The following is a 57,671-nucleotide window of genomic DNA, read 5'->3' as shown; positions in this document are numbered from 1 at the left end:
AGATACGTGCGGACCTGCCATGAATATACTAATTAAACTTATGAGTATAGTTTCGCTTATAATAGCTCCATTATTATAAAACAAAAAGGGCAGCTGAGGCTGCCCTTTTTTACTAGGATAAGAGATGCATTATTGGATTATATTTTAATTTAATGCGTGAACAGAATAAGCTGAGGGATTACAGATGGGATTTAATTGCGGTATAGTAGGATTGCCGAATGTAGGCAAATCAACATTATTTAATGCATTGACTAAAGCGGGAGCGGAAAGTGCCAATTACCCTTTTTGCACAATAGATCCCAATATCGGTATTGTTGAAGTACCGGATGAAAGACTTGATTTTATAAGCGATTGCATAAAACCGAAAAGCACTGTTGCCACCACCATTGAATTTGTGGATATCGCCGGTTTGGTGAAAGATGCCAGTAAAGGAGAAGGGCTGGGCAACAAATTTCTGAGCAATATCAGGGAAGTGGATGCAATTGTTCATATTGTCAGGTGTTTTGATGAGACGGATATAAGCCATGTAAGCGGCAAAGTTGATCCGGTTGGTGATGTGGAAGTTATAAATATGGAGCTTCTGCTGGCAGATCTCGATGTTCTGGAGAAAGCTCTGACAAAGGTAAAAAAATCCGCGAAAAGCGGAGATAAGGAACTGAAAATTAAATCGGATGTTTTGGAGAAAATATACAATAAAGCTGCAGAAGGGGTACAGCTGAGAAATATTGTAAGCGTCGATGATATGAAGTATATCAAGGAATTTAATCTTCTTACTGTAAAGCCGGTGCTTTATGTGGCAAATGTCGATGAAGACGGGCTTGCCATCGACAATAATTATGTAAGTCAATTGAAAAAGGTAGCAGAAAAGGAAAATGCCGGATGTGTGAAAATCTCCTGCAAACTTGAAGCGGAGATTGCCGAACTGGATGAAGATGAAAAAAACGAGTTTCTTAATGAAATGGGTCTTAAAAAATCCGGTCTGGAGAAGGTTATAGCAGGTGGTTATGAACTTCTTGATTTAATTACTTTCTTTACAGCAGGGGAAAAGGAAGTGAAAGCCTGGACAATAAAAAAGAACACAAAGGCTGTGGATGCTGCGGGTAAGATTCATTCTGACATCAGCAGAGGGTTTATAAGAGCTGAAGTTTGCAGCTTCGACATATTTAAAGAGTATAAATCACTCCAGAAAATTAAAGAAGCAGGCAAAATGAGACTTGAGGGCAAAGAGTATATTGTAAAAAATGGAGATATTATATATTTTAGGTTCAATGTTTAAAAAAATATTTATCCCGGTCATTCTTTTTGTTGTCTTTATATTTAACGGTTTCTGTGAAGAAAAAACCGGTGCTTTTGTGGAATCGCTGGGGATTATAAAAGCAAATGTCGTGTATGTCAGAGACAAACCTGACTTAGACGCAAGAAGAGTAAGAACTTTTTATGAAGGTGCAAAAATAATAGTGATCGGAGAGCAGGGGAAATGGTACAAGGTGAAAGTTAACAATGTCAGAAGCGGCTATGCCCTGAAAAAGGATATCAGTTTTAAAGACACTCTCGGCGGGAGCTCGGAAAGCAATTCATATTTTGACAAAAAACTTTCTTTGAGTGTGAAAAGTTTTATAGACAGATTTAATTTCAACATGATTGAATCCGATTATTTTGAAAAAGAAGGGATAGTTCCGGTTTTTAAGTATAAACAGCTTCAAGTTGAGGACAGTACGGTTAAACTGGAGCTTATATATACAACCGAAATGAAAAGGGAAAGGGTTGTTTCAGACAATATGTCCAATCCCTTCTCAAAAGAACTTAAACATTTTATGGAGGTTGTGATTTTTAAGCTTATAAATTCACCTTATGAAAATTTTCATATTGAGGTTTTTTCAAATTCTACTGAAAATAATGGAAGTTTTAAAAAATATGCTGAATTCAGTTTTGACAGAAAGCGGGTCAATTTCGAAAAGGTAAAGGATTTTCGGGGTGAGGTTTGGAACTATGTTAAAACATCATCGGATGTTTCCGAAATCTTTGCAAAATACCCCGTTAAAAGTAAGGAGTAAGTGATGTCTTTTAGTCACCTGGATAAACACGGAAGAAGTAAGATGGTTGATGTAACATCCAAAAGTACTACCCGTAGGGAGGCTTACGCATCCGGTTATATTTATATGAAGGGCTCCACACTGGAGCTTATTTTATCCGGGAATGTAGAAAAAGGTGCAGTTTTTGAAGTGGCCAGAGTAGCTGCTATTATGGCTGTTAAAAAGACCGGGGATCTGATACCCATGTGCCATCCTTTGAATATAACCGCTGTAGATGTTGAGTTTATTCCGGAAGTGGATAAATCACGAATCAGAATAGATGTAAAAGTAAAGCTTGCAGGGCGCACCGGTGTTGAAATGGAAGCTTTGACGGGTGTAAGTATGGCTGCATTGACTATATATGATATGTGTAAAGCTGTTGACAAAGATATGGTAATTTCTGATATTAGATTAATTGAAAAAAGCGGCGGTAAAAGCGGAACTTATAGAAGGGAAGAATGATATGCTGAAACTTATGATCAGCCAGTTTAAGCCTTATCTTGCATCTCCTGAAAAGAATGCGGAAAAGCATTATCAGATAATTGAAGAAGCAGTGTCCGCACGCTGTAATGTCGTGATTTTCCCCGAACTCTCAATGACCGGCTATGACTTGAGGGATGCAGTGAGCGATGTGGCCATGGATCTGAATTCAGAAATTATCCGTCGGATAAAAGAGTATTCCAACTATATTTCAATTGTTTTCGGTTTTGTATATGAAGAGCAGCCCGGATGTTTCTATAATGCGGCTGCGTATGTTGAACAGGGTGAAATCCTCAGTATTCACAAGAAAGTTTTCCTGCCGGCTTACGGGCTTTTTGATGAAAAAAGATATTTTTCTGAAGGGAGCTCATTTTCCTTTTTCGATACGAAATTTTTCAGGGGTTCCATTCTGATATGTGAAGATGCACTCCATGCAGATTCCCTTTTGCATATAGCTGAAAATAATGTAGATATGGTTTTTATCCCGGCGGGAAGCCCTTTAAGAGGAATTGGAGAAAGCGGTTTTTATGCCGAGAAAGTATGGGATTATACCTGCGGATATATTTCCACTAACATGACAAGTACCGTTGTTTTTGCTAACAGAGCGGGAGTTGAGGAGGGTGTTACTTTTTGGGGCGGATCGAAGATTTATAAAGCAGGAGGAAGTATCGAATGCAGTCTGCCTTTTCTCAAAGAGGATAAATGCATTGTAAAGCTGGATAGAGACAATATCAGACAGGAAAGGATAAAAAACCCTTTAGTGTTAAAGGATAAATTAAGGATTTCATATAAAACCAATATGACACAAAGATGAGCGGATGATGAATGTAAGCTATCAGACATTAAAAGAAGTTCTTGTTAATTTTTTGAAAGAGGAAACCGGGAAAACAGGTCTTAATAACCTTGTGATAGGATTGAGCGGCGGGGTTGACTCGGCTCTTTCCGCTGCTCTGGCGGTAGAAGCTTTGGGCAAGGATCATGTTTTTGCATACTGTCTTCCTTATAAAACCAGCAGCTCAAAAAGCCTTGAAGATGCGAAAAAAGTTGCCGGATTTCTGGGTATCAACTGTGAAGTAATAGATATTTCCCCATATGCAGATGCGTATCTCAATGTTTTTGACCATTATATAGGAAATGTGAGATTCGGGAATGTATGTGCAAGAATGAGGATGGTTACACTTTTTGATTTATCAGCAGCACATGGCGCTCTTGTCCTGGGAACAAGCAATAAAACGGAGCTTCTTCTGGGATACGGCACCTGGTATGGTGACATGGCTTCAGCTTTGAATCCTGTGGGTGATCTGTATAAAACGCAAGTTTGGGGTTTGGCTGAGTATATGGGAATTCCGGAAGAAGTGATTGAAAAACATCCAACAGCAGATTTGTGGCAGAACCAAACGGATGAGGGAGAGCTTGGTTTTTCTTATAAGGACGCTGATAAGCTGCTGTTTGAAATGATTGATAAAAGAAAAAATAAAAAAGAATTGATACGTATGGGTTTTGATGAGAAATTTATAGATGAAGTCAGCAGAAGGATAAAAGCAAATCAGTTTAAGCGCTGTCTGCCGGTTGTTGCCAAAGTCAGCGACAGGACTGTGGGCGTTGATTTTCGTTACAGCAGAGACTGGGGACTTTGATGCGAAGTGGTGAGAGAGTGAGGGAGTGAAGTAGGGAGAGAGTGAGATAGAGAAGTAGTGAGTGAGTGAAGTGGTTAGGGAGTGGAGTGGTGCTTGGATTATAGGTGATAGTACGTCTCAAGTCTTACGTCTTGAATGTTGAACTTTGAACAATATATAGGAGTTGTATAATGTTTCATCAAAAAATATTGAAAGAAGCTTTAACCTTTGATGATGTTCTTCTTGCGCCGGGTAAAAGTGATGTTATACCCCGTGATGTGGATCTCAGTACCAAGCTGACAGAAAAAATCACTTTGGAAATTCCTCTTGTGAGTGCGGCAATGGACACCGTTACAGAAGGCAGACTGGCCATTTCCATAGCCCAGGAGGGTGGAATAGGATTTATTCATAAGAACATGAGTATAGCTGAACAGGCGGAAGAAGTCGACAAGGTTAAAAGATCGGAAAGTGGTATGATTGTCGATCCGATAACTATAGATCCGGAAAGGACTGTTGAAGAAGCTCTGGAGATAATGTCGAAATTTAAAATTTCCGGTGTTCCTGTGACAAAAAATAAAAAGCTTGTGGGAATTTTAACCAACAGAGATCTGCGGTTTGTCACAGCATACGATCAGCCTGTGAAAAACTTTATGACCAAGGAAAACCTTGTGACGGTTTCGGTGGGCACCTCTCTGGATGAGGCAAAGGAGCATCTCCAGAACCATAGGATTGAAAAATTACTGGTGGTCGATGACAAATATAATCTGAAAGGGCTAATTACAATAAAAGACATTAACAAGCGTCTGAAATATCCTTCGGCAACCAAAGACGATTTGGGGCGCTTAAGAGTGGGCGCAGCTGTGGGTGTCGGTGTGGAAACGATGGAAAGAGTGGATACACTGGTTGATAATGATGTGGATGTTATCGTGGTTGATACTGCCCACGGGCATTCGAGTAAAGTTAATGAAACGGTGCGTCTTATCAAGAAAAAATATCCCGATCTGCAGCTTGTTGCAGGTAATGTTGCCACTCCCGAGGCAACGCTGGATCTCATCAAAGCCGGTGTTGACTGTGTGAAAGTGGGTATAGGCCCGGGCTCCATCTGTACCACAAGGGTTGTTGCCGGTGTTGGTGTCCCACAGATTACTGCTGTTATGGATTGTGCTTCTGTGGCTGAAAAATACAATATTCCTATAATAGCGGACGGCGGAGTAAAATATTCCGGTGATATAGTCAAAGCATTGGCCGCCGGAGCCAATGTGGTTATGATAGGCTCACTCTTTGCCGGTACCACAGAGTCTCCGGGGGAAATTGAGTTGTTGCAGGGCAGAAGTTATAAGGTTTACCGTGGAATGGGTTCGGTTGGAGCAATGAGCAGCGGCAGTAAAGACAGATATTTTCAGGATGAAAAATCATCCGAAGCCAAATTTGTGCCGGAAGGAATAGAAGGGCGTGTACATTATAAAGGGGATATAAGCCATACTATTTATCAGCTTATGGGCGGATTGCGCTCAGGAATGGGATATACTGGAAGTGAAAATATCGAAAATCTCCGCAAAAATGCAAAATTTGTAAAAATTACAGGTTCCGGACTTAAAGAGAGTCATGTGCATGATGTTATTATAACCAAGGAATCTCCCAATTACTGGATTTCAACATAACGAAAGTTAGAAAGCAAAAGGTGATAAATGAATATTCATGACGAAAAGATTCTAATACTGGATTTTGGTTCCCAGTATACACAGTTGATAGCGAGAAGGATAAGAGAGGCGCGTGTTTACTGTGAAATACACCCCTGTACCGTAGATTTCAGCAAAATAGAGGAGTTTGAGCCCAAGGGTATTATCCTGTCAGGGGGTCCGGGGAGTGTTTATGCAGAGGATTCCCCTCAGGTTGACGAAAGGATTTTCGATATGGGGATTCCTGTGCTGGGTATCTGCTATGGGATGCAGATTATATGTAAACACTTCGGGGGAGTTGTTTCCCGATCAGTTGAAAGGGAATACGGCAGAAGCGAATTGCATATAAGTAATGATACAGATTTATTCAGAGGGGTTTCCTCCGAGGGTAAAATTACAGTTTGGATGAGCCATGGTGATAAGCTTGACAGTATGCCTGAGAACTTTTCTGTGATTGGTTATACGAAAAATGCACCGATTGCAGCTATGAAACACATTTCCAGGCCTTTTTATGCTATCCAGTTTCATCCGGAAGTTGTTCACACTCCCAGGGGGAGTGAAATTTTCAGAAACTTTGTTGTTGATATCTGCGGCTGCAAGCAGATATGGACTTCCGGTAATTTTATCCACACCGAGATTGATAAAATACGTGAAACTGTGGGAGATAAAAGGGTTTTATGCGCTTTGAGCGGTGGTGTAGATTCATCAGTAGTTGCCGTACTTTTGCATGAAGCAATAGGAAGCAACCTTACATGTGTGTTTGTGGATAACGGTCTTCTCCGTAAAGATGAAGCTGATGATGTTGTAAAAACTTTCAGAGACAGTTTCAGTATAAATCTTGTCCATGTGGATGCAAGAAAACGGTTTCTAAATGTTTTGAAAGGTGTAACCGATCCCGAAGAAAAACGAAAAAAAATAGGAAACACTTTTATTGAGGTTTTTGAAGAGGAAGCAAGAAAACACGGCCCGTTTGAGTTTCTGGCACAGGGTACGCTTTACCCTGATGTTATAGAATCTGTTTCATTTAAGGGTCCCTCTGCCACTATAAAAACACACCACAATGTAGGCGGGCTGCCGGAAAGGATGAATTTCAGTCTCATTGAGCCACTCCGGGAACTGTTTAAGGACGAGGTGAGGAAAGTAGGTCTTGAGCTGGGAATCCCCGAGAAGATGATTATGCGCCACCCGTTTCCGGGACCGGGGCTTGCTATCAGAATTTTAGGAGAGGTTACAGAGGACAGACTTGCGATACTGAGGCTGGCTGATGCCATAGCTATAAATGAAATAAAAGGGGCCGGTCTTTACAATGAAATATGGCAGGCATTTTCCGTATTGCTTCCTGTTCAGTCGGTGGGAGTTATGGGGGATAACAGAACATATGAAAATGTCCTTGCATTCAGGGCTGTTTCCAGTGTTGACGGTATGACTGCCGATTGGTCAAGAATTCCTTATGAGGTTCTGGGATCTATATCAAACAGAATTATTAACGAAGTTCAGGGGATTAACAGGGTTGTTTACGATATCAGTTCCAAACCGCCGGCAACCATTGAATGGGAGTAATTTTATTTTATGAAAATCAGCAATTTTCTGGCCTACAGGTATCTTAAATCTAAAAAAGAGACGAAGGTACTCTCTTTTATATCTTTGATTTCCATAATAGGAATTGTCCTCGGTGTGGCAACTCTTATCGTCGTTATTAACGTGATGATAGGTTTTGAAGATAATCTCAAACAGAAAATCCTTGGAGCAAATTCCCATATTATTGTCAATAAAATTGACGGCAGTGCAATTGATAACTGGAAAGCAACGACGGAAGAAATTGCAAAAACGGATAATGTTGTAGGCGTTTCCCCTTTCATTATTAGTCAGGTACTGCTTACAAGTGAAGATCGTGTCAGTGGAGTTGTTTTAAGGGGGGTAATAGGAAAAAGAGAGATAGAATCTTCAAATATCGGTAAATATATGAAGAGGGGAAATTTTGATTTAAAAAGTGATAATACAACGGCTAAGCCACCGATTATTCTCGGGAAAGCTTTGGCAAACAGTCTTTCAACAAGTATAGGAGAAGAGATTGTTGTGGTTTCACCGTTTGGCAAAAAGGGACCGTTCGGCTTTACTCCGAAGATGAAAAAGTTTCAGGTTGCAGGTGTTTTTGATACAGGGATGTATGAGTATAATAATTCACTTGCCTATGTTAATTTACACGATATTCAGGATTTTATGCAAATGGGAGATAACATTTCCGGTTTTAGTGTGAAAGTAAAAAATTTCGATAATGCCGGAGAAATTGCCGAAAAAATTGAAAACAAACTGGGTTTTCCTTTTTGGGCAAGAGACTGGCTGAGTATGAACCAGAATCTTTTTTCTGCACTAAAGCTGGAAAAGGCCGCCATGTTTGTTATATTAACGTTAATAATCGTAGTTGCATCTTTTAACGTGATCAGTCTTATTACGATGACGGTTAAGGATAAAAAACGTGATATTGCTATAATAAGAGCCATGGGTGCTTCTGAAAAATTGATTAAAAACATTTTCATAAAGCAGGGCTTATATATAGGTGTTGTGGGTACTGTTTTCGGGAATATTATCGCTTATGCAATATGTTTTGTTTTAAAACGTTACAAACTGATAGAGCTTCCGGCTGATGTGTACTATATGGACAGTATTCCTATAAAAATAGTTCCCGAAATTTTTCTGTTAGTTACCGTTTGTGCTATTTTTATCACATTTATTTCATCTATTATCCCTGCAAGGCAGGCTGCAAAGATGGATCCTATCGAAGCGTTGAGGAATGAATGATGAGCGGTTATTTGGTTGAGCTGATAAATATTAATAAGACATTTAAAAAGGGGCCGGCTGTCATCAATGTGCTTAGTGATTTTAATCTGAGCGTTGAGAAGGGGCAGTTTATTTCAATTGTGGGCCCGTCTGGAGTGGGTAAGTCAACACTGCTTCATATTATCGGAGGACTGGAAAGACCGGATTCCGGTATTGTCAATTTTGAAGGTGAAGCTGTTTATAAACAAAAAAATACCGGACTTGACAGTTATAGGAATAACGAAGTGGGGTTTGTTTTTCAGTTTCATTACCTCCTTAACGACTTTACTGCCATTGAAAATGTCATGATGCCCGCCTTGATTGGCAAAATATCAAAAAATGAGGCGGCAAAGAGGGCTGCGGAGATTCTGGAAAAGGTGGGAATGAGCGACAGGGAAAGTCACTATCCTATGGAGCTTTCAGGAGGAGAGCAACAGAGGGTTGCAGTTGCACGTGCTCTGATGAATAATCCCAAACTGATTCTTGCCGATGAACCCACCGGAAACCTTGACAGGAAAAACAGTTACGGTGTTTTTGAACTGTTTAAGAAACTTAATGAGGAAGGCGTTACCGTTATACTCGTTACGCACGATGAGCACCTCTCCGGACTTTCCGACAAGGAAATCAAGCTGGAAAAGGTTTGATGTGACTGTATTATATGTTTTTGACTTATTGGGCACATTTGCTTTTGCCGTCAGCGGTGCAATAGCTGCGGTACGAAAAAAGATGGATTTATACGGCATACTTGTTTTGGCTACCGTTACCGCAGTGGGCGGCGGTACAATCAGAGATGTGCTTGTGGGAAGGGTTCCGCCTTTTATATTCCGGGATATTACCTACTTTTTTGTTTCGATAACTGCCGGTTTGCTTGTCTTTTTCTTCCACAGGTATGTTGAGAGACGTTTTAAGCTTCTGTTGATAATGGATGCAATCGGTCTTGGAACATTTACTGTCATCGGAATTTCAGTGGGATTGAAATTTGATATAGGTTATTTCGGCGCCGTTTTTCTCGGTGTTATGACTGCTACTGCAGGGGGGATGATGAGGGACGTTCTGCAGGGTGAAGTTCCTCTTGTGCTTCAGAGGGAGATATATGCCTCTGCATGTATTGCCGGTGGGCTGATTTTTGTCTGCCTGGATATTTTAAATATTGTGCCGGATATAAATGTTTTTATTTCGGCTGCTGCTGTTATTGCAATACGAATGATTTCCATTACAAAAAACTGGAATTTGCCAAAGCCAAAAATATAACAGTATTAAGCATTAAGCGTTAAGTGAGGGAGATAGGGAGGGAGTGAAGAGGTAGAGGTAAAGGTAAAGGTAGAGGTAGAGGTTGAGTAAGTTGAGGTGGTTGATAGTATGTCTCACGTTTTACGTGTCACGTCTTACGTCTTGAACGTTGAACCATGAATCTTGAACTTTGAACTAAAAAGGAGGTTTTATGAAGATCGGTATTATTGGCGGAAGCGGTTTATATTCTATTGAAGCTTTTAATTATACCGGTGAGGAAAAAATTGACACCGATTACGGTGAACCTTCGGCTGCGTTTAAGATTTATGAGTATTATGGTAACAGGTATTATTTTCTGGCAAGACATGGTGCCGGTCATGAATTCCCGCCTCATTTGGTGAATTACAGGGCAAATATCTCAGCCTTCAAAAAAGCAGGAGTGGATGCAATACTTTCATTTGCAGCAGTTGGAGGAATTAGCGCAGACCTGAATCCCGGGGATATCGTCATTTCAGATAATGCCATCGATTTCACAAACGGCAGAAATCATACCTTTGCAACCAAGGGTAATATACATCATATAGATATAACTGAACCGTTTTGTCCAGAGCTCAGAAAGGCAGTCAAAGAAAGCTGCGCTTCGTCCGGATTGAATTTTTCAGACAAAGGTGTATATATCTGTACTAACGGACCGAGAATGGAAACGGCAGCTGAAATCAAAGCTTTCAAAGGAATGGGTGCTGATATTGTGGGAATGACACTGTTTCCCGAGTGCTCACTGGCAAGAGAGGCGGAAATCTGCTATGTTAATATCAGTGTTGTCGCCAATGATGCAGCCGGTATTTCCCGTAACAAATTGACTGCGGATGAAGTGGTGGAAACGGTGAAAAAGAGTGAAGATAAACTGAAACGAATTATCCTGAATCTTGATATTAATGCTGTTGAAAACAGAAAGTGTGATTGCAGAAATGCACTTGAAAATACGAGAATAAGTAAGGGTAAATGAAGCTAATCAGCGAAAATGTGTTTTTAAAGGATTATTATTTTTACCGGGCCGGCGGAACTGCACGTTATCTTGCCTGTCCGGAAACCGCCCAGGAACTGTCAGGTATTTTAGAATGGCGGCGGAAAAAAGGGGTTTCATATACACTTATCGGTGCCGGTTCAAATGTTCTTTTCAGCGATGACTTGTTTGACGGTCTTGTTATTGTACTTGCAGGTTTAAACAGGTGGATTGTAAGAAGCCGTCAGCGTGTGATTTGCGGGGCGGGGGTTCCTCTGCATTGTTTGATAGAATTTACTGCTTTATCCGGACTTGCCGGTCTGGAAAATCTTTACGGTATACCCGGTTCTACAGGAGGGTCCTGCTTAATGAATGCCGGTGCTTTCGGCAGCGATATTTCAGATAATTTAGAGAAAGTGGAAGTTTTGGACAGTGAAGGGAGGGTACTAACATTAAGCAGAGGAGAAATTGAATTCGGTTACAGAAAATCTTCACTGGATGGATATATAGTTCTTAGTGCAGAGTTTTTGCTTAAATATGCAGATCCTTTGTCACTGAAAAAAAAGATTGATTTAACAGCGTCAAAAAGGGATGAAAAGCAACCTGTGGAATCCTGCTCCTGCGGTTCCGTTTTTAAAAGACCCGAGAACAATTATGCTGGTACGCTTATTGAATCGTGCGGGCTCAAAGGGTTGCGAATCGGTGATGCAGAGGTTTCGGAGAAACACGCTAATTTTATTGTAAATAAAGGCAATGCTACCAGTTTGGATATTTACAGACTTATTAAATATGTAAAAGATACAGTTTATAATCAGAAAGGGATATTGCTTGAAGAGGAAGTTAAACTAATAAATTTTTAAGCATATTTACATATTCGTTTAATATATCGTTTTTAATCTAAACGACAATTTTTTGTACCTAAACCGTAAAAATTGTCATTCCGAGTGGAACGAAGTGGAACCGAGGAATCTCTAATATTTGCAGTTCTGCTTAGTATTGTTATAGGAGTAACAGATTCTTTATAAGTATAAACTCATTGATATTTTAAAATTTGCTGTTTTTCTGTTTTTAATTGTTGCAGCAGTAATTTTCCTGTCTCAGCGTATAGGCTATAACTGGCAGTTTTACAGAATCAAAGAATTTTTATATACCTATGAAAACGGCCGGCTGGTATTCGGTCCCATTATCCAGGGGCTTGGAATAACTCTTAAAATATCGTCCGTAAGCCTTATCCTGGCGATTTTACTGGGTTTCTTTACTGCCATTCTCAGGATGACAGAATCCTTTTCCGGTAATTTTATAGCACGCGGCTACATTCTCATTATCAGAAACACACCCCTTATTATTCAGCTTTTTTTCGTATATTTTGTTATAGCGCCACCTTTTGGCATCAATGCCTTTTATTCAGGGGTTATAGCTCTGAGTTTGTTTGAGGGTGCATATATATCCGAAATTATCAGGGGTTCTATACTTTCCGTAGGAAAAGAGCAGTTTGAATCATCGATGAGTCTGGGCATGAATTTCTATCAGCGTATGCGGTACATTATACTGCCGCAGGCTTTAAGGCTGGCAGCACCGCCTTTAACAAGCCAGATGATAGCACTGGTTAAGGATTCTGCCCTTGTCAGTACCATATCTATTTATGATATGACAATGCAGGCTCAGAGACTTGTAAGCGAGACTTATCTGGTTTTTGAAATATGGTTTACGGTTGCAGGTATATATCTGTTGATTAACTTAATGTTATCCATTTTGGTGAAATTTGTTAATATGAAGGTGTACGAATAAAAAAGGAGGACGGTATGTTTAGACGTATTTTTCAGTCTCTGATTATTTTCAGTATGATTTTTGCTATTTCTTCACCGGTTTTTGCCGAATCGGTCAGGGAGAAACTGAGCAATGAGAGCACAATTGAAAAGGTTATTCAAAGAGGTGTTTTAAAAGTGGGTTTTTCCACTTTTGTGCCGTGGGCGATGAAAGCCAAAGACGGTGAATTCATAGGTTTTGAAATTGATGTTGCTAAAAAGCTGGCCAATGACTTGGGAGTTAAAGTTGAATTTATTCCAACCAAATGGTCCGGCATCATACCGGCACTGCTGACAGGAAAGTATGACGTAATCATAGGCGGTATGAGCATTACTCCTAAGAGAAACCTTAAGGTCAATTTTACCATCCCTTACGAATATTCCGGTATGTCTATAGTGGCAAGTAAAATAAATGCCAAGGGGATGGATGAAATCAGTGATTTCAATAAAGAGGATATGATAATTGCTGCCAGACTGGGGACAACTGCTGAAGTTGCCGCCAGAAAACATCTGCCAAAAGCCAAACTGAAACTTTTTGATTCCGAATCACAGGCTGTTCAGGAAGTACTTGTGGGAAGGGCTCATGCAATGGTGGCATCGGCTCCGCTTCCGCACTTTCAGGCGGTCAAATATCCGGACAGACTTTATGTGCCAATTGATGAAAATTTCACAAAGGAGCCTATAGCTTTTGCCGTCAGAAAAGGGGATATAGACACGTTGAATGTATTCAACAGCTGGATTCGGCTTAATTGGGATTCCGGCTGGTTAAAAGAAAGGTATAAATACTGGTTTGAAACGAGGAAATGGGAAGAGAGAATCAAGTAGGAGCCTTTGAATGATAAGAACGGGTAAAATCAGATTTACCTTATTTGATTTTTTCTTTCTGGGTTTGCTGTTTTTTCTTATTGCTGCTTTCCTCTGGAAAGTACACAGTTACCTTATGTATGACTGGCAGTGGGGGGAGATCTTCCCCCACTTTTTCTACATTGAAAAAGGTTCAATCCACCCCGGCGTTTTTATGCAGGGGATATTCTATACAATCAAACTCAGTGTGTGGTCTATAATATTTGCCACTATCCTCGGCACTGTTCTGGGAATCCTGAGATCCAGTAACAAACTTTTTCGTAATCTCATTTCTATTACTTTTGTTGAGGTGCATAGAAATATTCCTCCTATTGTTTTAATTTTCATCTCGTATTTTTTTATAGGTGACCAGCTTTTTAATTTACTGCATATCGACAGTATCATGCGAAGTATGGGGGAAAATTTCAGAAATTTTGCAGAATTTATTTTTGCTCCGCTGCCTATCATGTCATCTTTTTTTTCAGGAGTGCTCGCTTTGACTGTTTACGAGGCGGCGTACATATCTGAAATTGTAAAATCGGGGATTATGTCTGTTCCAAAAAACCAGGTTGAGTCAGCGTATGCTCTTGGCATGAATAAGTATAAAGTTATCAGATATGTCATTCTGCCACAGGCCTTCAGAAGGATTCTGCCTCCCCTTGCGTCCCAGTTTGTTTCAACAATAAAAGATTCGGCCATCGTATCCGTTATTGCAGTTCCGGAACTGACATTTCAGGGATTGGAGCTTATGTCTGCAACGTTTCTTACTATGGAAATCTGGATAGTAATAACCCTCTTATATTTTATACTGACATTCACATTAAGTAAAATAATAACTTTTTGGGAAACAAGATACACATTTTAGAATTTAAAAATTTAAAGTATTAATCCAAAATTTCATTTATCCCGATTAGGTATTCTTCCTGATAATTATATTCCGTTTTTTCTTTTTGTTTTATTTTAAAATACCTGTCATCTTTCATATACCATGATTTTGCCCGGTCATTTAGGTTATCCTGCAGTAATTTTTGTAAAAATATTTTACTTCCTTTATCTTCGATCTCTGTCAAAAGTTCCACTCTTCTGTCCAGATTTCTTACCATCCAGTCTGCAGTGGAAATAAAAACTTTATGTGAACCGGATGATAAAAAGTATAAAACTCTGGGATGCTCAAGAAATCGGCCGACTATACTTTTTACGCTAATATTTTCACTTAAACCCTTAACCTGAGGTCTTAAAGAACATATACCTCTTACTATCAATTCTATTTTTACACCTGCTGAGGAGGCTTCATAAAGTTTTAAGGTGAGTTCTTTGTCGTATAAGGAATTTATTTTTGCAATAATATGCCCTTTTTTCCCTTTTCTGGCGTTTTTTATTTCTTCATCGATAAGTTCCATTAATTTTTCTCTTAAACTGTTTGGCGCTGTGGTGATCTTTTGTTCCGTACCTTCTGTTAATTTCCATTTATATACATCCGAATAACCCATCAGATAATTAAACAGATTAACAGTTTCTTCGGCAATTTGCTTATCCGTGGTCAGATAATCAATATCAGTGTACAACCTGGCTGTTTTTTCATTGTAATTGCCCGTTGACATATGGACATAGCGCTGAATTTTTCCGTTTTCTTTTCTGACTATCAGAAGTGCTTTTGCATGAACCTTCAAATCCATAAAACCGTATGTTACGATACAGCCTGCATTTTCAAGACGTTTTGCCCACTCCACATTTCTTTCTTCATCAAATCGGGCTTTTAGTTCTATGATAACACAGACATGCTTACCGTTTTTTGCTGCTTTTGCCAGCGATTCAATAATTTTTGAATTTTCATTAGCTCTGTAAAGGGTCATCTTTATACTTAAAACGTTATGATCTTCAGCAGCTTGCCGGATAAAATTGCCAATTAATCCGAAATCGTGATATGGCCTGTAAAGTATTAAATCCGCTGTTTTAAGATAGTCAAAGAGGCTTTTAGATTTTACCTCCCGGGGCAGCCAAGGATTAAACTCTGGGTAATAAAATTTTTCATTATTTTCACTTATATTAAAAAGAAAACTCAGATCCAGAGGATGGCTCAGTTCATAAATATGTGAATCATTTATATCAAAAAATGTTTTGAACTTGTTCTTTAAATCCTGCGGTAACGGCTTATTTACTTCCAATCTTACAGCATTGCTCTTTTGTCTCTTATCCAGATATTTCTCTATAAGAATCAGCAAGTCTTCCACTTCTTCATCATGCAGAGATAAATCAGCATTTCTTGTAATCCTGAATACAAAATTATCAATAATCTCATACCCTTTGTAGATGGTGGACAAAAAGTTAATGATAATTTGCTCTACAGTATAATAGTAGCTTATGCCATTCTTTTCCAATTTATAAACGCGCTCCAGCAGTTCAGGGACTAAAATCAAAGAATCGTAAACATTACCTTTTTGTTTTATTTTTACAAGAATACACAACCTCAGGTTTGCCAGGAAAGGGAATGGATTTGCCGGTCCCAGCGTAATAGGGGATATCACAGGGAAAATTACCTCGTAAAAAAGGGACTCGATCCATTCAAAATTTTCCTCAATTTCCGCTTCGATATAGATTCTTTCCTTTGCGCACTGTTGTTTTAAATCATAGTAAATTTCCGATTGGATAATGGTGAGATTGTGACATTCCTCAGATATTTCTTGCAATTGCTGGATTGAAGTAAGTCCCGAAAGATCTTTTTCCATGTAACTGGCTGCGATATGGTCTATTAATCCTCCCACCCTCACCATAAAAAACTCATCCAGATTAGATGAGGAAATCGCCAGAAATTTGAGTTTTTCAATAAGTGGGACATTTTCATCTCTGGCCTGGAGTATGACCCGTCTGTTAAATGAAAGCCAGCTTAGTTCTCTGTTATTAAACAACTGAGAATCAGGCATTTAGCAAATCCAGTTTTAAATTAATCGGAATCCCGTATATTTCCAAAAAATCTCTGTTTTTTCTGTAAAAAGTGATTTCTTCAAAAAAAGGTTTTTTGTGGGCTTTTGCTGTTAGAGTAATTCCATCTGAATTTGTATTAATTTCTATATCTCTGACAATCTGCATATGACTGGCATCTAGCGCATCAGCTATTTTCAGTAAAGCAATAAGTTTACGAATAAGGAGTTTCTTTTCTATAGGAAGTGATGTAAATCTTGAATCAAATGTTAAGTGATGTTTGTCCCTATGAAAAAGCGCTATGGTAGAAATTGTATCAATTGTTTCAGCATCAAAACCGGGCATACTGAATGCACGAGCTATATAATAGGAATGCTCCTGATGGTTATTAATTCCAATAAAATAGCCTACATCATGCAGTAAAGCTGCAGCTTCCAGAATTAAAAGATCTTTTGATTTCAGCGAATGGAGGGACTTAAGTTTATTAAATATTTTTTTGCTGAATTTTGCCACCTGATTTGCATGTTTTTCATCCGTTTCATACCGCAATGCGTAATTTTTTATGTTGGTGATAAATTTCCTGTTAAGTTTTTTTTCCTTTATGTTTTTGGTATAATACAATGTCAATTGAGTGGGAAAACTTTGTTTACTGAAATATAAAACATCTGTTTTTACCAGATCCATGAGCGATAAATAAACATATAATGTAGGCTTGAGAATTTCTGCGTAGTAGCTGTTTATATTGAGTTGCCCGGTTATTTCGCTTGTTGATAATCGTTTTGTTTTATCATAAAGTTTTTTAATGGAACGTTTATCTATGGAGAAGTTTGATGGCTTCATAACTTCAATTATAAGATTAATTGAACTTCCGGATCCCACTAAATATTTAACAGAATCTATTCTCCTGCAGGTAGTTTCTATATGATGTCGCATCTTATGAATGTACTGTTCATAAGCACGATATTTCAGATCTTCATTAACACCCTTAAAAAATTCGCAGACTCTCAGGCTTCCGAAAGGCAGCGCAGCAGAAAACAGCCGTAAATCTTTTTTTATCAGGTTAATGCCTATGTTTCCGCTGGCAAGATTTACAAAAAGAAGCCCTTTTTCCTCCATTTTTTGAAAATCCTTTATATCATTTTTTACTCCCAAACTTTTTACAAACAGCTCATCCGTCTCATCGATTATCTCCAGTTTAATCCCTGTTTTGATACGAACATGGTCTATAAAAAAGTATTTATTTTCAGCATCTCTTACACTGCTTGTACAAATTGCCTTATAGTTATTCTTAATGTTATATTCTTTAAATTTGTCAGAAAAATTCCCCAGGATTTCTGTGGCATTGTGGACATTTTCCAGAGTAATATAGCCTTTGGAAAAAGTATCTCTACCCAATTTTAATGGTTTTATAAGGTATTCCAATGTTCTTTCTTTATGGTCGATAAATTCTGATATCTGCATCCGAAGAGCGCTAGCTCCCACGTTAATTGTTGCAAAAATACCGTTTTTCATAATATCTCCAGATTCTTTCCTGTAACACTTTCAAGCATATCTTTCTTTAATTCGAATGCTTTTTTTTCCAAAATGATATTTTTATCAGATAAAGGATTAATGGTAATATTGTCTTTTGTAATCTTGATATTAACATCCGAAATAAATTTTTTATGCCCTCTGTCCAGGCCATCAGCAACCCGGAGTATGGCTGCCAGCTTCTTTACAATGTTTATATCTTTGCTGTCCAGATCTTCATAAATCTGATGACTTTTTTTGGGCAGATTTTTTCTATGATATCTGGCAACGTGGGCAGTCATTAATTTCTGTCTGTAATTGAAACCTGCAATGTCGGAATTTTTTATTAAATAATATGAGTGTTTATGATGTTTGGAGAAGGAGATATAGTTTCCAATATCGTGTAGAATTGCTGCTGCGGTAAGGATATTTCTGTTTTCGTTATCAAGCTTCCATTTTTTGTTTAGCTCATCAAAAAATCTTTCCGAAAGGAAAGCAACATGCCGGGCATGTTCTTCTTCAAACTGAAATTTGTTTCCTATTTCTATCAGCTGGGAGTAAAATATATCCTCGCCTAAATCCTGAAAAGGCAGAGTAATATTCATTGAATTCAGTGTATCGATAATCAAGCCGGTTCTCAGTCCGCCGGTAAATGTATAAAAGCCGTTGAATGAAGATTTTGAAAGCAAAACTTCGATGTTTATAGCTGCGGGTAATAGAATATCAGCCCTTTTAGGCTCAACACCTTTTATCTTTCTTATACTTTCAGTATCCATATATCTGATTTTGTTTATGAAATCTTTTAGAAATTTACGTGGTATGTATTTAATTTTTGTTTTTTCATCTTTATTTGATGAAATATAATAGATATTTGCAATATTATTGATTGTACCGCCAGTGCAAACTACTAAGTCGATATGATAATCTCCATAATTTTCTACTTCTTCCTGTATATGCTGCTTTAATTTATAGACTTCTGCTATTTCAGGAGGGTTATGATGCAGAAATATATTTTTTAAGCGTGAACAACCAAGTTTCTTGCTTGTTATATTTACGATCTCCCCTTTTAGTGCAAGAGTGTACTCTGCACTTCCTCCGCCAATATCTGTTATTATTGCATTATATTTATCTGTTTGAAAACTGCCGGAAATTGCAAGGTAGGACAATTTTGCTTCTGCTTCACCGCTTATAATTTCCAGACTTATGCCATATCTTGATTTTATTTCCTGAACAATTTCATAACCTTCTTTCAGTTCCCTGAGTGTCGCAGTGGCAACTGCTCTTATAATTCCTACACTATAACTTTCCAGTATCTTTTTTATGTCCGTAAAACATGCATAAATCTTATTCACAGAATGTTCTGTGAGAAAACCGTATTTGAAAAGGTCATCACCAATTCGTACGATTTCCCTGTATTCATGCACTATGCGGTAACTCTTTTCAAAAACATTTGCAATCTGAAGTCTGATGGAATTTGAACCAAGGTCTATTATTCCTATTGTCAGGTTTTTGTCATTCACCGATTTTTACCCCTTTGTCTAACAATTGCACCTCTATGTTAAAAAAATGTTAAAAATTTGCAAAATATTAATGAATTTCTTTTCAAGATGTTTCCTTTAAGCAGTTTTCACTGAAATATAACAATTATTTGATATTGATTTTACAAAAAGTTACTAAATTAATAAAATAAAGAGGTTTATATGAAAATTGCTTTTTTTACAGATACTTATTATCCCCAGGTGAACGGTGTTGTTACTTCAATCGGTATCCTGAAATCACAATTGGAAAGGCTTGGTCATAAAGTTGTGATTATTACTGTTAAGGTACCTAATGCAGATAGTGAAACAGATGTCATTAGACTCTCAAGTATAACATTTCCCATGCAGAAAGAACACCGGGTGGCAATGTTTTATTCTTATAGAACTATACGTATGATAAAGAGGGAGAAGTTTGATTTAATACATACACATACGGAATTTTCCATAGGAACCTTCGGGAGAATTGTTGCAGGAAAATTAAATCTTCCGCTTGTACATACTTATCATACCATGTATGAGGACTATACCCACTATGTTACTAAAGGTGTTGGTGACAGATATGCTGTAAAACTTGTCAGGAAATTGAGCCGTATTATCTGCAATAAAAGTGATTGTGTCATCGCCCCTTCGGAAAAAACATCGGGAATTTTAAAGGACTACGGTGTGCAAAGTAAGTTAAATGTGATCCCCACAGGTATCGATATAAAGCGTTTTTATCCTGATTCAGAAATTTATAACAGTTTCAGGGATAAACTGGGAATCAGCAGAAGTGTGAAGATTTTGCTCTTTGTTGGAAGACTTGCAAAAGAAAAGAATATAAATGTCCTGATTAAAGCGATGCCTGAAATTGTCAAAGTAAACCCGGAAATATTTTTGGTCATTGCCGGAGACGGAGATGAAAAATTCAATCTTGAGAACTTGAGTATGAAGCTCCGAATTTCAGAGAACATAGTGTTTACAGGTGAAGTGAAATATACTGAGATAGATAAATATTATAAAATGGCGGATTTCTTTATAAGTGCCTCCACATCGGAAACACAAGGGCTCACCTATATTGAAGCCCTTGCCTCAGGGTTACCTGTGATTGCTAAATATGACAGCAATCTGGAAAATGTTGTGGAGGATAAATATAACGGATGTTTTTTCGACAGCGACTCTGAACTGCCTGAGGTTGTTTTGCAGGCTGTGTCGGCAAATGATCTAACTTTATGGAGAAACAATGCTGTGAAAAGTGCTGAAAAATTTTCCGATACTGCTTTTGGACAAAAGGTTGAAAAACTGTACTACTCTCAATTGAAACAAAAATTGAAAAGGGTTGTATAATGCATAACAAGATTACCAAGCCGTCTGTTTTTATAACTTCTACCGGCAGGACGGGAACTCAGTTTTTGGCTAAAAATTTAAGTTTAATGGTAAAGGATGCCACTGCCTACCATGAACCGGGTAGTCCATGGATAACAAGACCTAAGGATTTTATTAAAGAGGTTCGGGATTTCGGTTTTTACAATATGACTGCCGGGCAATTTTCTCATAGGCACTGTATGTTCAAATTAAGCCGGAAATACATGGTAGGTGAACTTGAAAGTGAAAAAACAGCTGATTATGTAGCAGATATGCGGAAGGATTTTGTATCCAGCTCACCTAAAGATATTTATGTGGAATCAAGCGGGCATATTTACGGGATACTGGAGGTTATCGATAAAGTATTTGTAAATGCAAAATTTATCCATATCGTCAGGGATCCTAAAAAATGGGTAACGTCTGCTCTGAATACCTTTGAATACTATTTATACGGACCGTTTGATGAAAAGCTTCTAAAGTTAAGCCCAACTGCAATGGATTTCTCTGATGACAACTGGGCAAAGAAGTGGAAAAGGATGAGCAAATTTGAAAAATACTGCTGGTTTTACAATAAACTGAATGAGCATGTAATAAATACAATGGAAGGGAAAGATAATTTTAGGGTTTACCGTTTTGAGGATATTTTTGACAGAGAGGATACTTCTTACCTTGAAGATATGCTTAAATTTGCAACAAATTTTAACTCAGAAATTTATGATTATGATTTAAAACCGGACCTTCTTAATAAAAAGGTACACTCAAGGTCTAAAGGGAAATTTCCAAATTTTAAAGACTGGGATAACAAGATGTTTGAACAACTTAAAAGACACTGCAACAGGTGGATGAAGAGATTCGATTATCAGTTATAGTAAAATAATTTATAATAAACTTACAGGGGATTAAAATGTATAAGAAAATACTCTTTGTGTGTGTGCACAATTCTGCCAGGAGCCAGATGGCAGAGGCGTTTGCAAAAAAATACGGAGGCGGTAATGTCTTTGTTGAAAGTGCCGGGCTGGAACCGGGTACATTAAATCAGGATGTAGTTAAAGTGATGTCTGAAAGGGGTATTGATATTTCCGGAAATAAGACAAAGTCGGTGTTTGACTTTTTTAAGGAAGGCAGAACTTATAACTATGTGATTGCCGTCTGCGACAAGGAAGCGGCTGAAAATTGTCCCATTTTTCCGGGGTTTAGCGAAAGACTCCACTGGCCTTTTCCGGATCCCTCTGCAGCTACAGGCAGCGAGGAAGAAAGGCTTGAAAAAGTCAGAAAGATAAGAGATGAGATTGAGGATAAAATCAAAAATTTTCTCAATGCTGTATTATAAACTAAACGATATATAACTTTTATACCAGGTTGCATCTGTTTGAGTATGGTAAATATGTATTTTCATTTTTCAAAGGTTTTGAACCACGAATTTCACTAATTTACACGAATTTACCCTATTAAATGTGAAGGCAGCCCAGCGAAGTCTGATTTAACGGGGTAAACTTAACGCTTAAGACTTAACACTAATACACCTCATCCAAAATACGGCTATGTTTTCTTGGAGTTTATTATTTTCGTGACAGCAACTTGTTATCATTTCTTTCTATACGTTTCAAAAGTTCTACAAACTTTCGGCTGCTTGCCTCCTTTTCAAGATAATTATTGAACGTTACCAATTTCTTTGCATTTATTTTTTCATACGTTCTTCCGAGTCTCTTTTGTTGCTCTTTCGTCTTTTCCCGTCCTCTTTCTTTAAGTCTTTGAAGCAACACCTCTTTAGGTGCAGTAATTTCAATAGTGATTACATTTTCGAAAATATGCTCAAATTTTTCCACAACCTGCCTAGATACAGATATTATATTGGTGCCTTCTTTTATATCATCCTTTGCTATACCGTACAAATTAGAATGAGCTCTCCACTCTGCAATAAAATATCCTGTTTTTGAAAGTGTTTCAAAACATTTACGGCTTATATAATAGTTATTTTCTGATTCGTCGGGACTTCTTGTAATGTATCGTTTTACAAAATTACATCTCATGTATTTTGTCGCACCATTGAGAAGCGTATCTTTACCCGCTCCGCTTTGACCCACTATAAGTATAATTTTTTGCATTATTTTTAGCTTTTAGTATATTTTTTAATGAAATATTCGGGATTTTTGAAATCATCTAAACGTTTCTCAATCACTTCATGCGGCCAGTTCCACCATTTTATTTCCATCATTTTTTCTATAATTTCCTCGTTGAATCGGTATTTAATTATCTTGGCCGGAACTCCGGCAACTACAGCATAAGAGGGCACATCTTTTGTAACAACAGAACAACTCCCAACAACTGCTCCGTCCCCGATTGAAACGCCACCCATTATCAAACTGTTATGTCCCAGCCACACATCGTTTCCAATGATAACCTTTTGGTTTCTCCGCCACTCAAAAAATGAGTTGTCATCCTCTCCGAAACCATACATATCTTTTCTGTAAAGAAAATGGTGCTGTGATACCCATTTCATAGGGTGCTGTCCCGGATTAAGTCTGACATAGGATGCAATGTTTACAAATTTGGCAATTTCCGAATAAATAATCTGGCAGTTTTCGCATGTGTAGCTGTAATCATCTATTGATGACTCAGCAATACTGTTATTTTTACCGATTTCTGTATATCTGCCGATATATGTATCTGTAATGCTGGAAGTGGAGTCTATTAGAGGCTCCGGGGAAAGTTTTTTCTTATCAATTTTATTGAGAGATTTACAGTAAAGCATGGTTTAACACCTGTTTATCATTATTTATCCCGTTATATATTGGTTTACCGTTTTTAATTGTAAAAACGATATTTGGTGTGTAGGACTCATCTATCACTATTAAGTCAGCTTTTTTACCTATCGCTATTATCCCCCTGTCTTTTAGACCCGCTAACTGGGCAGGATTAGTACTCACCAGTTGGAGCCCTTTTTCAAGTGGAATGTTGAGGTCCTCCTGAAGTTTGTAAGGCGCCAAAAGCATTGAGGAAGGGTGATAATCACTGCAGAGATAATCACATAAATTTTTGGATATCAGTTCTTTTGCGGCGATATTGCCGCTCTGGGATCCTCCCCTTACCACATTTGGGGCACCCATGCCGGTACTTATGTTTAAACTTTTTGCATATTCAGCCACTTCTATACTCAGTGGAAATTCTGAAAATGTTATCCCGAGATTTTTAAGTGTGTTTAATTTCTCTTTGCAGTCATCATCATGGCTGAGCACCGGAATATTATATGATCTTGCAAATTTTACAAGTTCCTCAACAATACCTGTTTTGTCGGATGAAAGTTTTTTTTCAATATACTTTTCTATATTTTCAATATCAAAACTGTATGCCGAAAGATGATATTTTTTCCATGACTCAAGAGTTTTAAACTGCCCTTGTCCAGGGGAATGGTCCATAAGTGAGAGCATATTGATTTTATGCTCACTGATAAGCTTTTTGACCGTATTAATAGAACTTCGGCTTGTAATTTCAAACCTGGTATGAATGTAGTTATCAACATTTAAAAACCGTTTGTTGCTGAAATATATTTCATTGACAAGCTCTGCTGATTTTTCCGTTCCCCTTCTGTTTTTGGTGAGTTCTTCATCATTGAAACCCACTGCATGAAACATTGTTGTTATCCCCGATAAACCGAGTTTTTTGTCTAAATTCATAACCGCTGCCTTTAGAGGAAACCTTGCTCCGGGCCTTGGTTCAATCTCCTTTTCTATTGCATCCGAATGAAGGTCAACAAAACCCGGAACGATTTTCATATTCCCCATGTCTATAGCCGAGTCCAGGCTTTTATATGGTTCTATTGATGAGATAATACTGCCTGAAATTGCAATATCCGCCGGGATGAATCTGCCACCGGTTAAAATCTGACTGCTTCTAATTACTAACTGCATAGGCCTTTTCCTCTAAATTGTAAATTTTATCACTTACTTTTTGCATTATATCTCTGTTGTGAAAGATACCTATCATGCTTGTACCTTTCCTTTTTATCTCCAGCAATTTTGTAAGTACTTTTTCAGAATTTTCCGCATCCAGAGAAGCTGTAGGTTCATCTAACAATAGAAGATTTTTCGGAGCTATTACTCCCTGGGCAATATTGACTCTTTGCTGCTCGCCTCCTGAGAATGTCAGGGGTGATATGTTGAGCAGCTCTTCTCTGATACCTAAAAAATCCAGAAGTCCTGATGCCTCATCCAGTGCTTTTGTTTCGTATTCTCCAAGATCTTTTAAAGGCTGTGCCACAACTTCTAATGCAGTAATTCTTGGCAGTACACGTAAAAATTGCGAAACGTAACCTACCTCAGCTTTTCTCATTGTCAGGATGGTGCTTTCATCTGCGGCGGCTAAATTAATTGTTTTTCCATTTTTTGAGTAATAAAAAACATTCCCGGAAGAAGGGATGTATGTCCTATAGATACTTTTTAATACAGAAGATTTGCCGCTGCCACTGCTGCCGCTGAGTGCAAGGAATTCCCCTTCTTTCAGCTCAAATGAAACATTGCTGAATCCTTTAACAACAATCCCGCCTTTGGTATGTAAGGTAAAATATTTTGTAAGTTTCTCAACAAGAAGCCGTGTCATTATTTTCTCCTATAAAATACTGGAAACGATAAGTTGTGTATAAGGGTGGAAAGGATCCTCCAGGATTTGGTCTGTAAGTCCCTTTTCCACAATTTCACCGTTTTTCATGACAACTGTTATATCTGTTAAATGTTTTATGACCCCCAAATCATGGGAGACAATTATCATTGCAAAGCCAAGTTTTTTCTGAAGTATTTTTATCAGATCCAAAATTTTTGCCTGGACAGATAAATCTAACCCTGTAGTGGGCTCATCCAGAAGAAGCAGTTTGGGATCCGATGACATTGCTTTGGAAATTTGTACTCTCTGCTGCTGTCCTCCGGAAAATTTATCCGGGTAATTATCTACTCTGCTTAACGGCAATTCAGTTTTGTCCATAAAATACAGAGCTTTTTCTCTTATGTTACGGTACCGGTTCTCACCCTTCATAATTATTTTTTCAGCTATATTCCCACCTGCTGAAAAATGAAAATTCAAACCCAGAGCCGGATTTTGATAGATAATTGACATCAGTGAAGTTCTTAGCCATTTCAGTTCCTGAAGGTTTGCTTTCATTATATCTTTCATTTTCCCATACTTATCTTTGAAGTCGTTTAAAAAAACTTTTCCTTGAGATGCATCGATGTCCCTATAAAGAAGTTTTAAAAGTGTTGATTTACCGCTGCCTGATTCTCCGACTATCCCAAGAACTTCCCCGTCGTTTAATTCAATGTTTACTGAATTAACTGCGACAATACTTTGGCAATGGGGGCATATCGAGTTTCCGGCTTCTGAACCTGTTGATGAAATACACCTGCTGCAACCGTCCCCGAAGATTTTTGTGAGGTTATTGGTATTTAAAATCATTATAGATTTCCTTTTCTGCTTGCACAGTAAGCAGTGTCATTACAGTAATAATGGGGGTTATCATTTTCATCAAAAATCTCATCAAAATATACCCCTGAAGCGCCGCAGATTTCACACCTTTTGTCTTTAAACTCTTCGATATGAAAGCCTTGGTCATCGAATTTTATAGGCTCAACATCGGTGAAAGGAGGAACAGCATAAATTTTTTTTTCTCTGCCCGCTCCCAGAAGTATGAGTGCCTCATTTTTGTTTAGCTTAGGTGTGTCATATTTGGGGATGGGGCTTGGATCCATTATATATCTTCCGTGAACCCTCACCGGATATCTGCTGCCTATTCTGCTGTCCCCGAATTGGGCTGTATCTTCATAAAGAAGAACCCATAATTTGGAATAATCCTCGTTGGCGTGCATATCTTTTTGTTTGGCACTATCTGTTTCCACATTGGAAAGAACTTCCGGTTCCGGCACCTGCAATACAAGTATCTGCCCATTTTTTAAAGGTTTCTCGGGGATTCTGTGTCTGCTTTGTATCAGTGTGGCTTTTTCAGTTTCGGTGGTGGTTTCATTATTTGTAACATTTTCGATAAATTTTCTGATATTTACTGCGTTTACACTGTCATCCGACCCCTGGTCTATAACCTTTAAAACATCTTCGGGACTTATTACGGAAAGTGTGACCTGCAGCCCTCCTGTGCCCCAGCCTCTGGCAATGGGCATCTCCCTTGATGCGAATGAAACAAGATAACCAGGTATGGCTATAGCCTTTAATATTGCTCTTCTAATTTCTTTTTTGGCATCTTCATCCAAAAAGGCGTAAATCATTTTTTCTCCTTTTTGTTAAATTGATTTGCATTGTCAAATACCTGCAGGTCGGATTGAAAAGTAACGTAGTGGGGGAGTTTAAAATGGTTTGCAAACCCGTATGATTCTATGCCGTCTATATGGAACATTATTATCTCAAAATCATCTGCGATATGTTTCTCTCCAATTGTATAAGATTTATTGTAAAGGGAAAGATCCAGTATTGACATTGAAATTGCTTTTGTTTCATTGAATCCGAAACAAAAACCGAAACCTGTGGTGAGCTTGATATCTCCGTTCTGATCCTTATTAAAGGAACCGACGCACTCACATGATGTTACTTCTATATCGCCTATTTTTATTTCTTCTTCAAGAAAAGGGTGCTTAAAATAAACGGGGGCATATCCAATTCGCAAATCACCGATAGTAGGATGAACATCTCCGTAACCCCTCATAGTGGTATATGCAAAAGCAAGCATGGCACCGGTTTCCCCCCGGCTCATAACCTGTTGTACAGCACTCCTTGGGTAAGGGGGATTTGGAAAAACCCTTGTAATATCCCAAATCTGGTTATCTTTTTCTATTTTTTTTACCAAATTATTGTTTCTTAGTGTAGTCAGGGCTGATTTCAGATAGATATCCGATTTGTTGAAGTTTTTGTACTTTTTTTCCCTGTAATCAGCGTTTAGAAGCAGTTTAACAGCATAATCATCCGAAGGACCCAGGATTTGCCCTCCTTCTATATCTTTAAAAGCGGAAGATATTCTTCGGAGAATTCTTATGTCTTCAGTTTTTACTATCCTGGCATCACCTGTCCGCTGGCACGTACTTCTGTGAGCTCTTACATAGAATGAGGCATTAAGGAGATCTCCGCCTGATTTTCTTATTGCTTCAGCACTTAGTAATTTTGTAAAAAGCCCTCCTTCACTCATAACTTTATCAACAGCAAAACTTAAATTATTTATAATAAAATTATTATCAGATTTTCTGTAAAAAAATTGCCTGTAAAAGTTCTGTGAGTATTCAATAGCTTTTTCTCCGCCCTTTACGGCAACATAACCCATTTTAAATCACCTCAATAGTTGTTGTTCTGCTTAATGCTGTTATCAGCCCTTCATCATTTATAAAAAACACTTCTATACCAAGTGGATAAAGACCGTTTTTTTTATTTAGGGACTCTATAAAATACTTGTCCACGGGAAGAGTTATATTATTAAAATTTTTTATTCCGGGACCTGATATTTTCAGCCTGATACCGTCAAAATCACGACATTTAAAAAATACTGAAGCTGAAAACTCAGGATTTTTAAAAGTTCCGCTTTTAGCCTGGGTAACAGGATCGACAGTAATTCCATCACAAAAAATATAGTCTGCAGTTTCCAGAGGGGCTTTATTTGAGTTTGTGATTAAATTTAAAAGGGAAAAATCTTCTGTACCTTTATAAAAAAATGCAACTTCAGGATAGAGCAGGCATGAAGCTATACCCAGAAAAAATGAATCAAAGACCGGCTTAATTTGACCGTTGGTTCCGGGGTGTGCCAACGAGTGCATTAATATTCTGAAGTTATCTCTGTTTAAATCATTTATATTGTGCTTATCCATATTGACCTACATTAAATCAAAGCTTACTTTTGTAGAATTGACCATTTGGTTTATTTTTTCACGGGTATCAGAAATCTTGGTCAAGGTGGAGATATATAACGATTCTATTAAATCTGTGTACAAGCCTGAAGCGAAACATCCGTCTATCATGGATAAAATCAATGACAGTTCAGGGTTATCATCCATTACCATTGCCCACCCTTTACTACCGTTAACTTCCACGGTACTGGTTGTGACAAGTACCTCACCTGCATAAAATGTACCCCCGCTTACAGGATCTTTCACAGGCAGCATTATTGTTTGGGATGTGGGCTCCTGTATAACAATAACTTTTTGTTCACTGCTTATTTTTTCATATAATCGGTTCAGTTGGTTTTTATCTGAATTTTGAAAAACAAAATTTAGATCTCTTCTATTCATATAAGCTCCTTTTATTATTTAAGCATAAAGTGCGTCCGCACTTTCCACACCGTAAAGATTTATCAAATCATTTCTTGAAATATTTTCAGGACTGCCGTCATAAATGATTTCACCATCTTTTAAAGCAACAATTCTTTCGCACCTTGTTCTGGCAACCTCAAACTGATGAAGTGAAACGATAATAGTGGTTTTGTCTGTTCTATTAATGTTGACCAGGTGATTCATAACTCTGTCCGAGGATGCCGGATCAAGGGACGCAATAGGTTCATCAGCAAGAATTATTTTTGATTCCTGTGCAAGTACCCGGGCTATAGCCCCACGTTGCTGTTGCCCTCCGGACAAAGTAGATGCCCTTTGGAATGCAAAATCCACCATATTTACACGCTCCAGAGCTTCCAATGCTTTAATTTTATCTTCCTTTGGGAAGAATCCCAAAGTGCCCTTCCATGAAGGGATCTTACCGAGTCTTCCAATCAGAACATTTGTCAGAAGTCTTAGTCGTCCCACAAGGTTAAATTGTTGGAATATTATACCGATATACTGGTGTGACTGCCGGCAGGAAGATGTTTTTTTACCATTATTTTGGGTTAGCTGACCTAGCATTTCAATTTCACTATCAGGTACAGGATCAATTACTTCAAATCCGCCTAGTAAACGGAGCAAAGTCGACTTTCCTGAGCCGGAAGGGCCTATTAACCCCACCATTTCCCCTTTTTCTATATTTAAATTAATATTTTTCAGAACAGGTTTTCCTTTTTTAAATGATTTGCAAACATTATTTATTTTTATTACAGACACATAACCCTCCAAGCTATTTTTTATATTAAATAAGTTTTTTTCTTAATTGAGAGGAAAGTAAATCTATTAAAGAAACCGTGATAACCACTACGATAATTATTGCTGCAGCATCTGAATATTTAAATGCCCTGAAAGATTCATAGAAAGTAAACCCTATACCTCCTGCACCAACTATACCTAATACAGTTGCAGAGCGGACATTTGTTTCAAATCTGTACAAAGAAAAGCTTGACCATAGAGGCATTACCTGCGGGATTATACCGTAAATAATTTCATGGAAATATCCGGCTCCTGTGGAACGTATGCCCTCTACTGGACGCATATCCACAGCTTCAACGGATTCGGAAAAGAGTTTGCTTATTATGCCTGTATTATGAACAAAAACCGCCATTGTTCCGGCAAAGGGGCCGAGCCCCACTGCTGCCACAAAAAGAATTGCAAAAACCAGTTCGTTTATAGCTCTTGCTGCATCCATAAGTCTTCTGATTGGCTGGACAATCCATTTGGGGGCGATATTGTTTGATGATAACAAAGCAAAGGGGATGCCGAATACAATTGACAAAAAGGTACCCCATGCTGCAATTGTAATTGTCTCAAACATTTTCATCACATAAAGTTTAAGGTCTGTAAAATCCGGTTTAAGAAAATCGGAAAGATAGGTGGCCATATTTGCTGCATCCGTGAATATCATGGGCCATCTGTAAATTTCTGCAGGAAAATAGGAAATACCCAATACTGCAATAATTACTAAAATATAAGTGGTTCTTGAAAAAATTTCAGGCCATTTTATCCGCAGATGATTGGATGCGTTTGCGGAAAGGTTGAGCTTATCTGTATTTTCCATATTTAACCTCTTGTGTTTCAGGGTAAAAAGCCGCTGTTATTAATGACAGCGGCAAGTGATAAAAGCAGGAGGGGTTAATATCCACTTTTACCATAAATTTTGTTTAACTTTTCAAGCCTTTTAATTTCTGCTTCTGCCTCTCTTAAGGCATCTTTGTCATTATTGTTTTCAGCTTTAAGTTTTTTCTTAAATGCCTCTATTTTACGTACATCAAGAAGCTGAGCATTGGATGATGCCAGGAAAGGTCCCCATCCATCTGACATTTGTGAAAGTACTTTTCTTTCCCTTTCAATTTTATCTATGCTGCCGTAGCGGCCGTATTGTATAAAAAAGTACACTACTTTTTCTTTCAATTTTTCGGGGAGATCCTTTCTCCATACTATTGGATCCGAAGGTATAATCGGCGAAGTCCATATTACTTTTATGTTTTTGGCTAATTCAGGTTTTTGCTGAGAAAATCGATATAGAGATTCATTATTGTTTGTGGCTACATGGACTTTTTCGGTTGCCACAGCAACGGCATTCCCTCCATGGTTGGAGCTTGTTACCCTTTTGAAACATTCCTCGGGGGTAATGGCGTTCTTTGCCCAAACATAGTAGCCCGGAATTGCAAAACCTGAAGTGGAGTTGGGATCACCATTACTGAAAGTCAGAGTTTTATCACATTCAAGAACATCCTCAAGACTGTCAACACCTGAGCCTTTATAGGTGATGAGATGGGAATAGTACCCTCTGGTACCGTCATCTTTTATAGTCTGAACAAAAACCTCACCTCCGGCTCTGTCAACTGCTTCAATTGCCGATTTATTTCCGTACCAGGCAATATCGACCTTATCAAATCTCATCGCCTCTATAATACCAGCATAATCAGAAGCAAAAAATGGCTTTACAGGTATTCCCAGAAAGTCTTCCATGCTTTCAAGGAAAGGCCTGAAACTTTTTTCCAGTGCAGTTGTTGATTCTGTTGGTATGATACCGAAATTAATCTGCTCAGGCATATTACCATGAGAATCAGCATGTACGGAACTGATGCCTAATACTAAAATCATAACCATTACTAATAATTTTCTAAACATGCCACACCTCTTCGTTTTTATTGTAACGTAATAATAAATGTGCAATGTTAAAAAGATATTGTCTTTATGTAATTTACCTGTAAATTTGATTTCTCAGTTGCTTGTATTTACTACATGCTTAAATTTTTAAATGTTTTGAAGTATTTAAATTGCTCAATAAATATTTGGATTAAAATACAGGTAATCTCTATTTGACATTATCTTTGCAATTAGTTGATATTTTTCTGACTGTTATTTTGTAGATTTATTTTATGAAAATTTGCGATATTACTCAGCTGTACAGCCCAATCAGCGGGGGAGTTAAAACTTATTTAAATCATAAGCGTTCTTTTTTCCACAAAAAAGCGGATTTTAAGCATATATTGATTATTCCGTGGCACGAGAACAAAACTGTAGAAGAAAACAACCTCAAAACCTATTATATTAAATCCCCGAAGCTCCCTTTTTCTGAAAGTTATCGTTTTTTTATTAGTCTAAAAAAAATTTATAAGATACTAAATGATGAAAACCCGGATATTATCGAAACCGGGGATCCATATATTCCCGGTATACTTGCTCTGATTGCCGGCAGAAGGAATAAAGTGCATGTTGCGGGTTTTTATCATTCTGACATTCCGGGAGCTATAAAAAGAAGTGTTTTAAAATTTTTACCATCTTTTTGTTTCTGTCCTTTTCATTTTATGATTTTAAAATATCTTAAATGGTTTTATTCCAATATGAATATAACGCTTGTTACCAATCCGGATTTTAAAAATTATTTGGAGAAACTCGGAGTTGATAATCTAAAACTTAATCCTTTTGAAGTGGATACAGAATTTTTTTATCCTGTAAGCAGCAAACATAAAATTTACAGGAAATACGGTATACCGGAAAATGCCAGATTACTTTTGTATGTTGGGAGAATTGCAAGAGAAAAAAATGTATCCGCTCTTTCTCCTGTACCTGAATTAATCAAAGAACTTGATATTTACATTATTGTTGCTGGGGATGGAGAACAAAGACGGTTAATTGAACAGATAAGCCGCGGGAATCCGAAAATAAAGTATATTTATTATATTAATGACAAAGAATTACTCAGAGAGCTTTATTCTGCAGCTGATCTGTTTGTTCATCCGGGTATGTCCGAGACGTTCGGGCTCAGTCTGCTGGAGGCTCAGGCGTGCGGAACCGATTGCGTAGCTTTTGAAAAAAGCGGTTTGGAGTATGTAACCCTCAACAAGAATAACCTTGTTAAAACTTTTGGAACAGAGCCCCTGGCTGCAAAAATTAGTGAAGTTCTGGTAAAAAATAACAGGGAAGATAGCAGTAATAATATTGCTGTTCGTGTGCGTGAAAAATTCGGCAAAGGCAGTTTCTATGAGAATCTTATTAATGAATATGAGAATCTTTTGAAAACCGGAAAAAATTCAGATTTACCAACCCGGCAAGAGTGTGAAGAAGGTGCCCGTTGAAGGTTGAGATAGTAAACGTATCCGATGACTTAAAAGAACATGTAAGACAGATATGCAGACAAACAGGTTTTATGGGCAGCAATGTAAAATCTGTTTTCAGCGAAGGAGAAATTTTTGCCGATTTTTTCACAAAATACTATCTGGACTATGAGCCGGAAAACTGCTTTGCAGCTCTGGAGGATGGTGAGATTGCAGGTTATATTATAGGGTCTTTTCATCCTGTAAGATATTTGTTTTTGGGTATGTTTTTTACAAACATTAAACTCTTTTTCAGGCTTATGCTGAGTTTTTCTAAGGGTAAACTGACTAAAAATGACAGAAACTTTTTGAAGTGGTTCTTTCTGAAAGGATTCAGAGAAACACCACGTATACCTCTCATGGCAGCTCACTTTCACATGAATATTGCAAAAAAATACCGAGATGGCAGTGTTTCACTGAAATTACTGAAGACACTGCTGTCAAAGGCTGAAGGGAACGGTGTTCATAAAATTGCCTTTCAAACGCAGATTTATGATGACAGAAGAGATGTGCGTACATTTGAAAGATTTGGCTTTAAACTGTTTAATTCAAGGAGAACAACTAAATTTGACAAGATATTGGATAAAAATGTTTACATTGCCACCTTTATAAAGGACGTTACCTGAAATGTCTGGTAAATTCTTTGTTGTTTCCCTGCACGATGTCCATGCAGGAAATTACCATATCTTTAACGAGTTCATAAAAAAGCTGAATGAGTTGGGTGTCTATTTTGTTTCTTTACTTGTAGTCCCCTATATGCACAAAGAACATGATTTATCTTCCGACCTGAAATTTGTCCGATGGCTTCAGAAGAAACAGTCTCAGGGACATGAAATTGTATTGCATGGATATTACCATTATGAAGAGATTAAAAAAGACAGTATATTTAAAAATATCATAAGCAGTATTTACACCGCACATGAGGGAGAATTTTACAGAATTAGCTATTATGATGCAGAAAGCAGAATCAGGAAAGGCTTGGAGTCATTCCGCTGCAACGGCTTGAAAGCTTATGGTTTTGTGGCACCGGCCTGGCTTGTTAACGACAATACCTTAAAAACCTTAAAAAATGCTGGTTTAACCTATACTACTAAATTAACAGGTATTTTACTGCTGAAATCAGATATATTTCTTAAAGCCCCTGTTTTATCTTTAACTTCACGCAGTCTTTTGAGAAAGCTTCTCTCAATCATATGGGCAAGGCTTTTCAGTTTTATTTCCGTTTTTTCCCCAATTGTGAGGGTGTCGGTGCATCCCGGTGATCTGGAAACACCAATTTTGAAAGAACAGCTTTTAGCAGAGATAGTTCACCTGAAAAAAAGAAGGAATTTTTTAACATACAAGGAGTTATCGGGCTTATATGCAGAATCAGACTGATTTAAGAAAATCAATAAAAAGAATACTTAAGTGGTCACTGTTTGCTGCCGGGATATCTGTTTCTGTTATAACGGTAATTCTTTTTCTGAACCGGAGTAAATTAAGCTTTGGCTTTGCTTTAAATATGGATTATAAAATCTGGTATTTACTGTTTTTCATGACTTTTTTTGCATGGTTTTCCAAAAGCCTCAGATTATTTACTCTTTTAAAGGCATTGGATTACCCGGTGATTTTACGAAAATCTTTTATGATTTCTTTTTCCTCTGAATTTGCAGTGGCTGCCACCCCTTCCGGTTTTGGGGGCAATGTGGTTCAGTTCGCTTTTTTGAAGAAAACCGGCTTGGCTCCTTCAGAAATTATAAGTGTAGTTGCATTGGAGAATCTAATAGATATTATGATTTTTATTATACTTTTTATTCCTATCTTCTTTGTTTTTTTTGGAAACAATTTACTAAATGAATTTTTGGGTTCTGCGGAGAATAAACTTATTATTCCGGCTCTGCTGAATCATTTGGAAATTGTTGCTGTAATTGTTTTGTTTTGCTTTATAATTTTATCGATAATAATGTTAAAGTTTAAAAGGAAGTTTATTGCTTTTTTTGAAAAATTCAATGTGCTGTCTGAAATAAAGAAAAGTTACAGCTGTTTTAAAGAATTGTTCCGCAGGAGAAAATCCGCTTTAATTGCAGTGAGCTTCTTTAGTTTTACCCAGTGGATATGCAGGTATGGAATCTTGCCTCTTATCGCTTATGAATTAGGAGCGGATGAGGGTGTCTTTTTTCTTTTTTTGATTCAGGGGATATTTATATCAATAGGCCATATGCTGTTTCTCCCGGGTGGCTCCGGTGGAGTTGAAATAATGGCTTCAGCAGTACTTACATTTTTTCTTCCGGTACAACTCATAGGAATGACTGTAATATTATGGCGTTTTTTTACATACTATATGTATTTACTCTTGGGCGGGGTTGTGTTTGGTATATCCGTTCATTATTTTGACACTTTTCCGCTTAAAAATAACAAAGCTTACCTTTAAAAGCGTAACGTTTTTAGCAACCTCCCAAAAATTGCACATTTAAATAGTCTGCCAATACTTTAGATCAATAAGGGGGATTTCCACGAATGAAGAGATCGATGTCTGAGGAACGTACTGCCAGTTAACGATCATACCCTGTGAATGAAACTTGTAACTGAGCAAATATTTGCTAATGATAAGAATTATGAGAGGAGGGCATAGGCGGTTACTGGCAGTAGTTACGAGTTCCGATCTCGAATATGAGTGAAAGCCCCCTTATTGGCATAGCTGTTAAAAAATGGGAGGGCGCCAATAACGTTTTACTTGACAACAGAGTTGTTATCTGCATATTTCAATATATGAATAATTGAAAATCACGAGGTGTTGTATGTCTGAAAACAGTAACAGCAGGCTTGGAAATTTTCCTATAAATTTTTTGGCAGTATTATTAGGCTTAATGGGGTACAGTCTTGCTTTACAAAAAAGTGAGCATATATTTGATTTTGGATTTCCTCTATATAAGCCCTTTTTGTATTTTACAATACTACTTTTTGTCTTTTTCCTGGTGGTTTATGCAATCAAATGCTTAAAATACCCTGAAGAGGTTAAAAATGAGTTTAACCATCCAATAAAAATCAATTTCTACCCTATATTGGCAAAGCTTTTTTTAATTCTGGCTATTATTTATTATCCTTTAAATACAGGATTATCCAAATATTTCTGGTTTGTAGGAGCACTATTGCAGATTATTTCATCAGTTGTGATTATGTACATATGGATCAGACATACAAAGTTTGAGTTCCATCACTTGAATCCGGCCTGGTTTATACCTATAGTAGGGAATGTACTGGTTCCTATTGCAGGTTCTCAGCACGGTTTTATAGAAATATCATGGTTCTTTTTCAGTATCGGTTTGGTAATGTGGATTGCATTGTTTATTATAGTTTTCAACAGAATTATTTTCCATAATCCGCTGCCGGATAAACTGATTCCTACATTTTTTATCCTTTATGCTCCTCCCGCAATTGCATTTATTGCATATGTAAATATTACCGGAGCACTGGACGGATTTGCCAGAGTGCTATATTATATTTCTTTTTTCCTGGTAATAGTTGTATTTACCCAGGTAAAAGTGTATTCAAAGATAAAATTTTATATTTCATGGTGGGCTTACACTTTTCCAACTGTGGCTTTCACTGTTGCTACAATACTTATGTATCACAAAACACACATATTTTTCTTTAATGTTTTAGCAATCATTATGTTATTAATTTTAACTTTAATAATAATATATGTCAGTTACAGGACTGTTAAAGCTGTTAGAAGAAAAGAAATATGTATACAGGAAGAATAAACCTTAAGCGCTCAGTGCATTTTTTATACTTTCCAGCTTTCTTACTTTTACCTGTTTTTCTTCTGTGCATGTGTCCGTGTCCAAAAGCTTCTTGAGAATTTTGTTCAGGTCGTATTTTTCAATGACACGATTTCTAGATGCCTTTTTTAGTTTAAGATATTCAGTATAGTTATTTCTTTTCATCTCGATAACGTTTGCTGTAATGTGGAGCCAGACATCTTTGTTTACAGGGGCAATGAAACCGGTTTCTCCATCTTTTATTATTTCCTGGGGGCCGCCAATGTTTGATACCAGTGCGGGGATTCCACATGCCTGAGCTTCCAAAACAGCCATTCCGAATGTATCAGTAACGCTGGGAAATGCCAAAAGGTCTGCTGAATTATAGATTTCAGGTAAATCTTCATAATCCATCTTACCTTTAAGTATAATATCCTTATTCCGTTTTACTTTTTTGTATAACGTTTTGAAATAAGGACCATCTCCAACTATTTCAAGTTTTACATCCTTTATTCTTTTTTGAAGTTTTTCAAAAAACTCAATGAGAAAATCCATGTTTTTATCTTTGGATATCCTACCTACATAGAGCAATTTAAAGAACCCTTTTTCTTCAGTCTTGGAATGGGGTCTGAAGATATCTGTTTCAATTCCTCTTTTAAAGTAACCCAGATTCGTTTTGCTGAACCCTTTGTTTTCAAGTTTTTGCATATATTCGTTTGTGGGTACAAGTGTTTTATTCATTTTTGAAAAGAACCAGTTTGTGTAAGTATCTACAATATCTGTAATGTTTTTATCCCGAGCGATTTCACTAACCTCACAGGCAAAATCGGTATGATAAATTCCTGTGCATTTTATATCCAGGAGGTTTGCAATCAGAAGCCCCGCAAGTCCCATGGGTCCGGGAGTCGAAATGTAAATCTCATCGGGATTAAATTCATACGCAAACTTCAATAGTCTCAGCATTGAGGGAATTTTTATCTCTAAATGGTTGTAGTATGGCATTTTCAGATTATGCACTGATGGAATTATTTCAATTTGTCCCGGCAGATTCTCAGGGATTTTTTTATCTTTGAGTGTGGCAACAAACATCAAATTTGAATCCACTTCAAAAGCTTTCTTTGCAATCGTTTGAAGTGTTACGGAAACCCCATTAAGATCATTTATTGTATCTGTAAACCATAAAATATTATTCCTTTTTAGAGATTTATCATCTAAAACGTCCTTTTTGAGACTTTCTATCATCTCTTTGCCGGCATACATGTGCTTAAAAGAAGTGTAAAAAGGCATTGTTATGAAAATTCCCGGTATAGCAGAAGAAGCTGATTTCCCCATTTTCACAACATCCAGATTTGTGACACCTTTGTCAAATGATTTCAGCAGTATTTTAAAAATCTGATCTGTACTGTCGGTGATTTTTTCATAAATCAAATCCAGTCTTCTATCTATATTGTCAGTATCTGTACTCTGAACACTTTCCACAAGCTCAGCAATTGCTTTATAAACAGCACTTTTCTTTTTAGATTTCATTTTGCTAAGTTTTATTTTATCTCTGAAACTGAGCTTAGTTTTCTCAAAAATTAAGCTGGTAATTTCCTGAATACTGGATTTTTTAAAAGTTTTGTTTTTTTGTCTGGCAAAATCGCAGGCTATTTTATAAATAGCAAATACAAGGCCTTGGAAGTTATTGGTTCTACCTGAAGCCATTGTTTTTTTGTTTTTGATACTTTCTAAGAAGTTATCGATATTTGTTTCCTTTGAAATGGTGTAAGTTTTGCCAGCAAAAAGTCCCGCATGGTCGTCAGACCCCCCTGTAAATCCTTTTAGCCATGGATCATCACTTATTGGTTCAATTTTATGTTTGGTGTATATGTCTTCGATGTAGCTTTCCGTTAGTCCTCCCAGAATTGCCAGCCATGAATTGTTATGCAACTCGCTTCTGCTTCCGTTTCTTACCTCGAAAATATCAAAAAGGAGAATAAGCTTTTCCAAATGTTCTTTTGACAGCTTTCCGTTTACCGAATATGTTGCATGAGCTACAGAGTATGCAAGATTCTCCTGCTTTATAAAATCTCTAAACGTGTATATGTCTGTGCGTATTTCCTGGATATTTTTAAACTGTTCATAATCAAGACCGTAAGTCAGGATATGAACTTTGCACCCGTCTTCCGGAAAATATACTGTTGATTCCACACCTGTAATAACATTTTCAGGGTATTTTTCCTTTAGTTCCAGTGAACCCTTTATTTCATTATGGTCGGTAATGGTTACAAAGTTCATCCCCCTTTGAACTGAAAGTTTGTAAAGATCTTCAGGTTTTGAATAAGATTCTGAAGCACCGAGCTTTTTCAAAAACCACTCCGAAGGACGGCTGGAATACATTGAATGGAGATGCAAATCTGCTTTAGTTAATTTATCACTCATAATACCTCCGCTTTTTAATTTATACTAAGGAAAAATATTAAGATTTTGTGATAAAAACTTTAAATAATTGTAAAAAATTGTTTTTGATTTTGGACAGGATGAAAATTCTTAATAACTCAGAAAGTGAAGTACTATTCCGGCAAAATTTTATTTTAAACCCTTTATTTACAGTTATAAGGGGATATTATTCCGTTTTCTGGAAAATGAAGAAAAACATTATTTAATGATGTATAAATGTAAAAAAGTTGTAAATGACAACAAATTGCTTAAAAATTCCACTTTAAACATATATAAAGATTTCTTATGAGAAAAATATTGATTATTTTGATGTTTTTGGTTTTGGCTAAATTTTCTTTTGGCGCTGAAACGTTTTTTCATTTGAGTGATAATCTGACTGTTATTTCGGCGCTGTCAAATGCTATTTCAGACTCAGCCGACCTTTTGGACAGAACAAAGGCGGGATATCCGCTTATTTTTTTCTTGGAAGTTAATAAAAAAATTAAAAACGGTTTTAAAGTATCGGTTATTAAGACCAATAGTTACTGGAAAATAAAAATTTCCGGGAGTACTCAACAGAATATTGTTTACGGTGTGTACTCTTTTCTTCAGGATGCCGCAGGTTTTCGTTTTGTACATCCGGAACAAACTGTAATTCCCCGCAGAATTTTATTGGAGAATATAAGCTATAATAAATATCCTAACTTTAAGAATCGCGGCTTTCATCTGCATACACTTCATCCCACTGAACTTACTGAATATCTGCATGCACCCTGGAGAGCAGGGGCTATGGAGAAAATAGACAATTATCTGAAATGGCTTGTAAGAAACGGTCAAAATGTTTTTCAGTTTTATCTTTTACGGACTGTGAATTTGGAAAAATGGTCGGATTATGCTCCTGAACTTGTTGAAAGAGCACACAATTATGGGGTGAAGGCAGGCATAATGACGTCATTCAGCATGATACAGCAGAATGCTTTTCAGTTTGTTACGCTGTTTAAGAATAATTATAAAAGGCAGATCGACGAGAAACTTTCAATGTTGTTCAAGTCCGACTGGGATTTTGTTTCCATTGATACCACCATGGGAGAATTTTTGCCGGATTTAAGGGTTACACATTCGGACGAAATACAATACCTGATAAGAAAAATTGAGAGGGATTATTCAAGCAAGGTTTTTCTTGCAACACATGTAATAAAAGATGAAAAACGAATATTACATGACGGTAATTGTAATATAATGAGCGATAATACCGGAATATTGATTCATACGGTTATGTGCTATGCCCTTAAGGACAACTATGCCCCCGCCTATGAAAATAAGAATTTTCGGTTTATGTACAGCAAACTTTTGCATTATAACAGAGAAAGAGATGTATGGTATTGGCCAGAGTCTTCATACTGGGTTACATTCGATAATTCAATTCCCAATTTGTTTTTACCATATCTGACTTCTAGGTGGAATGATATAATGCTTTTAAAAGGTAAAGATATAGCCGGACATTTGACGTTTTCTTCGGGCTGGGAATGGGGGTACTGGTTAATTGACTGGGCTGTGGCAAAATGGTCATGGACTGGGAACACAGAAAATCCAGGCTCTGAGAAAATTAATATTTTCGAATTCTTATTTGGTAAAAATCTATTATCACGCTTGTTCGGCAAATCACTTGATCTGCAGATGGAGTTTTTGATTGATGAAAAGCTGCTTGAATATTTGCCGGCAGCAGCGCCTTTTTCAGAACTTCCCCCGCCTTTTAACAGAGGATTCCAGCCGAGACCTGTATTTACCATGAAAGAGATTTTGTCAATGAACACAAAAAATGCCGCAAATATAGCGGAGAATAAAAATATCATGATGCTGAAAGAATTTTACAAGCAAGCAATAACCCTCAGCAGTTTAATTGATAGGGAAATTGATGATATTGAGAACAAAGTGTTGTCAGATTTAGCTGACGAGCTGAACAATGCCCTTACAGTGACAGCATTGAGGGCTAAATTTAAATATTTGCTGCTTACAGCTTCCGCATATAAATCTTTGGGAAATATAAAAGGATATAATGCGAAAATGACAGAAATGTCTTTTGTTTATCAGAGTGCACTTAAACTGGTAAAAGAGCAAAAGAGATATTACAGATTTGATGGATATATATCAGAAAGATTTGACAGCTTTACATCTTACGGTTTCGGATACCTTTACCCTGTTTCAAATCTTTTTTTCTGGAAAAGGGAGATGGAACAGCTGAGGCGGGAGCAGTTTAACGCTTTTTTTATGAACATATGGGATTTTGAAAACATATTAGGACTTTCCAGTTTATTTTAGAAAGAAACGCAAAAAACGTTCAACATATAACGTTCAACGTTCAAGGTTCAACGTTATTCGTTGTTATTCATAGTTTAAATAAACTTAGCACTTTGCACCCCAGTTAAACATAAAAGCTGGTTTAACATGGTAAACTTAGCACTTAGAACTTAATGCTTAGCACTAACATACCACTCCTCCACTCTTCCACTCTTCTACTCTTCCATTTAATTTAGAAAATCGGAGGCTTCCTGGGCGATTTCGCTTCTTTCACATCTATCGAGTATAATCGAGGCTGCAATCTTTGATTTATTCTTTTTAAACCTCTCAGAACTATAAACCAAACCATTATCTTTTTCATCCAGGTAAGGGTTGTCTATTTGGGAAGGATCTCCTGTCATAACTATTTTAGTGTTTTGCCCCGCTCGGGTAATTATTGTTTTAACTTCATGAGGTGTAAGATTTTGCGCTTCATCGATTATCAGGAAGGAGTCGTGGAAAGTTCTGCCTCTGATAAAGTTTATTGCTTCCACCTCTACAAAATTTGTACTTTTCAGGTAATCCAGTGTCAATTCATTCATATGTTTTTTCAGAAGTGCGTTATCCTTACTTACAGGTTGTTTGTCCTCGCTTATATTGTCAAGAATAAGCTCCATATTGTCATAAATGGGTTTAAGCCACGGTTCCAGCTTTTCGTTAAGATTCCCTGGAAGATATCCCAGATCTCTGCCCATAGGCACATGAGACCGTGTTATCACCATTTTTTTGTATTTTTGGGTTAATACCTGTGATAATCCGGAAGCAATTGATAACAGTGTCTTCCCTGTCCCCGCGAAGCCGATTGCAAATACAAGTTTGATATCATCCCGCATAAGGGCATCATAAAGAAATTTTTGTTTATAATTAAGAGGTGATATATAGAAATTTGCCGGTTGATTTTTCAGAAGTTCCAGTTTTTTCGATGATTTCTCATTAACAATACGGCACAGAGCTGTTTTTTTACTGTTCATAAGGGAAGCTACTATTGCATAGTCGGGCAAAGTCTCTGAGTTTTGGTTAAACTGGACTTCAATCTCATCTATGTCGATAAAATTTTTTTCATATATTTTATCGATATTTTCATCTGAAGAAACGTACATTATGTCGTTACTGTTTAAGCATTGAAAAGATTTCTCGTGGTAGTAATCTTCAGCTTTTATCCCTATAACCTCGGCTTTAATTCTGAGGTTTACATCTTTTGATACCAAAACAGTTGTTCTGGATGATTTACTTTTTAAATTTAGTGCTGCTTTGAGGATAAAGTTATCATTAATATTTTTCCCTAATTCTATAGGTGCACCCTTATCCTCTATGTGGAATCTGACGAAGAGCTTGCCTCCGTTTTTGAGTTTTACTCCTCCCAGCAGATCCCCTGTAGACCTGTAATTTTCAAGCTGCCTAATAAATTCCCTTGCGTTGTAGCTTCTTGAATCAAAGCCTGTTTTGAGATTATCCAGCTCCTCAAGTACTATTGCAGGGATGTAAATGTTATTATCTTCAAAAGAATCTAAACAATACGGGGAGTGAAGAATTACGCTTGTATCGAGTACAAAATTTTTTTTCTTTGATTTAGTCATAATGCCACCTTCAAATTATTAAATATTTTATTACGTTTTGCTCATTGTTCCTGTTGCAAGTCTTTGCGAGGAGTTGTAACGACGAAGCAATCTCTTTTTTATATTATTTTGAGATTGCCACAACCGAGCACTTAGATTCTTAAGTGCTCGGTTTCGCAATGACATAGCAAAGTACGAAACTTGAAGTTTTATTTTTATAATTTTAAACAAAAAGAATCAGAAAATTGTTAGGAAGTTGTCAAATAATCTTTAAGTATTTTAATTACATGAAGTATGCAGTGTCTTTAAAATTTATTGAGAAAACCATAGTTTCCTCATTTTACAAAAATTTTACATGCACATTACATATATATAACATGTTAGCACTATTAATTTAATCATTCACAATCAGGCAAATGATTGGAAAAACGTTTAAAAAAAGGAGGTTCTTACATGAAACGTTTGTTGAAAAGTATGCTGATAGCTGTGGCAATGGTTGTTTTCGCCAGTAGTTTCGCCTCGGCTAGGGATCAGATCAGAATTGTGGGTTCAAGTACGGTTTATCCTTTTGCAAGTTATGTGTCAGAAGAATTCGGGGCAACAACCAAGTATCCCACCCCCGTTATCGAGTCAACAGGTTCCGGTGGCGGACACAAATTAACATGGGCAGGAGACGGTATTGACACACCTGATATTACCAATTCGTCAAGACGTATCAAGGTTTCAGAGTTTAAAAGGGCCATGGACAACGGAGTTGACGGAATTATTGAGGTGGTTTTCGGATATGACGGAATTGTTCTGGCAAACAATGAAAAGGCCGAAAGACTTAAATTAAGCAGAGAAGATATACTTCTGGCTGTTGCAGCTGAAGTACCGAAAAATGGTAAACTGGTGAAGAATCCTTATGAATACTGGGACGAGATTAATCCTGATTTGCCGCACACTAAAATTTTGATATACGGTCCTCCGACTTCTTCAGGGACAAGAGATGCTTTTGAAGGATTGGTCATGGAGGCTGCTTCCGAGGAAATTCCTGCTTACGGAGGTGAATATACCAAGATTCGTCAGGACGGGGCTTATGTGCCTGCTGGTGAAAATGATAACCTTATAGTCCAAAGGCTCACAAAGGATCCGGATGCAATTGGTATATTTGGATATTCATTCCTTGAGGAAAATCAGGGCAGGATACAGGGAGCAATAATTGAAGGATATGAACCTAAGCCTGAATATATATCCAGCGGAAAATATCCTGTATCCAGAAGTTTGTATTTCTATGTTAAAAAAGATCATATCGGAAAAGTTCCCGGTATAGATGCTTATGTTGATCTTTTTCTCAGTGAAAAGATGATTGGGGAATACGGCTATCTGAAAAATATAGGCTTGATACCTCTGCCTAAGGAAAAAAGGGAAGAAGTCAGGAAAAACTGGGAAAACAGAAAAGAGCTTCAATTATCAGACTTGAAATAAGTTCAGAAAAATAATATATAGGAGAGCCGGTTTTTGCCGGCTCTTTATAGTTTTCAGGGAGTTTAAGATTTGAGCTTGGGGAATCTTATATTTATTGTGCTGGGCGGCATAGTTCCGTTAGCTTATATAGCCTATATTATAGCATCCAGAAAAGCATCTGTCTGGGAAAATCAAAATATATCCATTCATTCCCGACCGTACATGCACGGATGGTTTGTTGTGGTAATTATGGGTGTGCCTTCGATGGTGGCGGCTGTCGCTGCCGGTCTGTTACATGTTACCGGTATTTACTCTGTAAGCCCGTTTATACTTATTGCTGCATGTATTGTTTTGGTGGCATCAGGTTTTGCATTTGGTTTAAAGAAAATATCCCCGGATTTCAGAGCACGTAATAAAGTGGAAAATGTTATAAAGTGGTCTTTGATTGCTGCATCTCTTGTTTCTATTATGACGACGGTGGGCATTGTTCTTTCCATTTTATTTGAAGCGCTGAGATTTTTTGATGCTGTTGGCTTCTGGAATTTTATTACAGGAACTAAATGGAATCCTGATACGGCTTTTCTGAGCGGAGCCGGCAGAGGCGGGGAACAGGCGGCTACTGCCGATTTTGGTGCCGTTCCTATTTTCGCCGGTACGTTTATGATAACGTTTATTGCAATGTGTGTTGCTGTTCCGATTGGACTTTTTTCAGCAATTTTTCTGGCTGAATATGCAACTCCAAAATTTCGAAAAATAATGAAACCGCTTCTTGAAGTTCTGGCTGGTATTCCAACAGTTGTATACGGATTTTTTGCCGCAATTACCGTAAGCCCTCTGGTTGTTAAGGCTGCGGCTTTTTTTGGTCTGGAAGCTGCTTATACCAATGCGCTTTCACCGGGCCTTGTGATGGGTATTATGATTATTCCTTTGATGTCATCACTTTCTGATGATGTTATAAATGCTGTACCCCGCAGTCTCAGAGAAGGGTCATTGGCTTTAGGTACAACAGTGGCCGAAACAACCAAAAGGGTCATATTGCCTGCAGCACTGCCGGGGATTGTATCAGCATTTCTTCTTTCTGTTTCCAGAGCTATCGGGGAGACTATGATTGTTGTTATGGCTGCAGGATTGAGACCCAATCTGACAGCTAATCCACTGGAAGGTATGACCACAGTTACCGTGAGAATTGTGGATTCTCTTACAGGCGATCAGTCTTTTGACAGTCTGGAAACACTGTCTGCATTTGGCCTCGGCTTTGTTTTACTAATACTTACTTTGATTTTAAATATTATATCAACTATCATTGTCAGAAAATTCAGAGAAAAATATGAATAGAGTGTGTGTTAATGTCATCGCTTATTGAGTCTTCGCAGGCAAATAAAAAAAGGTACAGAGCGGAAAAACGCTTCAAATTTTACGGTTTTGCAGCATTGCTTCTGTCTCTGGGATTTTTGATTTTCTTTTTTACTGATATTGTCAGTAAAGGTTATACCGCTTTTATGCAAACAGAGATAAAAGCGAAAGTCACATATACAATGGAAACCGTGGAAATCCCCCCTTTGGCAGTAAACGAGGAAGTGAGGGATTTTGTCAGTCACGGTTTTGTGAGAATGATTCCTTCACAAGTGGAGAATAACCCTGACTTGATGGGCAAAACAGTAACACGCTGGGTTGTGGCAAAGGACTCTGTGGATCAGTATATTAAAGGCCAGCCTAACGGTCTCAGCAGCAGTGACAAGCAGAAAATAGACAAATTGAAGAATGCGGGGAAGATTGAGCTTGCCTTTAATAAATATTTTTTCATCAACGGTGACTCAAAGCTTCCGGAAATCTCAGGTATCTTTTCTGCAGCCGTGGGAACGCTTTATGTAATAATTCTGACTGTTCTTTTCAGTGTACCTATCGGGGTAATGTCTGCAATATATCTTGAGGAGTACGCTCCTGACAATATGCTTACCCGCTCCATTGAGGTTAATATAAATAACCTGGCGGCCATACCTTCCATTTTATTTGGTTTACTGGGGTTGGCAGTTTTTATCAATTTTTTCGGTGTGCCCAGATCTTCAGCTTTGGCGGGAGGATTGACGCTGTCTCTTATGACACTTCCTGTTATAATTATCAGCACCAGAGCCTCGCTTCAGGCTGTACCTGATTCGATCAGACACGGTGCGCTGGCTGTAGGTGCATCAAAATGGCAGATGATCTGGCATCACATACTGCCTGTTTCTGTACCGGGAATTCTGACCGGTACAATTTTAGGGGTTGCCAGAGCCATGGGCGAAACAGCTCCGTTGCTGCTTGTGGGGATGATGGCTTATATTCCGGAAGCTCCGGATTCGTTCACTGATGCTGCAACAGTTCTTCCCGCCCAGATTTATACATGGGCTTCAGCTTCCCAGAGAGCTTATGTCGAGAGGACTGCTGCTGCCATTATCGTTTTGCTTGCAATTTTATTAACATTAAACGCGGCTGCTATCTGGTTGAGAAATAAGAACGAAAAGAAATGGTAGACAAATGATACGATTTTTACTGGAGGAAAAATGTCCGCCGATGTAATGGTAAAAGTGGAAAAGATGAGTTTTTATTATGGTGATTTTAAAGCTCTGAATGATATAAGTCTGGATTTTATGAAAAATCATGTAACTGCACTTATAGGACCCTCAGGCTGTGGAAAAAGTACATTTTTAAGATGTTTGAACAGGATGAACGATCTGATTCCCGATACGAAAATAGAGGGAAGGATTTTGTTCGGGGATGTTGATATTTATGACCCCAAAATAGATGTGGTGGAGTTGAGAAAACGAATTGGCATGGTGTTTCAAAAACCCAATCCTTTTCCAAAAAGTATTTATGAAAATGTAGCTTATGCTCCTAAAATTCATGGTATTGCCAACAAAGGCCCTCAGATGGATGATCTCGTGGAAGAATCCCTCCGCAAAGCAGGTTTATGGGATGAAGTGAAGGACAGACTTACTGAAGTGGCAACCAATTTGTCAGGCGGACAGCAACAGAGGCTGTGTATTGCACGAGCCATAGCCATGCAGCCGGATATCCTTTTGATGGACGAGCCGGCATCAGCACTTGATCCTATTGCTACACAGAAAATTGAGGATCTGATTTTTGAGCTGAAGGAGCGTTATACGATAATAATTGTTACTCATAGCATGCAGCAGGCTGCCAGAGTCTCTGACTATACGGCATTTTTCTATATGGGTGATTTGATTGAAGTTGGAGACACACAGGAGATATTTACTCAACCGGCCAAAAAACAGACGGAAGATTATATCACGGGAAGATTCGGATAAGAGCCGTGACGGGTAAAACCGTAATGCGTCGGCTCAACGTTGTAAAAACATAAGAAACAAATCCACTAATGCCAAATATACCACTCAACCCATATACCAATACACAAATTTACCAGCCCGCCAATACACTATTAAGCAATTCAACGTTCTCTAATCTTGTGAAATTATTATCTCTGTGGTATTTATACTGAAAAGTATTCAGAGGAAAATATGTTGTCGTACTGTTCCAAAGATTGTCCCGATTTGTGCTCCTTTGATATAACTGTGAAAGGCGGAAAGGCTGATATAAAACCTTCTCAACATTATTTTCTTGATGTGCCCTTTGTATGTACAAAGCTTAAACACTTTTTTGACAGGGAGTTTTCCGACGTTAAATCGTTTTTGAAAAACGCCGCTGAAGAGCAAAAATTCTGCTCACATAAAGATGCTGTTTGGGAGACTGCACAGTTTTTGAAGCGGAACCGTGATAAAAAGATTCTGTTTATTAAAGGTTCCGGGAGCTTAGGGTACAATATGTATTATTGGGATAAACTGTTCAGCAGTTTTCCTAACTGCTGGTTTGTAGAGGGTAGTCCCTGTGATGAAACGGGGATATCTGCTCATATAGAAGACTTTGGCTGCATAAAAAATCCCCGAATTACGAATCTCATTCAAGCTGATACGATTATATTGTTTGGCAAAAATGCAAAAAACTGCAGCCCGCATTTGTATGCATACTTGAAAAAGATGAAAAAAGTCGGGAAAAAGATTGTGTATATTGATCCTGTGAAGACTGCCACTGCAAAACTTGCCGATAAATTTATCAGAATCAATCCCGGAGCCGACGGGTTACTGGCAGCGGCACTTCTGGAGGAAATTGTACCCGGTCAGGGATATAAGGTTGAGGGGATTTTTGACAAAACGGGACTTTCATCTGAAGATTTTGATTATTTGAGGGAGTCTGTCAAGAGCGGCAAGACGGCATTTATCCAAGGTTTCGGTTTGCAGCGATATTCAAACGGTGCCAATATTGTAAACTGGATAAACAAGCTGGCTGTATACACGAACAATGAGCAGCTCCTTTATTACGGAAAGTCATCACAGGAAAATCTTAATAAGCCGGAGATTGTCAAAAAGAACAGAGTGAATATTGCAGATATCACTCATAAAATGGGAGAAGGGTTCTTTGATATTTATGTTGTGGTGGGGGCAAATCCGGTTATTACCTATCCTGAGCCCCTGTTACAGGTCAAGGAGTTTGGCAATAAAAACCTAATTTGCGTAGATACCAATTATACAGAGACAAGCAGATATGCGGATTATTTTATCAAATCTGCTGGTATGTTTGCCCAGGATGATTTTAGCGAAAGTTATTTTTTTAATGTAAAAGGTGAAAGAGGTGCAGTGAATTCTGAGACTCTTACTGATGTGCAGATTGCCTGCAGTATCGGTGAAATTCTGCATACAGATGTAAGTCTGAAAAAGAAAAATAAAACGGAACCTGTCAAGTCCCGAAAATACATAAAAAGAGCTCTTGAACTGAAAGAGCCGCACGTGGAAAAGGATAAGTTCAGACTGCTTACGGCTTCCCATTATTTTTATCTGAACTCTCAGCTGGCAGACAAGTACAGAAATATCGACAATTATGTTTTTATCAGCGGCAAGGATGCTGATGAACTAAATGTTTCAAATGGTGATCTGCTTAGGGTATACAACGAAACCGGTGAATTTTTGAGCCAGTGTAAGATTAGTAATATGGTTGAAAATAAAACGATACTCGTATATAAGAACAGAAAGCTTGTAAAAGGGTGGCCGAACATGGTGAGTAAAAGTATGCCAACCGATTCAAAAACCGGCCTTGCTTACTACGATACTTTTGTGAATGTGGAGAGATTAGATGGCTAAAAAGGAAAGAAAATTTGCCAAATATTTTGGCGGCGAATATATGAAGTATTGGTATGTCGCTTTTGTAGTGGTATTAGGTATTATGATTTTCGATATGTATAATGACAGACATGTGAGATATTACGAGCTGACTGTATATAATAATGCCGGTGAGGTGATAAAACAGTCTGAGGTGGAGAACAGGAATGTCGAATCACTTGCTCTGAAGCTTCCGATCACAAAAGCATTTGATCCTGTTAAGAAATTTGAATTTTAAAGTATGATATATCTTGATTATGCTGCTACAACACCGGTTTACAGTGAAATAAGGAAAAAGATTCCCGATTTACTGGACAGATATAATTTCAACCCCTCGGCTCTGTATTCTGCCGGGGTTCAAACACGCGAGACATTGGGGAATGCCAGAAGGCAGCTCGCTTTTTATCTGAACGTTTCTCCGAATAATATAATTTTCACATCTTCAGCTACAGAAGCCGCCAACATGGTTTTTAAAGGCCTTAATTATAAATCTGCAAATAAAATTCTGCTGAGCAATCTTGAGCATAAATCGGTGATTGAAAGTGCCGAAAGTGCGTCGGAGTTGGGAGCGGAAACCATTTATATTAAGCACCACAGAGAGGAATTGAAGTTTGAGGATATAAAGCCGTTTATTGATGAGGATGTCAGAGTTTGTTCGGTAATGCTTGTGAATAATGAAACGGGCGCTGTCAATCAGCTGGAGAAACTTGCCTATGAAATAAAAAGTTATTCCAAAGATATCCTGGTTTTCGCAGATATAGTTCAGGGTTTCGGTAAAATTCCGGTTAATCTTGAAAACATTGATTTTGCCAGTATCAGCGGGCATAAACTTGGGTCGATGAAAGGAGCCGGTTGCCTGTATGTGAAAAATCCCGAAATAATCAAACCGCTGATTGTGGGCGGCGGACAGGAATTCGGTCTCAGAAGCGGTACGGAAAATGTTGTGGCTGTGCTGACTCTGATACAGGCATTGAAAACTACTGCAAAATTGTACGAAGAAAACGGGGATCATCTTAAAAAGCTGAAGAAAAAGATGGTAGATTTCTGTGATAAAATGCGTTTTCATATAAATTCTCCTGAAAATTCTGTGGATTACATCTTTAATTTTTCAACCGGTAAGCTGCCTTCTGAGGTATTGATTAATCACCTTTCTTCCAAAGAGATTTATGTATCGGCAGCTTCGGCATGTGCAAAGGGAGGTGTCAGCAGGGTGCTTAAAAATATGGGCTACTCGGATGGCATAGCTGCAACAGCTTTGAGGGTTTCTTTACATCCTGATGTGAAGGAAGAGGATATCGATAAACTTATACATGAAATCCAGTGGGCATCTGAAACTCTGGTGTTGTGATGAAAAAATGTCTTCTTATAAGTGTCGGGGAACTTATTCTTAAAGGGAAAAACAGAAATATTTTTGAAAATATCCTCATAAAAAAAATAAAAGAGAAAGCAGAAACAACCGGTCCTTACGAATTTAAAAAATACAGAGCACGTTATGCAGTTATCGCAAAAACTGATGATGCCAATCTTCAGGAGCTCATTTTAAAAGTCAGAAAAATTTTCGGAATTACGGTTATCTTTCAGGGATATATTGTTTCAAGAGATATTGACTCAATAAAGAAAAGTGTTTTAAAAGTAGCTGAAAAGGATTCCACGTTCAAAATCCGAAGTAAACGTCATGATAAATCTTATCCCATCAAGTCGCTTGATCTGAACCGTGAAATCGGAGAATTTGTTCTCTCTGAAGTCCGGGGGACAAGCGTTGACGTGCATAATCCGAAGCAGATTATAAATATTGAGATTTTTGAAGACTCGGTAATTGTGTTTACAGAGGCGGTAAGGGGCATGGGAGGGCTGCCGTATGGAACAGCAGGCAGAGTTGTTTCTCTCTTTTCAGGAGGGATTGATTCTCCCGTTGCTTCCTGGATGATGATGAAGCGTGGATGTGAAATAATCCCCGTGCATTTTCATACACCTCCTTATACCGGTGAAGGTTCTATTCTGAAGGTTAAAGATTTGATAAAACATCTCGCAGATTTTGCCGGTAAACCGATAGTTTCATATTTTGTTAATTTTACGTCTGTTCAGCTTGCCGTTAAAAAATGTGTGCCTGACAAGTACGTGACAGTTGTCAGCAGACGCTTTATGGGGCGTATTGCCGAAGATATCGCCCGCTCGGAAAAAGCTAAAGGTGTTGTTACTGGTGAAGCCCTTGCACAGGTTGCAAGTCAGACGCTTGAAAATATGCTGTGCGTGGACGAGGTCTTTGGATTAACTGTTCTAAGGCCTTTGGTGGGGCTGGATAAAGAAGAAATCGTAAAGAAAGCCCGTTATATAGGAACATATGATATATCCATAAGAAAAGAGGTTGACTGCTGCCATTTGTTTGTACCTAAAAGACCGGAGACGAAAGCTAATATTGCCGGTGTATGTAATGCTGAAAAAAAAGTGCTTGAGCAGCTGGGAACGGATTGGAAATATGAGTGCAGCGTTGAAAAAATAGGTTAATAGAGCAGGGGAGGCTGCAGTTTTTTCTGCAGCCTCTATGGAAAGAGAAAATCAGGCAAGAGATATAAGCAAATCGCCCGATTCTATCTTATCTCCTTCATGCAGATAGATTTCTTCCACTTCACCGTCACAGCTGGCGGTGATTTTTGTTTCCATTTTCATAGCTTCGGTGATGATGAGCAGATCGCCTTTGGCAACCTTTTCTCCCTGTTTCACATTAACTTTCAGTATTTTTCCGGGCATGGTTGCGCAAATCTGTTTGGGATCCGAAGAATCACCTTTTACATTTGATTTAATAACATCTGTTAATTTTTCGTCTTTTATTTTTACCGTTCTGGGTTGACCGTTAAGTTCAAAAAATATTTTTCGGTATGCTTTTTCATCCGGTTCGCTTTCACCGAGATATTTAATAATAAGGGTTTTTCCTTCTTCGATATCCACCTGAATCTCTTCTTCTTTTTTCAACGGGTAGAAGAAGGAGCGTGTGCTGAAAATAGAGGGGTCTCCGAATTCATCGGTAAAATTTAACCACTCTTCAAAAACCTGAGGGTATAAAGCATAAGAAATTATATCTATGTCCGAGAGTTTTCTGTCGTATTTTTTCTCCAGACGTTTTTTAACATTGTTGAAATCGTAGGGAGGAAGCTTTTCGCCGGGTCTCTCTTTTATAGCTTTTTCATTTTTAAGTACTATCTTTCTGAGTTTTTCGTTGAATCCGCCGTATGGCTGACCGAGCAGTCCTTTGAAAAAAGCTACGACGGAGTCCGGGAAAGAAAGGGTTTCGCCCTTTTCATACAAATCTTTTATTTCCAGCTCGTTTCTTACCATAAACAAAGCCATGTCACCAACAACCTTGGAGGAAGGTGTCACTTTTATAATATCGCCCAGTTCATCATTCACTTCGGCATACATCCTCCTGACTTCTTCCCACTTGTCTATCAGGCCCATGGCTTCCACCTGCACAATAAGATTGGAATACTGCCCGCCGGGTATCTCATGGTCATATACCTCAGCTGATGCTGATTTCATGCCGCTTTCAAATGGGAAATAATACCTTCTCACCCTGTCGAAGTAGTCTGAAATATTCTGCTTCCATATTTTGTCCAGACTCGAAGCTTTGTCAGTATACTCAATTGCCGAATATATTGAACCAAGATTGGGTTGACTCGTAAGTCCGCTCATGGAGCTTACAGCGGCGTCCACTACATCAGCTCCAGCTTCAATAGCCATAAGTGCTGCAGCTTCTCCGTTACCACTGGTGTCATGTGTATGAAAATGAACGGGGAGTCCCGTTTCATCTTTGATTGCCTTTACCAGTGTTTGGGATGCGTATGGCTTTAAAAGTCCCGCCATATCTTTGATACCGATAATGTCGGTTCCGGCTGCAGCCAGCTCATTGGCTAATTTTATATAATATTCGAGATCATATTTTGTTCTGTTTTTATCGGAAATATCCCCTGTATAGCATATGGAGGCCTCGCAGATTTTATCATGTTTTTTCACTTCCTCGATTGCCGGTTTTAGCTGCTCGATCCAGTTAAAACAGTCGAAAATACGGAAGACATCTATACCGTTGTCGGCTGAAAGTTTTATAAATCTTTTTACAACGTTGTCCGGATAGTTCGTGTATCCAACGGCATTAGAAGCTCTTAAGAGCATTTGGAAAAGAACATTGGGAATTTTTTCTCTTAAAAGTCTCAGCCTGTCCCAGGGTGATTCTTTGAGGAATCTGTATGCAACGTCGAATGTTGCACCACCCCACATTTCCAGCGAGAAGAGCTCGTGCATATGATGTGAGTATGCATCAGCTATATTAAGCATATCGATTGTCCTGAATCTTGTGGCAAGCAGTGACTGATGAGCATCTCTGAATGTTGTGTCAGTAAAAAGAACTTCCTGGGACTGTCTTATATAGTCCAATACCCCCTGAACACCTTTTCTGTTCAGAATATCTTTGGTTCCGCTCGGAATTTTTTCACCAAATTTCGGAGGAAAAGATTTTATAGGAGGCAGAGTAACATCATCGGTAATTTTAACGCCCGAGGGGTTGTTTACAATATTATTTGCAAGAAATTTCAATGCTTTGGTTGCTCTGTCTCTCTGCTCCTTGAATCTATATAATTCCGGGGTATTATCCACAAAATTTGTGTTAAAAGTACCCTTTATAAAGTCTTCATGCATGACAACATTTTCAAGAAACTGAATGTTTGTTTTTACACCTCTGATACGGAATTCTTTCAGTGCTCTATCCATTTTTCTGGCGGCCTGCTCCAGGGTGGTTGCCCATGAGGATACTTTTACAAGAAGGGAATCATAGTGTGGTGAAATTACCGCCCCTGCAAAACCGCTACCTGCATCCAAACGCACTCCGAAGCCGGCAGCAGTCCTGTAGGCTTCAATTTCACCGGTATCCGGCATAAACTGATTTTCAGGATCCTCAGTTGTGACCCGGCTTTGTATAGCAAATCCGTGTTTGTATACATCAGATTGTTTGTTTAAGCCTATAAGCGGATAATTCAATTTTTCACCGGCTGCGATAAAAATCTGTGCCTGTACTATATCAACACCAGTAATAAGTTCCGTTACAGTATGTTCAACCTGAATACGGGGGTTGACTTCCAGAAAGTAATGTTTCCCTTTTTCATCCACCAGGAATTCAACTGTTGCAGCGCTGACAAGGTTTGCTCTCTTGCCTATATTGACTGAATCTTCATAGAGTTTGTCCAGGGCATCTTTAGGGATGTTTATTGAAGGAGCAATTTCGATTACCTTTTGATGCCTTCGCTGAATGGAGCAGTCTCTTTCATACAAATGAAAAGTATTGCCGAATTTATCCGCAAGCAGCTGTACTTCTATATGTTTGGGATTCTTTATATATTTTTCAATGATGATGCCGTCTTTGCCGAAAGCTTTAAGAGCTTCTCTTTTGGATGCTTCAAAATTATCTTTTAAATCTTTTTCGCTTTCAACAACTCTGATACCTCGGCCGCCGCCTCCTGCAGTCGCTTTGAGCAATACGGGATATCCAATGTATTTGGCAACTTTTACAGCTTCTTCATAATTTTTTACCTCGCCGTCAGAACCTTCTATGACGGGCACATTGCATTCTTTGGCAAGATTTTTGGCGGTTTGTTTATCTCCGAAAATTTTTAACGTTTCCGGCTTGGGTCCAACAAACACAATACCTGCTTTGTCACAGGCTTCGGCAAATTCGTAAGACTCCGACAAAAAACCGTATCCGGGATGAATTGCGTCGATGTTTTTTCTTAATGCCAAATCAATAATTTCATCGATATTAAGATACGCCTGTACAGGCTCAAGTCCTGCACCTACAAGGTAGGCCTCATCGGCTTTGTAACGGTGGAGGGAATATTTGTCCTCTTCGGAATAAATGGCTACGGTTCTGATTCCAAGCTCTGTGCAAGCCCTGAAAGTTCTTATTGAAATTTCGCCTCTATTGGCTGACATTAATTTCTTTATTCTCATTAACAACCTCTGTTTTATTTTAGAAAAGCATAATATAGAAAAAATGAATTGTCAATAAGTATTATAAATTAAGGATATTAAGCCTTTTGGTATGCAGTAATTAAGCTTATACTTATAATTTATTACTATATATTATTGAAAACAAGAAATATTAGTTGTTACGCTAAATAATGTGGAATATCCAAAATATGCATAGATTAAAACTATATTATAGCACTTGAAAAGTTTTGAATAATACAAAAGCAACATATTATTAACTATATAAAGTATAGTTAATTACTATCAACAATTCAATAATTTGGCGTAATACATCGTTATGGGTGATAGAAAAGCTTTGGATGTAATTATAGGTTGTTGAGGTATCAGGGGCAGTAGGGGTGAACCCTGTTAATACTGCCGGAAGCAGCATTAACAGGGCAGGTTTAGCAAGCAATCCCCTATGCCGTCATTGCGAGCGTAGCGAAGCAATCTCTCCTGAGGGACATGAGATTGCCGCATTTCAGGATTTAAGGGAGGATTTTTTCATTATTTTTTCAGCCACGGACTGGAATGCTTTTGTTACAGGACTGTTTTCATTTTTTACAACGTAAGGTGTACCATCGTCACCGTTTGCAACAAGTTGCGGATCGAGAGGAATACTCCCCAGAAAATCTACACTTAGTTCTTGTGCAGCCTTTTTCCCGCCTCCTGTTTTAAATATTTCTGTTTTTTCTCCGCAATGAGGACAGACAAATCCACTCATATTTTCAACTATGCCAAGTGTTTCCACATTTATCTTTCTGCTGAATGTTACTGACTTTCTTGCATCCAGCAGAGCGACTTCCTGTGGTGTTGTTACAATTATGCTTCCGTCAATTTCCCCCATGATGTGGGTAACACTTAAAGGCTCATCACCTGTACCGGGGGGCAGATCTATGATAAGGTAGTCCAGATTTCCCCATTCCACGTCACTTACAAACTGCTGAATCAGGCTGTGTTTTAAGGGTGCTCTCCAGATAACAGCGTCGTCGTCATTTTTCAGAAGAAACGCAACAGACATCACCTTTAAATTGGCTATTGGTTCAAAGGGTATGATCCCTTCGGAGGTTGAAAGAACTCCTTTTTCTTTGATGCCCAGCATCTTCGGAATATTTGGTCCGTGGATATCTGCATCAATAATTCCGACTTTGTTTCCCAGTGAAGCAAGCATGGCTGCCAGATTGACAGTAACTGTTGATTTGCCCACTCCTCCTTTTCCGCTCATTACCATTAATTTGTTATCGATTTTAGATAACTTCTTTTTGATAATTTCTTCAGTATGTTTTTCTTTCTCAGATGTGTCGCAGCTGCTGCCGGAACCACATGTGTTACAGGAGTTTTCTTCATTGCAGTTGGAACTCATATGTTGCCTCCTTATGTATGAATATTCAAATAATTATAATAATGAAATATAGAAAAATTTCCATATACAAATTTTTTTGCTCTCAATTTGTTGAGTGGTGTATTAGTGTTAAGTTTACAGGGCATAGGAACAAGGAGTAAGTGAGACAATTCTAGCGTCACCCCATTTTTCGCAGCAAGAATATTTTTCAATGTAATTTGCACGCATTTCACAGCCGAAACTCGAAACTACTGCCGCTAACCGTCTACACCCTCCTCTCATAATTGTTTTTATTTGCAAATATTTATCCACT

Annotated in this window: 52 protein-coding genes (1 of these 52 running past the window's edge); 33 read left to right on the top strand and 19 right to left on the bottom strand. The window is 38.0% G+C overall.

Features of this window, described 5'->3' with window-relative positions; genetic code table 11:
• From UMU13_RS07460 to UMU13_RS07385, 16 genes are all read left to right on the top strand, one after another.
• Positions 1–79: the end of a sodium-translocating pyrophosphatase gene (locus tag UMU13_RS07460; RefSeq protein ID WP_328218191.1), read on the top strand. 1,940 nt of this gene lie to the left of the window's left edge; only the last 79 of its 2,019 coding nucleotides appear in the window; its start codon lies beyond the left edge, outside the window; its stop codon occupies positions 77–79.
• Between the two features lie 105 nt (positions 80–184).
• Positions 185–1,276 carry a redox-regulated ATPase YchF gene (gene ychF, locus UMU13_RS07455; RefSeq protein WP_328218189.1) on the top strand — a complete coding sequence of 364 codons (1,092 nt, stop codon included), beginning with the start codon at positions 185–187 and terminating at the stop codon, positions 1,274–1,276.
• Entirely contained in the window at positions 1,269–2,054 is a 786-nt protein-coding gene (locus UMU13_RS07450) for an SH3 domain-containing protein (RefSeq protein WP_328218188.1), read from the top strand. The genes ychF and UMU13_RS07450 overlap by 8 nt, the downstream gene beginning before the upstream one ends.
• Positions 2,055–2,057: 3 nt before the next feature.
• Complete coding sequence (moaC, locus tag UMU13_RS07445) at positions 2,058–2,534, top strand: cyclic pyranopterin monophosphate synthase MoaC (protein ID WP_442902140.1); 477 nt, start codon at positions 2,058–2,060, stop codon at positions 2,532–2,534.
• Positions 2,488–3,366, top strand: a complete 879-nt coding sequence (locus UMU13_RS07440; RefSeq protein ID WP_328218185.1) for a nitrilase-related carbon-nitrogen hydrolase — start codon at positions 2,488–2,490, stop codon at positions 3,364–3,366. Before moaC ends, UMU13_RS07440 begins: the two co-directional genes overlap by 47 nt.
• A gap of 7 nt (positions 3,367–3,373) precedes the next feature.
• The gene (locus tag UMU13_RS07435) at positions 3,374–4,189 is read left to right on the top strand and encodes an NAD+ synthase (RefSeq protein WP_442902141.1); all 816 of its coding nucleotides are present in this window, start codon (positions 3,374–3,376) and stop codon (positions 4,187–4,189) included.
• Between the two features lie 170 nt (positions 4,190–4,359).
• Entirely contained in the window at positions 4,360–5,829 is a 1,470-nt protein-coding gene (guaB, locus tag UMU13_RS07430) for an IMP dehydrogenase (RefSeq protein ID WP_328218182.1), read from the top strand.
• 27 nt (positions 5,830–5,856) lie between these two features.
• A complete protein-coding gene (gene guaA, locus UMU13_RS07425; RefSeq protein ID WP_328218181.1) occupies positions 5,857–7,407 on the top strand; it encodes a glutamine-hydrolyzing GMP synthase in 1,551 nt (516 codons plus the stop codon).
• A 9-nt stretch (positions 7,408–7,416) separates the two neighbouring features.
• Positions 7,417–8,646 (top strand): lipoprotein-releasing ABC transporter permease subunit, encoded by a 1,230-nt coding sequence (locus UMU13_RS07420; protein WP_328218180.1) that lies wholly within the window; start codon positions 7,417–7,419, stop codon positions 8,644–8,646.
• Positions 8,643–9,308 carry an ABC transporter ATP-binding protein gene (locus UMU13_RS07415; protein ID WP_328218178.1) on the top strand — a complete coding sequence of 222 codons (666 nt, stop codon included), beginning with the start codon at positions 8,643–8,645 and terminating at the stop codon, positions 9,306–9,308. The genes UMU13_RS07420 and UMU13_RS07415 overlap by 4 nt, the downstream gene beginning before the upstream one ends.
• Position 9,309: 1 nt before the next feature.
• On the top strand, positions 9,310–9,915 hold the full coding sequence (locus tag UMU13_RS07410) for a trimeric intracellular cation channel family protein (RefSeq protein WP_273266823.1): 606 nt from the start codon (positions 9,310–9,312) through the stop codon (positions 9,913–9,915).
• A gap of 190 nt (positions 9,916–10,105) precedes the next feature.
• Positions 10,106–10,900 carry an S-methyl-5'-thioinosine phosphorylase gene (locus tag UMU13_RS07405; RefSeq protein ID WP_328218176.1) on the top strand — a complete coding sequence of 265 codons (795 nt, stop codon included), beginning with the start codon at positions 10,106–10,108 and terminating at the stop codon, positions 10,898–10,900.
• On the top strand, positions 10,897–11,757 hold the full coding sequence (gene murB / locus UMU13_RS07400) for a UDP-N-acetylmuramate dehydrogenase (protein WP_328218174.1): 861 nt from the start codon (positions 10,897–10,899) through the stop codon (positions 11,755–11,757). The genes UMU13_RS07405 and murB overlap by 4 nt, the downstream gene beginning before the upstream one ends.
• 352 nt (positions 11,758–12,109) lie before the next feature.
• Positions 12,110–12,685, top strand: a complete 576-nt coding sequence (locus UMU13_RS07395; RefSeq protein WP_328218249.1) for an amino acid ABC transporter permease — start codon at positions 12,110–12,112, stop codon at positions 12,683–12,685.
• Positions 12,686–12,699: 14 nt separating this feature from the next.
• Positions 12,700–13,527, top strand: a complete 828-nt coding sequence (locus UMU13_RS07390; RefSeq protein WP_328218173.1) for a transporter substrate-binding domain-containing protein — start codon at positions 12,700–12,702, stop codon at positions 13,525–13,527.
• A 10-nt stretch (positions 13,528–13,537) separates the two neighbouring features.
• Entirely contained in the window at positions 13,538–14,410 is an 873-nt protein-coding gene (locus UMU13_RS07385; RefSeq protein ID WP_328218172.1) for an amino acid ABC transporter permease, read from the top strand.
• A 19-nt stretch (positions 14,411–14,429) separates the two neighbouring features.
• Here UMU13_RS07385 and ppk1 read toward each other — a convergent pair whose 3' ends face one another.
• From ppk1 to UMU13_RS07370, 3 genes are read right to left on the bottom strand one after another with little or no spacing between them, the layout of a single operon-like run.
• Positions 14,430–16,466: a polyphosphate kinase 1 gene (ppk1, locus tag UMU13_RS07380; RefSeq protein WP_328218171.1), complete on the bottom strand. Its 2,037-nt coding sequence runs from the start codon at positions 16,464–16,466 to the stop codon at positions 14,430–14,432.
• Positions 16,459–17,976, bottom strand: coding sequence for a Ppx/GppA phosphatase family protein (locus UMU13_RS07375; RefSeq protein WP_328218170.1), 1,518 nt, complete (start codon positions 17,974–17,976; stop codon positions 16,459–16,461). Before UMU13_RS07375 ends, ppk1 begins: the two co-directional genes overlap by 8 nt.
• On the bottom strand, positions 17,973–19,493 hold the full coding sequence (locus tag UMU13_RS07370) for a Ppx/GppA phosphatase family protein (RefSeq protein ID WP_328218168.1): 1,521 nt from the start codon (positions 19,491–19,493) through the stop codon (positions 17,973–17,975). Before UMU13_RS07370 ends, UMU13_RS07375 begins: the two co-directional genes overlap by 4 nt.
• A 180-nt stretch (positions 19,494–19,673) precedes the next feature.
• Here UMU13_RS07370 and UMU13_RS07365 point away from each other — a divergent pair, with 180 nt between their 5' ends.
• The 3 genes from UMU13_RS07365 to UMU13_RS07355 are packed head-to-tail and all read left to right on the top strand — an operon-like array spanning position 19,674 to position 22,182.
• A complete protein-coding gene (locus UMU13_RS07365; protein WP_328218166.1) occupies positions 19,674–20,834 on the top strand; it encodes a glycosyltransferase family 4 protein in 1,161 nt (386 codons plus the stop codon).
• Entirely contained in the window at positions 20,834–21,721 is an 888-nt protein-coding gene (locus UMU13_RS07360; RefSeq protein WP_328218165.1) for a sulfotransferase, read from the top strand. The genes UMU13_RS07365 and UMU13_RS07360 overlap by 1 nt, the downstream gene beginning before the upstream one ends.
• Positions 21,722–21,756: 35 nt before the next feature.
• The gene (locus UMU13_RS07355) at positions 21,757–22,182 is read left to right on the top strand and encodes an arsenate reductase ArsC (protein ID WP_328218163.1); all 426 of its coding nucleotides are present in this window, start codon (positions 21,757–21,759) and stop codon (positions 22,180–22,182) included.
• Positions 22,183–22,411: 229 nt separating this feature from the next.
• Here UMU13_RS07355 and UMU13_RS07350 read toward each other — a convergent pair whose 3' ends face one another.
• The 12 genes from UMU13_RS07350 to phnD all read right to left on the bottom strand — a co-directional run bounded on the left by UMU13_RS07350 (position 22,412) and on the right by phnD (position 31,834).
• Positions 22,412–22,957, bottom strand: coding sequence for an AAA family ATPase (locus tag UMU13_RS07350; protein WP_328218162.1), 546 nt, complete (start codon positions 22,955–22,957; stop codon positions 22,412–22,414).
• Positions 22,958–22,962: 5 nt separating this feature from the next.
• A complete protein-coding gene (locus tag UMU13_RS07345; RefSeq protein ID WP_328218160.1) occupies positions 22,963–23,604 on the bottom strand; it encodes a DapH/DapD/GlmU-related protein in 642 nt (213 codons plus the stop codon).
• Entirely contained in the window at positions 23,591–24,760 is a 1,170-nt protein-coding gene (locus UMU13_RS07340; protein WP_328218159.1) for an alpha-D-ribose 1-methylphosphonate 5-triphosphate diphosphatase, read from the bottom strand. Before UMU13_RS07340 ends, UMU13_RS07345 begins: the two co-directional genes overlap by 14 nt.
• Positions 24,744–25,448: a phosphonate C-P lyase system protein PhnL gene (gene phnL / locus UMU13_RS07335; protein WP_328218158.1), complete on the bottom strand. Its 705-nt coding sequence runs from the start codon at positions 25,446–25,448 to the stop codon at positions 24,744–24,746. Before phnL ends, UMU13_RS07340 begins: the two co-directional genes overlap by 17 nt.
• Before the next feature lie 9 nt (positions 25,449–25,457).
• On the bottom strand, positions 25,458–26,294 hold the full coding sequence (locus UMU13_RS07330; RefSeq protein WP_328218156.1) for an ATP-binding cassette domain-containing protein: 837 nt from the start codon (positions 26,292–26,294) through the stop codon (positions 25,458–25,460).
• A complete protein-coding gene (locus UMU13_RS07325; RefSeq protein WP_328218155.1) occupies positions 26,294–27,115 on the bottom strand; it encodes an alpha-D-ribose 1-methylphosphonate 5-phosphate C-P-lyase PhnJ in 822 nt (273 codons plus the stop codon). Before UMU13_RS07325 ends, UMU13_RS07330 begins: the two co-directional genes overlap by 1 nt.
• Positions 27,112–28,158 (bottom strand): carbon-phosphorus lyase complex subunit PhnI, encoded by a 1,047-nt coding sequence (locus tag UMU13_RS07320; protein ID WP_328218154.1) that lies wholly within the window; start codon positions 28,156–28,158, stop codon positions 27,112–27,114. Before UMU13_RS07320 ends, UMU13_RS07325 begins: the two co-directional genes overlap by 4 nt.
• Position 28,159: 1 nt before the next feature.
• Positions 28,160–28,696: a phosphonate C-P lyase system protein PhnH gene (locus UMU13_RS07315; RefSeq protein ID WP_328218153.1), complete on the bottom strand. Its 537-nt coding sequence runs from the start codon at positions 28,694–28,696 to the stop codon at positions 28,160–28,162.
• 6 nt (positions 28,697–28,702) lie between these two features.
• The gene (locus UMU13_RS07310; RefSeq protein ID WP_328218152.1) at positions 28,703–29,116 is read right to left on the bottom strand and encodes a phosphonate C-P lyase system protein PhnG; all 414 of its coding nucleotides are present in this window, start codon (positions 29,114–29,116) and stop codon (positions 28,703–28,705) included.
• An 18-nt stretch (positions 29,117–29,134) separates the two neighbouring features.
• Positions 29,135–29,914: a phosphonate ABC transporter ATP-binding protein gene (phnC, locus tag UMU13_RS07305; RefSeq protein WP_328218150.1), complete on the bottom strand. Its 780-nt coding sequence runs from the start codon at positions 29,912–29,914 to the stop codon at positions 29,135–29,137.
• Positions 29,915–29,939: 25 nt separating this feature from the next.
• Positions 29,940–30,758: a phosphonate ABC transporter, permease protein PhnE gene (gene phnE / locus UMU13_RS07300; RefSeq protein ID WP_328218149.1), complete on the bottom strand. Its 819-nt coding sequence runs from the start codon at positions 30,756–30,758 to the stop codon at positions 29,940–29,942.
• Positions 30,759–30,832: 74 nt separating this feature from the next.
• Positions 30,833–31,834, bottom strand: coding sequence for a phosphonate ABC transporter substrate-binding protein (phnD, locus tag UMU13_RS07295; protein WP_328218148.1), 1,002 nt, complete (start codon positions 31,832–31,834; stop codon positions 30,833–30,835).
• A gap of 251 nt (positions 31,835–32,085) precedes the next feature.
• On the opposite strand from phnD, the gene UMU13_RS07290 reads away from it, so the two are divergent.
• The 5 genes from UMU13_RS07290 to UMU13_RS07270 all read left to right on the top strand — a co-directional run bounded on the left by UMU13_RS07290 (position 32,086) and on the right by UMU13_RS07270 (position 37,046).
• Positions 32,086–33,285 (top strand): glycosyltransferase, encoded by a 1,200-nt coding sequence (locus UMU13_RS07290; RefSeq protein ID WP_328218147.1) that lies wholly within the window; start codon positions 32,086–32,088, stop codon positions 33,283–33,285.
• Entirely contained in the window at positions 33,282–33,929 is a 648-nt protein-coding gene (locus UMU13_RS07285) for a hypothetical protein (RefSeq protein ID WP_328218146.1), read from the top strand. Before UMU13_RS07290 ends, UMU13_RS07285 begins: the two co-directional genes overlap by 4 nt.
• A gap of 1 nt (position 33,930) precedes the next feature.
• Complete coding sequence (locus UMU13_RS07280; RefSeq protein WP_328218145.1) at positions 33,931–34,680, top strand: polysaccharide deacetylase family protein; 750 nt, start codon at positions 33,931–33,933, stop codon at positions 34,678–34,680.
• Entirely contained in the window at positions 34,664–35,713 is a 1,050-nt protein-coding gene (locus UMU13_RS07275; protein WP_328218144.1) for a lysylphosphatidylglycerol synthase transmembrane domain-containing protein, read from the top strand. Before UMU13_RS07280 ends, UMU13_RS07275 begins: the two co-directional genes overlap by 17 nt.
• Positions 35,714–36,080: 367 nt before the next feature.
• Positions 36,081–37,046: an SLAC1 anion channel family protein gene (locus UMU13_RS07270; protein ID WP_328218143.1), complete on the top strand. Its 966-nt coding sequence runs from the start codon at positions 36,081–36,083 to the stop codon at positions 37,044–37,046.
• A 3-nt stretch (positions 37,047–37,049) separates the two neighbouring features.
• Here UMU13_RS07270 and UMU13_RS07265 read toward each other — a convergent pair whose 3' ends face one another.
• On the bottom strand, positions 37,050–39,464 hold the full coding sequence (locus UMU13_RS07265) for a glycosyltransferase (RefSeq protein WP_328218142.1): 2,415 nt from the start codon (positions 39,462–39,464) through the stop codon (positions 37,050–37,052).
• Between the two features lie 303 nt (positions 39,465–39,767).
• Here UMU13_RS07265 and UMU13_RS07260 point away from each other — a divergent pair, with 303 nt between their 5' ends.
• The gene (locus UMU13_RS07260; RefSeq protein WP_328218140.1) at positions 39,768–41,780 is read left to right on the top strand and encodes a hypothetical protein; all 2,013 of its coding nucleotides are present in this window, start codon (positions 39,768–39,770) and stop codon (positions 41,778–41,780) included.
• Between the two features lie 206 nt (positions 41,781–41,986).
• On the opposite strand, the gene UMU13_RS07255 is transcribed toward UMU13_RS07260, so the two are convergent.
• Entirely contained in the window at positions 41,987–43,375 is a 1,389-nt protein-coding gene (locus UMU13_RS07255) for a PhoH family protein (protein ID WP_328218138.1), read from the bottom strand.
• Between the two features lie 432 nt (positions 43,376–43,807).
• Between UMU13_RS07255 and UMU13_RS07250 the strand changes: the two genes are divergently transcribed.
• From UMU13_RS07250 to thiI, 8 genes are all read left to right on the top strand, one after another.
• Positions 43,808–44,821, top strand: a complete 1,014-nt coding sequence (locus UMU13_RS07250; RefSeq protein ID WP_328218136.1) for a PstS family phosphate ABC transporter substrate-binding protein — start codon at positions 43,808–43,810, stop codon at positions 44,819–44,821.
• Positions 44,822–44,890: 69 nt separating this feature from the next.
• Positions 44,891–46,135 (top strand): phosphate ABC transporter permease subunit PstC, encoded by a 1,245-nt coding sequence (pstC, locus tag UMU13_RS07245; protein WP_328218134.1) that lies wholly within the window; start codon positions 44,891–44,893, stop codon positions 46,133–46,135.
• 11 nt (positions 46,136–46,146) lie between these two features.
• On the top strand, positions 46,147–47,310 hold the full coding sequence (gene pstA, locus UMU13_RS07240; RefSeq protein WP_328218132.1) for a phosphate ABC transporter permease PstA: 1,164 nt from the start codon (positions 46,147–46,149) through the stop codon (positions 47,308–47,310).
• Between the two features lie 30 nt (positions 47,311–47,340).
• Positions 47,341–48,105, top strand: a complete 765-nt coding sequence (pstB, locus tag UMU13_RS07235) for a phosphate ABC transporter ATP-binding protein PstB (RefSeq protein WP_328218130.1) — start codon at positions 47,341–47,343, stop codon at positions 48,103–48,105.
• Positions 48,106–48,315: 210 nt separating this feature from the next.
• Positions 48,316–49,989 (top strand): molybdopterin-dependent oxidoreductase, encoded by a 1,674-nt coding sequence (locus UMU13_RS07230; RefSeq protein WP_328218129.1) that lies wholly within the window; start codon positions 48,316–48,318, stop codon positions 49,987–49,989.
• Positions 49,982–50,245: a hypothetical protein gene (locus UMU13_RS07225; RefSeq protein WP_328218126.1), complete on the top strand. Its 264-nt coding sequence runs from the start codon at positions 49,982–49,984 to the stop codon at positions 50,243–50,245. The genes UMU13_RS07230 and UMU13_RS07225 overlap by 8 nt, the downstream gene beginning before the upstream one ends.
• 3 nt (positions 50,246–50,248) lie before the next feature.
• Positions 50,249–51,355 carry a cysteine desulfurase family protein gene (locus UMU13_RS07220; protein ID WP_328218124.1) on the top strand — a complete coding sequence of 369 codons (1,107 nt, stop codon included), beginning with the start codon at positions 50,249–50,251 and terminating at the stop codon, positions 51,353–51,355.
• The gene (gene thiI, locus UMU13_RS07215) at positions 51,355–52,512 is read left to right on the top strand and encodes a tRNA uracil 4-sulfurtransferase ThiI (protein ID WP_328218123.1); all 1,158 of its coding nucleotides are present in this window, start codon (positions 51,355–51,357) and stop codon (positions 52,510–52,512) included. The genes UMU13_RS07220 and thiI overlap by 1 nt, the downstream gene beginning before the upstream one ends.
• 51 nt (positions 52,513–52,563) lie before the next feature.
• Here thiI and UMU13_RS07210 read toward each other — a convergent pair whose 3' ends face one another.
• Together UMU13_RS07210 and UMU13_RS07205 are read right to left on the bottom strand one after the other, a co-directional pair.
• Entirely contained in the window at positions 52,564–55,998 is a 3,435-nt protein-coding gene (locus UMU13_RS07210; protein WP_328218121.1) for a pyruvate carboxylase, read from the bottom strand.
• Between the two features lie 499 nt (positions 55,999–56,497).
• The gene (locus UMU13_RS07205; RefSeq protein ID WP_328218120.1) at positions 56,498–57,379 is read right to left on the bottom strand and encodes an Mrp/NBP35 family ATP-binding protein; all 882 of its coding nucleotides are present in this window, start codon (positions 57,377–57,379) and stop codon (positions 56,498–56,500) included.
• Positions 57,380–57,671 lie beyond the last annotated feature (292 nt).

This window comes from Flexistipes sp., assembly GCF_036172515.1.
GTDB lineage: Bacteria > Chrysiogenota > Deferribacteres > Deferribacterales > Flexistipitaceae > Flexistipes.
This window is presented reverse-complemented; position numbering and strand designations above follow the sequence as displayed.

Excerpts from the sequence above, each read along its gene's own strand:
- UMU13_RS07280 (WP_328218145.1), top strand. The coding sequence starts at position 33,931 with ATGTCTGGTAAATTCTTTGTTGTTTCCCTGCACGATGTCCATGCAGGA.
- UMU13_RS07220 (WP_328218124.1), top strand. The coding sequence starts at position 50,249 with ATGATATATCTTGATTATGCTGCTACAACACCGGTTTACAGTGAAATA.
- murB (WP_328218174.1), top strand. The coding sequence starts at position 10,897 with ATGAAGCTAATCAGCGAAAATGTGTTTTTAAAGGATTATTATTTTTAC.
- guaA (WP_328218181.1), top strand. The coding sequence starts at position 5,857 with ATGAATATTCATGACGAAAAGATTCTAATACTGGATTTTGGTTCCCAG.
- ychF (WP_328218189.1), top strand. The coding sequence starts at position 185 with ATGGGATTTAATTGCGGTATAGTAGGATTGCCGAATGTAGGCAAATCA.
- UMU13_RS07315 (WP_328218153.1), bottom strand. The coding sequence starts at position 28,696 with ATGGATAAGCACAATATAAATGATTTAAACAGAGATAACTTCAGAATA.
- UMU13_RS07225 (WP_328218126.1), top strand. The coding sequence starts at position 49,982 with ATGGCTAAAAAGGAAAGAAAATTTGCCAAATATTTTGGCGGCGAATAT.
- UMU13_RS07340 (WP_328218159.1), bottom strand. The coding sequence starts at position 24,760 with ATGCAGTTAGTAATTAGAAGCAGTCAGATTTTAACCGGTGGCAGATTC.
- moaC (WP_442902140.1), top strand. The coding sequence starts at position 2,058 with ATGTCTTTTAGTCACCTGGATAAACACGGAAGAAGTAAGATGGTTGAT.
- UMU13_RS07385 (WP_328218172.1), top strand. The coding sequence starts at position 13,538 with ATGATAAGAACGGGTAAAATCAGATTTACCTTATTTGATTTTTTCTTT.
- phnE (WP_328218149.1), bottom strand. The coding sequence starts at position 30,758 with ATGGAAAATACAGATAAGCTCAACCTTTCCGCAAACGCATCCAATCAT.
- UMU13_RS07435 (WP_442902141.1), top strand. The coding sequence starts at position 3,374 with ATGAATGTAAGCTATCAGACATTAAAAGAAGTTCTTGTTAATTTTTTG.
- UMU13_RS07275 (WP_328218144.1), top strand. The coding sequence starts at position 34,664 with ATGCAGAATCAGACTGATTTAAGAAAATCAATAAAAAGAATACTTAAG.
- UMU13_RS07230 (WP_328218129.1), top strand. The coding sequence starts at position 48,316 with ATGTTGTCGTACTGTTCCAAAGATTGTCCCGATTTGTGCTCCTTTGAT.
- UMU13_RS07290 (WP_328218147.1), top strand. The coding sequence starts at position 32,086 with ATGAAAATTTGCGATATTACTCAGCTGTACAGCCCAATCAGCGGGGGA.
- UMU13_RS07390 (WP_328218173.1), top strand. The coding sequence starts at position 12,700 with ATGTTTAGACGTATTTTTCAGTCTCTGATTATTTTCAGTATGATTTTT.
- UMU13_RS07420 (WP_328218180.1), top strand. The coding sequence starts at position 7,417 with ATGAAAATCAGCAATTTTCTGGCCTACAGGTATCTTAAATCTAAAAAA.
- UMU13_RS07270 (WP_328218143.1), top strand. The coding sequence starts at position 36,081 with ATGTCTGAAAACAGTAACAGCAGGCTTGGAAATTTTCCTATAAATTTT.
- UMU13_RS07210 (WP_328218121.1), bottom strand. The coding sequence starts at position 55,998 with ATGAGAATAAAGAAATTAATGTCAGCCAATAGAGGCGAAATTTCAATA.
- UMU13_RS07325 (WP_328218155.1), bottom strand. The coding sequence starts at position 27,115 with ATGATTTACGCCTTTTTGGATGAAGATGCCAAAAAAGAAATTAGAAGA.
- UMU13_RS07205 (WP_328218120.1), bottom strand. The coding sequence starts at position 57,379 with ATGAGTTCCAACTGCAATGAAGAAAACTCCTGTAACACATGTGGTTCC.
- thiI (WP_328218123.1), top strand. The coding sequence starts at position 51,355 with ATGAAAAAATGTCTTCTTATAAGTGTCGGGGAACTTATTCTTAAAGGG.
- UMU13_RS07310 (WP_328218152.1), bottom strand. The coding sequence starts at position 29,116 with ATGAATAGAAGAGATCTAAATTTTGTTTTTCAAAATTCAGATAAAAAC.
- UMU13_RS07450 (WP_328218188.1), top strand. The coding sequence starts at position 1,269 with ATGTTTAAAAAAATATTTATCCCGGTCATTCTTTTTGTTGTCTTTATA.
- guaB (WP_328218182.1), top strand. The coding sequence starts at position 4,360 with ATGTTTCATCAAAAAATATTGAAAGAAGCTTTAACCTTTGATGATGTT.
- UMU13_RS07330 (WP_328218156.1), bottom strand. The coding sequence starts at position 26,294 with ATGATTTTAAATACCAATAACCTCACAAAAATCTTCGGGGACGGTTGC.
- UMU13_RS07265 (WP_328218142.1), bottom strand. The coding sequence starts at position 39,464 with ATGAGTGATAAATTAACTAAAGCAGATTTGCATCTCCATTCAATGTAT.
- UMU13_RS07415 (WP_328218178.1), top strand. The coding sequence starts at position 8,643 with ATGATGAGCGGTTATTTGGTTGAGCTGATAAATATTAATAAGACATTT.
- UMU13_RS07365 (WP_328218166.1), top strand. The coding sequence starts at position 19,674 with ATGAAAATTGCTTTTTTTACAGATACTTATTATCCCCAGGTGAACGGT.
- UMU13_RS07345 (WP_328218160.1), bottom strand. The coding sequence starts at position 23,604 with ATGCTTTACTGTAAATCTCTCAATAAAATTGATAAGAAAAAACTTTCC.
- phnD (WP_328218148.1), bottom strand. The coding sequence starts at position 31,834 with ATGTTTAGAAAATTATTAGTAATGGTTATGATTTTAGTATTAGGCATC.
- ppk1 (WP_328218171.1), bottom strand. The coding sequence starts at position 16,466 with ATGCCTGATTCTCAGTTGTTTAATAACAGAGAACTAAGCTGGCTTTCA.
- UMU13_RS07355 (WP_328218163.1), top strand. The coding sequence starts at position 21,757 with ATGTATAAGAAAATACTCTTTGTGTGTGTGCACAATTCTGCCAGGAGC.
- UMU13_RS07260 (WP_328218140.1), top strand. The coding sequence starts at position 39,768 with ATGAGAAAAATATTGATTATTTTGATGTTTTTGGTTTTGGCTAAATTT.
- UMU13_RS07250 (WP_328218136.1), top strand. The coding sequence starts at position 43,808 with ATGAAACGTTTGTTGAAAAGTATGCTGATAGCTGTGGCAATGGTTGTT.
- pstB (WP_328218130.1), top strand. The coding sequence starts at position 47,341 with ATGTCCGCCGATGTAATGGTAAAAGTGGAAAAGATGAGTTTTTATTAT.
- UMU13_RS07320 (WP_328218154.1), bottom strand. The coding sequence starts at position 28,158 with ATGGGTTATGTTGCCGTAAAGGGCGGAGAAAAAGCTATTGAATACTCA.
- UMU13_RS07360 (WP_328218165.1), top strand. The coding sequence starts at position 20,834 with ATGCATAACAAGATTACCAAGCCGTCTGTTTTTATAACTTCTACCGGC.
- phnL (WP_328218158.1), bottom strand. The coding sequence starts at position 25,448 with ATGACACGGCTTCTTGTTGAGAAACTTACAAAATATTTTACCTTACAT.
- UMU13_RS07405 (WP_328218176.1), top strand. The coding sequence starts at position 10,106 with ATGAAGATCGGTATTATTGGCGGAAGCGGTTTATATTCTATTGAAGCT.
- UMU13_RS07375 (WP_328218170.1), bottom strand. The coding sequence starts at position 17,976 with ATGAAAAACGGTATTTTTGCAACAATTAACGTGGGAGCTAGCGCTCTT.
- pstA (WP_328218132.1), top strand. The coding sequence starts at position 46,147 with ATGTCATCGCTTATTGAGTCTTCGCAGGCAAATAAAAAAAGGTACAGA.
- UMU13_RS07255 (WP_328218138.1), bottom strand. The coding sequence starts at position 43,375 with ATGACTAAATCAAAGAAAAAAAATTTTGTACTCGATACAAGCGTAATT.
- UMU13_RS07350 (WP_328218162.1), bottom strand. The coding sequence starts at position 22,957 with ATGCAAAAAATTATACTTATAGTGGGTCAAAGCGGAGCGGGTAAAGAT.